The sequence below is a fragment of the Bifidobacterium margollesii genome (genome assembly GCF_002860355.1).
GTDB classification, from domain to species: Bacteria; Actinomycetota; Actinomycetes; order Actinomycetales; family Bifidobacteriaceae; genus Galliscardovia; species Galliscardovia margollesii.
The window spans coordinates 1-57671 of record NZ_NMWU01000021.1 but is presented as its reverse complement, the minus strand read 5'-3'; the positions used below and the strand labels follow the sequence as shown (position 1 = coordinate 57671).

General features: G+C 61.1%; 51 protein-coding genes, 1 tRNA gene, 1 pseudogene and 1 riboswitch (1 of these 54 running past the window's edge). Of the genes and pseudogenes, 8 read left to right on the top strand and 45 right to left on the bottom strand.

The annotated features are described in order from the left end of the window. The 5 genes in view from Uis1B_RS06155 to Uis1B_RS06135 are tightly spaced (at most 4 nt apart) and all read right to left on the bottom strand, a layout consistent with a single transcriptional unit that may run on beyond the window. Positions 1 to 1494, bottom strand: the 5' portion of a protein-coding gene (locus Uis1B_RS06155; protein WP_101616542.1) for a hypothetical protein. Its footprint begins 606 nt before the window's first position; only the first 1494 of its 2100 coding nucleotides appear in the window; its start codon is at positions 1492 to 1494; its stop codon lies beyond the left edge, outside the window. A gap of 2 nt (positions 1495 to 1496) precedes the next feature. Then, positions 1497 to 2840 carry a hypothetical protein gene (locus Uis1B_RS11880; protein ID WP_133124861.1) on the bottom strand — a complete coding sequence of 448 codons (1344 nt, stop codon included), beginning with the start codon at positions 2838 to 2840 and terminating at the stop codon, positions 1497 to 1499. A gap of 4 nt (positions 2841 to 2844) precedes the next feature. After that, positions 2845 to 3846, bottom strand: a complete 1002-nt coding sequence (locus Uis1B_RS12025) for a tetratricopeptide repeat protein (RefSeq protein ID WP_165782759.1) — start codon at positions 3844 to 3846, stop codon at positions 2845 to 2847. Further along, on the bottom strand, positions 3839 to 4300 hold the full coding sequence (locus Uis1B_RS06140) for an HIRAN domain-containing protein (protein WP_101616537.1): 462 nt from the start codon (positions 4298 to 4300) through the stop codon (positions 3839 to 3841). The genes Uis1B_RS12025 and Uis1B_RS06140 overlap by 8 nt, the downstream gene beginning before the upstream one ends. Next, entirely contained in the window at positions 4293 to 5129 is an 837-nt protein-coding gene (locus tag Uis1B_RS06135) for a J domain-containing protein (protein ID WP_101616535.1), read from the bottom strand. Before Uis1B_RS06135 ends, Uis1B_RS06140 begins: the two co-directional genes overlap by 8 nt. Positions 5130 to 5256: 127 nt before the next feature. Here Uis1B_RS06135 and Uis1B_RS06130 point away from each other — a divergent pair, with 127 nt between their 5' ends. Further along, positions 5257 to 6105, top strand: coding sequence for an aldo/keto reductase (locus Uis1B_RS06130; protein ID WP_101616713.1), 849 nt, complete (start codon positions 5257 to 5259; stop codon positions 6103 to 6105). Between the two features lie 7 nt (positions 6106 to 6112). Continuing rightward, positions 6113 to 8236, top strand: coding sequence for an SWIM zinc finger family protein (locus tag Uis1B_RS06125; RefSeq protein WP_133124860.1), 2124 nt, complete (start codon positions 6113 to 6115; stop codon positions 8234 to 8236). Position 8237: 1 nt separating this feature from the next. On the opposite strand, the gene Uis1B_RS06120 is transcribed toward Uis1B_RS06125, so the two are convergent. The 14 genes from Uis1B_RS06120 to lepA form a co-directional block, all read right to left on the bottom strand. Next, positions 8238 to 8993 (bottom strand): protein kinase domain-containing protein, encoded by a 756-nt coding sequence (locus Uis1B_RS06120; protein WP_165782757.1) that lies wholly within the window; start codon positions 8991 to 8993, stop codon positions 8238 to 8240. Positions 8994 to 9097: 104 nt separating this feature from the next. Further along, positions 9098 to 9481, bottom strand: a complete 384-nt coding sequence (locus Uis1B_RS06115; protein WP_101616532.1) for a zinc ribbon domain-containing protein — start codon at positions 9479 to 9481, stop codon at positions 9098 to 9100. Between the two features lie 88 nt (positions 9482 to 9569). After that, positions 9570 to 12677: a bifunctional [glutamine synthetase] adenylyltransferase/[glutamine synthetase]-adenylyl-L-tyrosine phosphorylase gene (locus tag Uis1B_RS06110; protein WP_101616530.1), complete on the bottom strand. Its 3108-nt coding sequence runs from the start codon at positions 12675 to 12677 to the stop codon at positions 9570 to 9572. Between the two features lie 95 nt (positions 12678 to 12772). Further along, positions 12773 to 13621, bottom strand: a complete 849-nt coding sequence (gene metF, locus Uis1B_RS06105) for a methylenetetrahydrofolate reductase [NAD(P)H] (protein ID WP_101616528.1) — start codon at positions 13619 to 13621, stop codon at positions 12773 to 12775. A 172-nt stretch (positions 13622 to 13793) separates the two neighbouring features. Then, positions 13794 to 16094 (bottom strand): 5-methyltetrahydropteroyltriglutamate--homocysteine S-methyltransferase, encoded by a 2301-nt coding sequence (metE, locus tag Uis1B_RS06100; protein WP_101616526.1) that lies wholly within the window; start codon positions 16092 to 16094, stop codon positions 13794 to 13796. Positions 16095 to 16318: 224 nt separating this feature from the next. Next, a complete protein-coding gene (locus Uis1B_RS06095) occupies positions 16319 to 16876 on the bottom strand; it encodes a SixA phosphatase family protein (RefSeq protein ID WP_101616710.1) in 558 nt (185 codons plus the stop codon). 45 nt (positions 16877 to 16921) lie between these two features. Next, positions 16922 to 18016 (bottom strand): tRNA (adenine-N1)-methyltransferase, encoded by a 1095-nt coding sequence (locus Uis1B_RS06090; protein WP_101616708.1) that lies wholly within the window; start codon positions 18014 to 18016, stop codon positions 16922 to 16924. A 104-nt stretch (positions 18017 to 18120) separates the two neighbouring features. Beyond that, the gene (locus tag Uis1B_RS06085; RefSeq protein ID WP_101616524.1) at positions 18121 to 18996 is read right to left on the bottom strand and encodes an ABC transporter ATP-binding protein; all 876 of its coding nucleotides are present in this window, start codon (positions 18994 to 18996) and stop codon (positions 18121 to 18123) included. Positions 18997 to 19168: 172 nt separating this feature from the next. Continuing rightward, positions 19169 to 20407 carry a glycogen synthase gene (gene glgA, locus Uis1B_RS06080; protein WP_101616522.1) on the bottom strand — a complete coding sequence of 413 codons (1239 nt, stop codon included), beginning with the start codon at positions 20405 to 20407 and terminating at the stop codon, positions 19169 to 19171. A gap of 205 nt (positions 20408 to 20612) precedes the next feature. Continuing rightward, positions 20613 to 21077, bottom strand: a complete 465-nt coding sequence (locus tag Uis1B_RS06075; protein ID WP_101616520.1) for a hypothetical protein — start codon at positions 21075 to 21077, stop codon at positions 20613 to 20615. 45 nt (positions 21078 to 21122) lie between these two features. Beyond that, positions 21123 to 22655 carry a glutamate synthase subunit beta gene (locus tag Uis1B_RS06070; protein WP_101616518.1) on the bottom strand — a complete coding sequence of 511 codons (1533 nt, stop codon included), beginning with the start codon at positions 22653 to 22655 and terminating at the stop codon, positions 21123 to 21125. Between the two features lies 1 nt (position 22656). Beyond that, entirely contained in the window at positions 22657 to 27228 is a 4572-nt protein-coding gene (gene gltB, locus Uis1B_RS06065) for a glutamate synthase large subunit (protein ID WP_101616705.1), read from the bottom strand. 499 nt (positions 27229 to 27727) lie between these two features. Further along, complete coding sequence (hemW, locus tag Uis1B_RS06060; protein WP_101616516.1) at positions 27728 to 29059, bottom strand: radical SAM family heme chaperone HemW; 1332 nt, start codon at positions 29057 to 29059, stop codon at positions 27728 to 27730. Next, positions 29059 to 30933 (bottom strand): translation elongation factor 4, encoded by a 1875-nt coding sequence (lepA, locus tag Uis1B_RS06055; RefSeq protein ID WP_101616514.1) that lies wholly within the window; start codon positions 30931 to 30933, stop codon positions 29059 to 29061. The genes hemW and lepA overlap by 1 nt, the downstream gene beginning before the upstream one ends. Before the next feature lie 148 nt (positions 30934 to 31081). Here lepA and rpsT point away from each other — a divergent pair, with 148 nt between their 5' ends. After that, positions 31082 to 31342, top strand: a complete 261-nt coding sequence (gene rpsT, locus Uis1B_RS06050) for a 30S ribosomal protein S20 (protein WP_101616513.1) — start codon at positions 31082 to 31084, stop codon at positions 31340 to 31342. 134 nt (positions 31343 to 31476) lie between these two features. Here rpsT and Uis1B_RS06045 read toward each other — a convergent pair whose 3' ends face one another. The 3 genes from Uis1B_RS06045 to Uis1B_RS06035 form a co-directional block, all read right to left on the bottom strand. Then, positions 31477 to 32424, bottom strand: coding sequence for a nucleoside hydrolase (locus Uis1B_RS06045; protein WP_101616703.1), 948 nt, complete (start codon positions 32422 to 32424; stop codon positions 31477 to 31479). A 2-nt stretch (positions 32425 to 32426) separates the two neighbouring features. Then, positions 32427 to 33206, bottom strand: coding sequence for a trimeric intracellular cation channel family protein (locus tag Uis1B_RS06040; protein WP_101616511.1), 780 nt, complete (start codon positions 33204 to 33206; stop codon positions 32427 to 32429). Positions 33207 to 33301: 95 nt separating this feature from the next. Further along, a complete protein-coding gene (locus Uis1B_RS06035) occupies positions 33302 to 34177 on the bottom strand; it encodes a CPBP family intramembrane glutamic endopeptidase (RefSeq protein WP_101616508.1) in 876 nt (291 codons plus the stop codon). A 173-nt stretch (positions 34178 to 34350) separates the two neighbouring features. On the opposite strand from Uis1B_RS06035, the gene Uis1B_RS06030 reads away from it, so the two are divergent. Beyond that, complete coding sequence (locus Uis1B_RS06030) at positions 34351 to 35088, top strand: helix-turn-helix transcriptional regulator (protein ID WP_165782756.1); 738 nt, start codon at positions 34351 to 34353, stop codon at positions 35086 to 35088. A 15-nt stretch (positions 35089 to 35103) separates the two neighbouring features. On the opposite strand, the gene Uis1B_RS06025 is transcribed toward Uis1B_RS06030, so the two are convergent. From Uis1B_RS06025 to Uis1B_RS11875, 6 genes are all read right to left on the bottom strand, one after another. After that, positions 35104 to 36504: a sensor histidine kinase gene (locus tag Uis1B_RS06025; protein ID WP_165782755.1), complete on the bottom strand. Its 1401-nt coding sequence runs from the start codon at positions 36502 to 36504 to the stop codon at positions 35104 to 35106. Between the two features lie 10 nt (positions 36505 to 36514). Beyond that, on the bottom strand, positions 36515 to 37114 hold the full coding sequence (locus Uis1B_RS06020; protein WP_101616502.1) for a DUF805 domain-containing protein: 600 nt from the start codon (positions 37112 to 37114) through the stop codon (positions 36515 to 36517). Between the two features lie 160 nt (positions 37115 to 37274). Beyond that, positions 37275 to 38060 carry a class I SAM-dependent methyltransferase gene (locus tag Uis1B_RS06015; RefSeq protein ID WP_101616500.1) on the bottom strand — a complete coding sequence of 262 codons (786 nt, stop codon included), beginning with the start codon at positions 38058 to 38060 and terminating at the stop codon, positions 37275 to 37277. 309 nt (positions 38061 to 38369) lie between these two features. Further along, positions 38370 to 38684 (bottom strand): DMT family transporter, encoded by a 315-nt coding sequence (locus tag Uis1B_RS06010; protein WP_101616701.1) that lies wholly within the window; start codon positions 38682 to 38684, stop codon positions 38370 to 38372. A gap of 20 nt (positions 38685 to 38704) precedes the next feature. Beyond that, positions 38705 to 38765: riboswitch (guanidine-III (ykkC-III) riboswitch) on the bottom strand. Between the two features lie 47 nt (positions 38766 to 38812). Beyond that, positions 38813 to 39157: a DMT family transporter gene (locus tag Uis1B_RS06005; RefSeq protein WP_243390279.1), complete on the bottom strand. Its 345-nt coding sequence runs from the start codon at positions 39155 to 39157 to the stop codon at positions 38813 to 38815. Between the two features lie 45 nt (positions 39158 to 39202). Then, positions 39203 to 42613, bottom strand: coding sequence for a hypothetical protein (locus tag Uis1B_RS11875; protein WP_165782754.1), 3411 nt, complete (start codon positions 42611 to 42613; stop codon positions 39203 to 39205). A 184-nt stretch (positions 42614 to 42797) separates the two neighbouring features. Here Uis1B_RS11875 and Uis1B_RS06000 point away from each other — a divergent pair, with 184 nt between their 5' ends. Both Uis1B_RS06000 and Uis1B_RS05995 read left to right on the top strand, forming a co-directional pair. Beyond that, positions 42798 to 44600, top strand: coding sequence for an InlB B-repeat-containing protein (locus Uis1B_RS06000; RefSeq protein ID WP_165782753.1), 1803 nt, complete (start codon positions 42798 to 42800; stop codon positions 44598 to 44600). Positions 44601 to 44737: 137 nt separating this feature from the next. After that, the gene (locus Uis1B_RS05995; RefSeq protein WP_101616497.1) at positions 44738 to 45010 is read left to right on the top strand and encodes a hypothetical protein; all 273 of its coding nucleotides are present in this window, start codon (positions 44738 to 44740) and stop codon (positions 45008 to 45010) included. Positions 45011 to 45058: 48 nt separating this feature from the next. Here Uis1B_RS05995 and Uis1B_RS05990 read toward each other — a convergent pair whose 3' ends face one another. From Uis1B_RS05990 to Uis1B_RS05925, 14 genes are all read right to left on the bottom strand, one after another. Continuing rightward, positions 45059 to 45364, bottom strand: a complete 306-nt coding sequence (locus tag Uis1B_RS05990) for a hypothetical protein (RefSeq protein WP_133124857.1) — start codon at positions 45362 to 45364, stop codon at positions 45059 to 45061. Then, positions 45318 to 45878: a hypothetical protein gene (locus Uis1B_RS05985; protein WP_101616493.1), complete on the bottom strand. Its 561-nt coding sequence runs from the start codon at positions 45876 to 45878 to the stop codon at positions 45318 to 45320. Before Uis1B_RS05985 ends, Uis1B_RS05990 begins: the two co-directional genes overlap by 47 nt. A gap of 438 nt (positions 45879 to 46316) precedes the next feature. Continuing rightward, on the bottom strand, positions 46317 to 46778 hold the full coding sequence (locus Uis1B_RS05980; RefSeq protein WP_243390278.1) for a hypothetical protein: 462 nt from the start codon (positions 46776 to 46778) through the stop codon (positions 46317 to 46319). Positions 46779 to 47043: 265 nt separating this feature from the next. After that, positions 47044 to 47388, bottom strand: a complete 345-nt coding sequence (locus Uis1B_RS05975) for a hypothetical protein (protein WP_101616491.1) — start codon at positions 47386 to 47388, stop codon at positions 47044 to 47046. Next, positions 47385 to 47765 (bottom strand): Gp19/Gp15/Gp42 family protein, encoded by a 381-nt coding sequence (locus tag Uis1B_RS05970; RefSeq protein WP_101616699.1) that lies wholly within the window; start codon positions 47763 to 47765, stop codon positions 47385 to 47387. The genes Uis1B_RS05975 and Uis1B_RS05970 overlap by 4 nt, the downstream gene beginning before the upstream one ends. Continuing rightward, positions 47702 to 48649, bottom strand: coding sequence for a phage major capsid protein (locus tag Uis1B_RS05965; RefSeq protein ID WP_101616489.1), 948 nt, complete (start codon positions 48647 to 48649; stop codon positions 47702 to 47704). The genes Uis1B_RS05970 and Uis1B_RS05965 overlap by 64 nt, the downstream gene beginning before the upstream one ends. A 28-nt stretch (positions 48650 to 48677) precedes the next feature. Then, complete coding sequence (locus Uis1B_RS05960) at positions 48678 to 49154, bottom strand: helicase (RefSeq protein ID WP_101616487.1); 477 nt, start codon at positions 49152 to 49154, stop codon at positions 48678 to 48680. Positions 49155 to 49239: 85 nt separating this feature from the next. Next, positions 49240 to 49800 carry a hypothetical protein gene (locus Uis1B_RS05955; RefSeq protein WP_101616485.1) on the bottom strand — a complete coding sequence of 187 codons (561 nt, stop codon included), beginning with the start codon at positions 49798 to 49800 and terminating at the stop codon, positions 49240 to 49242. Positions 49801 to 49833: 33 nt separating this feature from the next. Further along, a complete protein-coding gene (locus Uis1B_RS05950; RefSeq protein WP_101616483.1) occupies positions 49834 to 50076 on the bottom strand; it encodes a hypothetical protein in 243 nt (80 codons plus the stop codon). Continuing rightward, positions 50073 to 50291: a hypothetical protein gene (locus Uis1B_RS05945; protein ID WP_101616481.1), complete on the bottom strand. Its 219-nt coding sequence runs from the start codon at positions 50289 to 50291 to the stop codon at positions 50073 to 50075. Before Uis1B_RS05945 ends, Uis1B_RS05950 begins: the two co-directional genes overlap by 4 nt. A 102-nt stretch (positions 50292 to 50393) precedes the next feature. Then, positions 50394 to 51743 carry a VG15 protein gene (locus Uis1B_RS05940; protein ID WP_101616479.1) on the bottom strand — a complete coding sequence of 450 codons (1350 nt, stop codon included), beginning with the start codon at positions 51741 to 51743 and terminating at the stop codon, positions 50394 to 50396. Continuing rightward, positions 51670 to 53136 (bottom strand): terminase, encoded by a 1467-nt coding sequence (locus Uis1B_RS11870; protein WP_133124854.1) that lies wholly within the window; start codon positions 53134 to 53136, stop codon positions 51670 to 51672. The genes Uis1B_RS05940 and Uis1B_RS11870 overlap by 74 nt, the downstream gene beginning before the upstream one ends. 13 nt (positions 53137 to 53149) lie before the next feature. Then, positions 53150 to 53365, bottom strand: coding sequence for a hypothetical protein (locus Uis1B_RS05930; RefSeq protein WP_101616475.1), 216 nt, complete (start codon positions 53363 to 53365; stop codon positions 53150 to 53152). 382 nt (positions 53366 to 53747) lie between these two features. Beyond that, a complete protein-coding gene (locus tag Uis1B_RS05925) occupies positions 53748 to 54080 on the bottom strand; it encodes an HNH endonuclease (protein ID WP_101616473.1) in 333 nt (110 codons plus the stop codon). A 534-nt stretch (positions 54081 to 54614) separates the two neighbouring features. Here Uis1B_RS05925 and Uis1B_RS05920 point away from each other — a divergent pair. After that, positions 54615 to 54881 (top strand): hypothetical protein, encoded by a 267-nt coding sequence (locus tag Uis1B_RS05920; RefSeq protein WP_165782752.1) that lies wholly within the window; start codon positions 54615 to 54617, stop codon positions 54879 to 54881. A 9-nt stretch (positions 54882 to 54890) separates the two neighbouring features. Then, on the top strand, positions 54891 to 55517 hold the full coding sequence (locus tag Uis1B_RS12365) for a hypothetical protein (RefSeq protein WP_243390277.1): 627 nt from the start codon (positions 54891 to 54893) through the stop codon (positions 55515 to 55517). Between the two features lie 265 nt (positions 55518 to 55782). Here Uis1B_RS12365 and Uis1B_RS05910 read toward each other — a convergent pair. The 3 genes and pseudogenes from Uis1B_RS05910 to Uis1B_RS05900 all read right to left on the bottom strand — a co-directional run. Continuing rightward, positions 55783 to 55859: transfer RNA gene (locus tag Uis1B_RS05910), tRNA-Pro, on the bottom strand. Positions 55860 to 56239: 380 nt separating this feature from the next. Continuing rightward, positions 56240 to 56387: pseudogene (locus Uis1B_RS12540) on the bottom strand (hypothetical protein); the annotation flags it as partial. Between the two features lie 962 nt (positions 56388 to 57349). Next, the coding region (locus Uis1B_RS05900) for an IS30 family transposase (RefSeq protein ID WP_133124852.1) at positions 57350 to 57671 on the bottom strand (322 nt) is incomplete at its 5' end.

Sequence of the window (57671 nt, the reverse complement as noted above, 5' to 3'; positions counted from 1 at the left end):
GTATGAGAGCGCGTTGGCCAGAGGAATCGCAAACATAGAGTCAACGGCCAGCAGATGGGTTGCCGACAAGGTGGACCATATGCCATCGGCCAACATACTAAGGTCGGCAGATTCCTGAACAGACGCGATACCGAACTGTCTCAGATTGCGTTTCAAAGCATCGGCAAATCCGTTGACGGGTGCTGGAATACCGGATTCCGGGTAGCGGGAGGGTCTCAAAGCATTCACATCGGCCGGATCTGACTGACGTTCGGAAGCAAATCGGGCCGTAGCCTGCAAACCGAGCCTCAGCACGGCATCCTCCTCAAGACGGGATAACGCCTGCTCTTTCTTCTGCTCGATATCATTCAGCTTCGTCCGCTCGGATTCGATTTGCTGACGGATTTCCTCAATCTGCCGGTTGAGTTGCTTCTCCTGATTGACAAGATCATCGTTTGCGGCGACTTGTTGTTTCGCGTCCTCCTCAAGTTGATGCAGATCCGTCTTTCTCTGAGCGATTTCATCATCCAAGCTCCGCAGAACCTCGTTGCGGCACTGCTTCACGAACGCGTCGTCATTCTTCAGCGTTTCCCGAATCAGACCGTTCATGACTTCCGTATCGGGGTGTTTCATCCTCGCCAGTAGTTGACGTATTTGCGTAATATCCGACGTGGCAATATGAGCACCAAGGAAACTCTCCAGACGATTCGGGGCCTTAAGCGCAATATCGACCATCGCGGCGACGCGTATGGCATCCGCATCTCCTACAGTGACGGATGCACTGTCGAAAAACCATTGCGCATACCGCTTGATGTATTCCGACAATGGCTGAATGAGCACCAAGTCATCCGGATCCGGCAGCGATGGACTTTCGTAGACATATCGATCCTGTCCGCGTTCAGTCAAAGCTCTCGGAATCCTTGAAACCATGTCCCTGTTCAGCATGTATCGCTGCGCGGTCAAGGATCCTTTCCTGTCAAGGCGAAGCCACCCGTCTCCATAAATGAGATCATGCCGATCGATCAATACGACTCTGATCTTGTCATCACTCTCCGCATACGCCACCAGCAACTGATTCGCGGGAATCCCTCGGTACTGCCATCCTTTGACCAGCCTATCGCGAAGGCCTTGAACATCATTCACTCCCGGACAGTTAATTACCTCATACAATGCAGGAGAATCATAGTGTCTGACATATGGGTTCAGTACCCACGGCCTGTTGGGTGTATCTTCGTTGGGACTCCACTTGAGAAAGATGAAATCATCGTTGGCACCCATCGCAGTCAGCACCTCCGCTCTATAAAGCGAAATCGGGTCCTCGGGATCATCACGCGAAATCCCTCGTTTAATCTCTTCAGGCGTGTTTTCCCAATATGCCCATTCGTAATGCTCTCTTGAATCCAGTCCACGGTGATAATCCATGATCCGATACAACGCACTGATCTCTTTGCCTTGTCCTCGCTTGGCAAAGCAAACAGAGGAATGATCGTATTCGGAATCGTTCAGCCAGACCATGATCATATTCCTTCTCGTGTGCGGGCGATGCGTTCGCCTTGCGAACCATTGCGTCCAGTGCGCTCGGGGCTCTGCCTCATACGCCTACGTGCCACATCGGCGCCGTGCCCGAACAGCAATCGCGGATCCTCACCCGTGAAGCCCGATGTCCCCTCTGAGGTCGCCATAACCGACGAACCATCGAACGTGTTTGGCATGTCGATTTCGGCGGGATGCAGGTCATCAGGAAACGTCCGACCCAATAGTACGGCGCCCCAAGGCATGTGCCTGTTTGGTTTGAAGAACAAACATGACGATTCTAGCTCATACGTTGGGTTCAACTCCCGGTCGAATCCCACGAACCCGATGCTGCGAGAGTTTCGCAGGTCGAATGACCGTCGGTCCACCCGATCAGCGTTGGCGCTTCCCGGTATTCGGTACGGGAACTGGTAAATCGGCATGGACCTGCGGAACAGCGGTTCGTCAACGCCGAATGATCTCAGACTCGGCGGCCATACCAGCTGCGCGGAACGATCGACATCCGAAAGACAGTATCCATACGTTCCCAGCCAGTCATCGACACGATTACGATGATGAGAAGTAGGAGACACCCTTACTCGGTATACGACCGTTTTACTTTCTCCGATCAGTCGTCCAGCTAATTTCGATACATCGAATATCGACTCGAGTTCCCGACCTCGCCGCCGGTCAGTGACCACATAATAATCAATACCGGTGTGCAAAGCAGCACCCTTGCACAGATACCGGCCTCCGTCGGTACCGAAGGCATCCGAGAACAGCATTACTCCTCTGCTGTTCTCGGCGGATCCCACATATTTCCACCACTTTTCCGGAATAAGAATACGGGATTCCACATCGCCGAGCGGATGACTGATCGTGATGGTCCGGCCTCGCCGTTCCGTCAGGTACCTCAGTGAATGTCGTTCACCGTCCACGGTGATGACGTCATCATCCGACAGAACATTTTTCAGAAAGGTTAGTCTTCTACGTCGCAGACTGAATTCGACTCGGAAAGCATCGGCATGATCGCGACTCTGAACCCTGCGCAGGAGCATCAACAGTGAGGGCACGATCGAATCATAAAGAACCGTGCTAGTACCACTCTGATATAGCTGGCATTGCCGCGCCCATTCATCGTTCCTACGATGTTTGAAATGAGGGGATTTGGCATATGGGAGCCGAGAGGGGCTCCGCAAGCCCATGGCTGCGGGAATGACCGGCCGATTGCAATACGGGCATACAAAATGAATGCCTCTCGGAATCATCCCATGGAATTCCTCATCAATGTCTTGGGCACGAACGAGATAAGGTTCCGCTGTTCTCATCAGACGGATCGCCTGGTCCATCCACTCACGCTCCCTGCAGACGGAGTTCCTGCCGCATGTCCATGACGCCGGCTTCGGCCTCCCACAGGCGTGCGTCGTATGATCCGCCGCCATCCCGTACCTTCATTTCAAGACCGGTGCGAGCCAGCTCATACCAGTGCAGCGCCTCCCGACAGTCGCGGTCACAGCCTTTCGCATCGTTGTACGCCCGTGCCAGACGCAGTGCGGCGCTCCCCCATATGCGCGGCGAATCATCCCTGCCCAGTTCAAACGCCTTGCGGAACATCGACAACGCCCTGCCATAGTCCGGATCGCATCCACGCCCCTCGTCCAGCATGTCGCCATACTTGTAGCAGCCTTCGGCGAGATCCTCCTCGGCGGCGCGCCGGAAGGATTCCAACGCCATCGTATCGACATCGGGCTTTGGCGGAACCACGCCGAAGTTATCGAAATACGACCGGAAATACCTCCCCTCGCACCGGTCATAGGCATAGATGTACCCCAAGCACAGCCAGCCGACCGGGTTGCCGCGTCCCGCCGAATGGCGGTACAGCACTTCGGCGGCACGGAAACAGTCGATTCGCGCTTCACGATCCTCGATCGCGGTGAGCCCCATGCCTTCCGTGTAGTACATGCCGCCGTATTGCAGTGCGCGCTCGCCGTACGGGTCGGAAACATCCGCCTTGTCGCACTCGTCCGAGTCGTCCTCCCCGCTGTCGTAGAACGGAACGCCGAACGGCGCTTCGCCGGCATGCCCAATACCCAGCGGCGGGTTCAACGGCCGTTGCCGCACATGTGGATAGCAGTCGATGCGATCACGCCCCTTGACGATCTCCCCGTGATCGTCCTCATCCTCGACGGGTACCGTGATGAACATCGAAGGCAGGATCGGACCGATAATCGGATCGTCGTACAGGAAGAACAGCAGTCCTCCCTCCTCGTACACCGGAATGTCGGGATGGGCGCTCCACAACGGCCAAGGGGCCGGGCCCCAATCATCCTCGTCATCGTAGACGTCGTCAGTCATCAAGCACCAGCCTTACCCACAGGCGATGGTAGTCGCCCAGCGTCTCCGTTTCCAAATACTCGGCATACACATGCTTGCCCGCGTCCATCAGCCTGGCGATGATCTCGTTCTCATGCGCACGCAGATACCCGATCGGCACGTCGCCCGCATACACCTTCACCGCCCAGCGATCCTGTGCGTCCTGCGGTTCGCGTTCCAGCCGCAATCGTGCCGTCCCATCGGACTCCGCCGTCTTCTCGTTCAGTCCTCTCAGCGCCTGGTCACTGGCGCCACTGTCGCCGAACCCGCGGCTGCCCACCAGATACGTTCGCTCGATAAGCGTGATCGCATCGGCATACGGTTTCGGCATATCGACGTCCCCGGCGATCCCGCCGAATAGTGCCAGCTCCCCGTCTTCGTCGCCGGGCAGCGGTACCAGTCCTCCCGAGTCGGAGGATCTCATCGGATCAATCATGATCAACTCCTTTCATCAGTTCCTCATAGCGTTCGTCGTAGTACCTGCGCGAAGCTTCGTGGGCGTCGATTCGATCACGCAGCGCATTCACCTGTCCGGTCACCCATTCGACATCGGAAAGGCGATCACCCAACGTATACGGTTCCGTGGAGGTCAGCACCTCCAGCCGATGCTTCACGGAACGGAGACGATCCTCCAGCATATCGATCTCGAACCGAAGCTCCTCGGCACTGAGTCGGTCAAGACCCATATCGTCCGTCATATCCGCGGTGGCGACATCCAATGCCTTCATCATATCGAGATCGCCGGAAACCAGTGCATGCTGCGCCATCGCATAGTATTCGGCCCGTCTTTCGTCACCGGGATGCAGATCGGGATGGCACCGGCGAGCCAGCCGACGAAACAGACGCTTCAGCTCCTTCGTCGAGGACGCGCTCAGCGTAACCGTCGAGCTCCTCCATGACAACCATGTATTCAGTTTCCCGGACTCGACCCGCACTCGTTCGCGCCACGCGGCCAACTCATCGTCCAACCGTTTTTCGATCAACTGCCCATCAATGGATCGACCACGATTGACGGACGACCGCGCCAGAGCATATCGACGTTTGGCACGACGGGCCGCCAGATCGGCCTTGACAAGACGAACCCTCCACACGCCGATCTTCATCCAGAAATCAGCCTTGATGCCGGGAATGATCTGTCGGCTGACCTCCTCAGTGCGGAATATCGTCTCCGTGATCCGACTGCGAATCCCGTCGATCTCGGCGAGCAGTCGAACGCGCTCGCCGTTCACGTCTGCATCGTCGTTGCGGAAATCCTTGTCGTTCATGTCGTGACAACCCCCATTGGTACGCTCTCTACCACTATATCGGCAATTGCCGTCCGGGGGGATCGCGTGATACGCGAGTACAGTTGATCATGGCATTCGTTCTTCTCATAAGGAGTACATCATGACATTGCTGGAGCCGCCGAACATCCCCGTACGTCGCGCGCACGACGGACTGGAGCTGCCCGCCATAGGGTTCGGCACCTATCGGGTGAACGGATTCGCCGGAGTCGAAGCCGTGCGTTCGGCCATCGAGGTCGGCTACCGACTCATCGATTCGGCGTTCAACTATGAGAACGAGGGTGTGGTCGGCAAAGCGATCCGTGAATCCGAGGTGCCTCGCGAACAGATCATCGTCACTTCGAAGCTGCCGGGACGCCATCATCAGTACGATCAGGCGCGCTCGACGATCGAGGAGTCCGTGGCCCGCATGGGACTCGACTACATCGACCTGTATCTCATCCACTGGCCGAACCCCTCGCAGGGTCAGTTCGTGGAGGCGTGGCAGGCGCTTGTGGACGCGAGGAAGCAGGGCATCGTCAAGCATATCGGCGTGAGCAATTTCCTGCCCGGCCACATCGATCTGCTCATCCGCGCCACCGGAGTCACCCCGGCGGTCAATCAGGTGGAGCTGCACCCGTTCTTCCAGCAGAGCGAGCAGCGCGCCTACGACGAGTCGCACGGCATCATCACCGAGGCGTGGAGCCCTCTCGGCCGAGCCAACCAGATGCTCAGGGATCCGGACATCGTGCGCATCGCCGACAAGCACGGCGTCTCCCCCGTCGCCGTGATCCTGCGCTGGCACCTGCAGCTGGGCGACGTGGCGATTCCGAAGTCGATGAACCGTGAACGTCAGCGCGCCAACCTTGACCTCACGGGCTTCGAGCTCGACGAGCAGGATATGCGCGACATCGCCGCCATGGACAACCCCGAAGGCTACACCTTCGGACAGAACCCCCATTGGCATGAGGAGGACTGAATCCGCCATGTCACTTCCGCCGAAACCTTTGCTGGACGAATTCGAGCGCATGTTCGATGACGTTCCACAGATCCTCGAACGAGCCCTCGACTACTGGCAGGACGGTCGTGTGGAAGGCATCGAGGAAATAGCGCCATCGTTGTTCCATGCGCGAGTCACGGGCAGCGAAGGTTCCGGTTATGATGTGGACATTCGACTCAACGACGAGTCCGCCTTCGACGCCATCGATACCGCAGAGACCGAAGAGTCCGGCCTCGATCCCCATGATCCCCGCAACCGGCATGATCGTCGCGTGATGTCCACGGCCTGTACCTGCCCGTATCTGCGAACCCCGTACTGCAAGCATGTGGGAGCCGCGCTGTATGCGCTCCGCGCACGGTTCGAGAAGACAACGCCAAGGAATGATGCGTTCTCTCATGAGTCCCACGAACAGCGGACCGCCGTGCCGCATTACGTGTTGGATGGGATCCTTGAACGTATCGAACAGCAGGTCATTGAATCGGACGGCAAGAACCTGCTGTTCTTCTGGTCGCCGCTCTGCCGGCATTATGCGGAGTATCTTCGCTCGGAGAAGGAACAGACGCTCATTCCCCCGACGGAAGCCGAACGCATGGTTCTCGAACCATTGGCCGAATATCACGCTCGACATGGTCATGGGCGTCATGACGACAATGACGATCATGACCATGTCACCGGGTCAGACGATGCCTTTCCTCGGTCAGAAAGACTCTCGGACGACGACGAGTACCTCGAATCGTCGGAGGATCCGGAACTGGAACAGGCGCTTTGGGGTCTGCGCACGGTTGCCTACAATGCCCTGCATTCGACGGATTATGCGAACGCCTGCGTGAACCTGTCGACCTGCGTACAGGCATTGACGGCGTTCACGGGTTCGTTCGATGGCGATGGGCGCGAACTGGTGGATGAAAGCGCCATGCTAGTCAACCGAATCCGCTGCTACCTGGAAAACGTGGCTCAATACGCGGATTCAACAACGGCAGGCAAGGCACTGGGCGAGATCGCCCAAGCCGCCCATGCTCCGCAGATCCAGTTCCAGCAGCCGTCGGACGCCGCCATGCTGCTGGCCGGGGCACTCGCCTTCGCCCATCACGACGACAAGATCATGTGGGCCTATGACGTCATCGATACGGCCCTCGAACGGTTCGGCCCTGAGCATGACCATGAGCTGCCGCATGAGATGATGCGGATATCCCGCCATGAGCTGTATCGGTACGTGCTGATGGTGGCCTACGATCTACGACGCATGACGGACGACGAATCGGGATGTCAGGAACTGTGGAGGGAGAACCCCGATTCTGCTCCCCTGCTGCTCATGCACGCGATAACACTGATGAAGAGCCGCCGTTTCGCTGACGCCTACCAGCTGGTTGCCGATCATCTCGATCGGTGCTCGGACAAGTTGGACGCGGACCTTGAGATCGTGCGCAACGGTCTGTTGGACGGATTGCTTCCGCATGGATGGCATACCGTACTCGAATGCTGTGCCGAGGGCATGAACGACGTCGATAGGCTCGCCGACGTCTATCGGTTCCTTATCGTCAATTGCAATACCAAATCGGATGCCGGATACGTGTCACGATTTCGGCGTCTGATGAAGCTCAACGGTACGGACGACGAGCAATGGCATGACATGGCCCGCACCCTCGCCCGCGAATGCTCCCGCAATATCGCGGAACGCATCAGAACGCGGTCTGACATGCCGTTGTATGAGATCGAAAGCGGACGACGAAGCAGCGTCTGGACCAATCCCGCCTACGAGAAACTCATCGTCGAGGAACGACTGTCCGATGCCGCGCTCACCTACTGCGTGACCATCGACTATCCCTCGCTGCCGCTGCTGAAAACCATGGCCATCAGCCATCCGGAGGACGCCCGTCAGGCAATCAGCAACGCCCTGCCAGACGGCGCTCTTGACGCGAAGGCAATTATCGCCGGTACGGGGCGTCGGGGCATGAATGCCCATCGCACGACGTATCGTCAGGTAGCCAAGCAGCTTCGCCGGTACGCGGAGGTGTTCGGCGACGATGAGATGCGCGAACTCGCGCACAGGATCGTCGCCCAGTATCCGAATCGCAAGGCGCTGCGCGAAGAGCTCGCCTTCGCCCTGTGATTCATGACCAGTCGGCGAAGGCCCGACGGAAATCCGAAGAGGCCGACGCGGTGTCGACATACGGAGTGCCGAATCCCATCAGCCTCTTCATGCATTCCCGCTGGGCTGCGGTCAACCGCAGATCGTCGTACCATGCCGCCCGATCACATCCACGGCTCAGGTTCTCGCACGAATACATGAGATACAGCAGCACGTCGGCCAGCCGTGCATGGTCGAGACCGATATCACCGATCGGCACCTCGCCGATCCGACTACCGATATACCGAGCCAGGCCGAAGTCGATCAGGGAGACACGACCGCGGGCGACGTCCCCGTCATCACCGTCTTCGGCATCGGCTCCGGCAACACCGCCGTCGGTGGCATCAGCGTCGTCATATAGAACGTTCGCGATGCTGATATCACCGTGGATCACGCTCCGGTCATGCAGATACGTCACGATCTCGAGCAACCGAACGCCGATGTCGGCGATCTCATGTCGGGTGAACGTCCGATGTCCGTCGAACAGCCAACTGCGCAGCGTTCGCCCAGGCTGACATTCCAACACGAACCAGTAGCCGGTGCGATCGTTGACCACGCCGAGCAGCTGCGGTATGGCAGGATGCGACAGTCCGGAGAGAATCACCGCCTCGTAATGGTTGCTGCCGGCGTTGCGTCTGAGCATCCGGCGGCGGAACCGTTTGAGCACCACACGCCGACCGGACGGATCCTCGGCGAGAAAGCACACGCCGTACCGGCCGGAACCGAGACGTGCGGACACGGTATATCCGCCGATGCGGTCACCGACGCCGATGCGCCCGCCGATCATCCGGCCAAGTCGCCGAACAAGACGTATTCGCCGATCGGCGATCGAGTCGTTCCCGATCAACGCCGGATCGGGGAGCCGCACTCCATGCAGAAGCGTGCATTCGGATCCGCGGGTTTGCCGCAGTTCGGGCAGAACACCGACTGGGCTCCCATCGGATTGCCGCAGGACAGACAGAACTTAGAGCCGTTCGGCACCGATGCGCCGCACTTGCCGCAGGAGAGCTGGGCTCCACCCACCGTATGGGTCTGCTGCGGATAGCTCTGATGTGGATACTGCTGCGTCGGATATCCCTGCTGAGGATAGGCGACATGGCCATACCCGCGATCGGAGCTCGACATGCTGCCGAACATGCCGAACAGGCCCTTGCGCCTGTAATGCCTGCCCCCCTGATACTGGTTCGGGTACCGACGCCTGCTGCTGGAGAAGAAGCCGCTCATCATTCACTCTTTCCGGGATAAGATTTCCCCACCGCCGAATCGGCCCTTTGCCGAAATCGGACACGTATCCGCATTGTACGCCGACTTGCGATCAGGATTCGTCCGTTTTGCCGTAGAAGAGACGATCGGTGACCAGCCGGCATTTGCGCATGATGCCGAGCAGCTCGTTCTCAAACACCTGACCTCGATGGGCAGGTTCCTTGAGTACCGCCGCGATGCCACCGAGCGAATACATGTCGTCGGGCAGCACGTCCGCGCGATTGGCCCTCCCCGACCACAGGTAGTTCGCATTGCGGGCGTTGGTGGCCATGATCCATGACTGTCTCAGAATCGCGGCGTCGTCATGGTCGATCTCCCCCAGCCGCTCCAGCCCATCGAGTGCCGGCAGTGTGGAGACGCACTGCAGTTCGGGATGCTCATGCGCCTTCTGCAGTTGCAGCAGCTGCACCGTCCACTCCACATCGGACAGGCCTCCCTTGCCGAGTTTCAGATGACGCTCGCGACGCACGCCTCGCGGCAGACGCTCGGCCTCCACCCTTGCCTTGAGGCGGCGGATGTCCTTGATCTGCGCTTCGGTGAGCGGTGCATACGGGTATCGCAGAGGATCGGCGATGTCGGTGAGAAAATCAGTGGCCAGTCGTTCATCGCCGGCCGCGAACCGGGCGCGCAACAACGCCTGATGCTCCCAGGTGCTTGCCCACGATGAATAGTATTCGCGGCAGGAGCCGTAGGATCGCACCAACGGACCGTTCTTGCCCTCCGGACGAAGATCAAGATCCAATTCGATCTTGTTCTCCATGGACACCGGACCCATAAGTATCTGACGCAGATCGTTGACCACGGCTTTGGCGAATGCGTTGGCCGCCTGATCCTCGGTACCGGCATGCGGACGATAGATGATGACCACGTCGGCATCGGAGCTGAAATTCACCTCGCGGCCGCCGTAGCGTCCCATACCGATGACGGCCAGTACTGCCGCAGGCTCATCGAGACCACGCTCATGGCATTGATGCTCGACCGACCACTCAAGCGCAGCGTCGATGGCCGCATCATACACCTGAGTCATCGCGTCAAGACATTCGTCGTCGGCGATCACGCCGCTCATCCATCCCAATCCTATGCGCTCGATCTCATGGCGACGCATGGACCGAACCGATGTGGCGAAATCGTTGAGACGATCAGGATACCGGTTCTTTGCGGCATGGCATTGGATACGCAGGCTCTCCATGGATCTTGGCCGCATCTCCTCATCGTGGCCGAGCCAGGTGACCGATTCCATCGACTTGTTCATGGCCTCGCCAAGATATCTGGAGTTGGACAGGATATGGCACAAACGCTGTCCAGCGGAAGCGGAATCCCTCAGAAAGCCCAGATAATCACTGCCCTGGCCGAAGTTCTCCTCCAGCTTTCGCCACGTCAGCAGACCCATATCGGGGTTCTGCCCCTCGCCGAGCCACTGCAATACGGCAGGCAGGATGATGCGGTTGATCTTCGCCGATCGGCTGATGCCGTTGGTCAGCGCCTCCACATGCCGCATGGCGCTCTGCGGATCACCGAAACCGATCGAGGAGAACCGCTCCTGCATGGCCTCCGGGCTAAGTCTGATCTCGTCCTCGCCAAGCGTGGCGATATTCGGCAGCATCGGACGGAAGTAGATGTCGAGATGCAGCTGACGTACCTCCCGTCTGGTGGCATCGAACCTGTCGACCAGTTCCTCGGGATGCATGTCCAGCGCGCGGGAAAGACGACGCAGCTCACGATTGTTCGAGATCTGCTCCCGATTGATTTGACGCGGCGATTCTATGCCGCCGTCGCTACCCTTGCCAAGATCGGGAAACAGATGCGTGCGCTTGAGCGACCACATCTGCTGACGGTGCTCCAGAACCCGTTCGAACCCATAGTCGGCGGAAAGCTTTGCGGCCTGTCGCCGGGAAACGTAACCTCCGGCGGCCAACGCCTGCAACGAGTCCAAGGTGGATGCCGTGCGCAATGATTCATCGATACGACCATGCACCAATTGCAGCATCTGCACGGTGAACTCCACGTCGCGCAGACCTCCACGGCCGAGCTTGATCTCACGGTCCTTCTCACGCAGGGGAATCAGATCCTCCACTCGCTTGCGCATCTGCTGGCAGTCATAGACGAAATTCTTGCGCTGCGAAGCCGTCCACACCAACGGTCTGGTCCGCTCATGATATTCGTGGCCCAACTGCTGGTCTCCAGCCACCGGACGGGCCTTCAGCAACGCCTGGAACTCCCAGCTTTCCGCCCATTTGCCATAATAGCTCAGATGGGAGTCAAGCGTTCGCACCAGCGGACCGTCCTTGCCTTCCGGGCGCAGTCCGCCATCGATCTGCCATAGGGCCGGCTCCGAAACTCCCATGACCACCGACTGGCACACTCGCTGCAGGGTGACGCCCAATCTGGTGCCGATCCTCACCAGTTGCTCATGGCCGAGTTCGTCGTCCGCCGGTTCGACCACATAGATCAGATCGACGTCCGACACATAGTTGAGCTCCCTTGCACCAAGCTTGCCCATGCCGATGATGGCGAAACGACAGCGATCAGCGTCGGGCACCTCGTGCCGGGCTATGGCCAGAGCGCCCTCCAACGCTGCGTCGGCGAGATCGGAAAGATTACGGCTGATCGTCGGCTGGACGGTCAACGGATCGTCGCTGGTCACATCCTTTGCCATGATCGCCGCCAGCTGTTCCCTGTAGCAGCGCCTCAGCTGGGTTGCGGACTGAGCGATCGGCAGATCGCTCACCGGCATTCGCGATTGCGGATCGGCGCCTATACGGGTGAGTATGGCATCGCGTCGCTGCCTGCCGTTCCACAGGTGGGATTCGTATTCCTCACCGGTCACCGCACGGATCAATTCGGAACGGCTCAGCATCAACCGTCCCATTTCGTCGGATGCGCCCAGTACGCAGATCAGTCTGGAAAAACCGTCCATACCCACGAACAGTGACTCCAGACTGCGGCCCTCGTCATGGGATTGCCGTGCCAACTCGGTCACATGACGCAGAGCCGTGTCGGGATCGGACGCCTTGGAGAGGGTACTGAGCAGTTCGTTGCGGTAATATCCCCTGACTCCATATTCGGCGAGGGCGGCGAACAGATCCTGCGCTGCATCGAGATCAACGACACCTGCTCTGATGAGGTCGCGCATCGATACGCGCATCGTTTCGTTATCCATTCTTTCCATCTTATCGGTATCCGTGGCTGGATGACACCGCTGCGGAGGTACGCTCAGCGAGCAACCATGCTGATCGGACATCCGTCCGAATCCGATCAGACCTCCTGAAACAGCGGAGCGACGTTTCTCCAGATGCGGCGAGTGGTTCCCGGGTGGTTCATCGTGTACAGGTGTACGCCGTCAACACCTTGAGCCACCAGATCATTGATCTGCTGTGAGGCGTAGATGATGCCCGCACGGCGCAGTGATTCACGGTCGTCCCCCCATTTCTCCAGCATCGCATCAAGCGACTTGGGAATGACCGTGGCGTTCTTCTTCGCCATGTTGCGCACGGACCTGGCGCTGGTGACCGGCATGATGCCGGCTTCGATGGGTGCGTCGATGCCGGCCGCGCGGGCCTTGTCCACGAAACGCAGGAAATCCTCATTGTCGTAGAACAGCTGGGAGATCAGATTCGTGGCCCCCGCGTCCACTTTGATCTTCAGATTGCGAATATCCTCATCCAGAGAAGGACATTCGATGTGTCCTTCGGGATAGCAGGCGCCGAAGATCTTCAGGTTGGGTCGACGATCGCGGATATAGGCTACGAGATCGCTGGCGTGGGCGAAAGCTCCGACCTCCGACTGCCCTTCGATCACATCGCCGCGCAGAGCCAGCACGCCGAACACGCCGGCTTCATCGAACATGTCGAGCGCCTGATCCACCACGTCCCTGTCGGAATAGAGAGCCGTGAGATGCGCGACCGTGGGGATGCCGTATTCGGATCGGATGGTATTGGCGATCCGTGCCGTTGCGGTGCGATCCGAATGGGTGCCATGCCCGTAGGTGACGGAAATGAAATCAGGATTCACACCCTCCAGCCCGTCGAGGGTGTCGTAGATGGTGCCCACGGGTGCGTCCCGCTTGGGAGGGAAGACCTCAAGGGAAAACTGCGGAACATGCATGAGAATACTCCTTGCTATACAGAATGTTGCCACACAGGGCGTTGCCATACAGAGCGAAACCGGATGGAACGCAAAATGCGGGGAATGAGGATTCAAAAGAAAAAGGGCGAAGGCGATTACAAGCCTTCACCCTCTTTCCCTTTTTCCGTATATGGTCCGATGGTGCTGTGAACTACTTGGCGAGTTCTGCGCGAACCTTCTTGGCGGCGGCCACCAGATGCTCCAGGCTCGGCCAGGTTTCGGCGTTGCCGCGGGTCTTCAGACCGCAGTCAGGGTTGATCCACACCTTGTTCACGTCCATCTTCTTGAGAATCTCGTGGATGCGGTCCACGATCTCCTCCTCGGAGGGGATTCGCGGGGAGTGAATGTCGTATACGCCCGGACCGGCCTCGGTTTCGAAATTGGCGTCGTGGATGGCGTCGAGCACCACGAGATCGCCACGGCTGGCTTCGAAGGAGATCACGTCGGCATCCATAGCGTCGATGTCGCGGATGATGTCGTTGAACTCCGAGTAGCACATGTGCGTGTGGATCTGGGTGCCGGGCTTGACGCCGGAGTGCACCAGACGGAAGGCGGGGACGGCCCAGTCGAGGTACTTGACGTGCCAGTCGGAACGACGCACGGGCAGCTTCTCACGCAGTGCGGCCTCGTCGATCTGGATCACCTTGATGCCGGCGGCTTCGAGGTCGAGCACCTCGTCGCGGATGGCGAGGGCCAGCTGGGTGGTCTGCTCCTTGTGGGTGATGTCCTCACGCGGCCAGGACCAGTTGAGGATGGTCACCGGACCGGTAAGCATGCCCTTGACCACATGCTCGGTCTTGGACTGGGCGTAGGAGCTCCACTTGACGGTGATCGGGTTGGCGCGGCTCACGTCGCCCCAAACCACCGGAGGCTTCACGCAACGGGTGCCGTAGGACTGCACCCAGGCGTTCTTGGTGAACAGGAAGCCATTGAGGTTCTGGCCGAAGTACTCGACCATGTCGTTGCGCTCGAACTCGCCGTGCACCAGCACGTCCAGTCCAATCTCCTCCTGATGGTGCAGCACGTCCTCGATCTGCTTGCCGATGAACTCGTCGTATTCGGCCTGGCTGATCTCGCCCTTGCGGAACTTGGCGCGGGTAGAACGCACCTCACGGGTCTGGGGGAAGGAACCGATCGTGGTGGTCGGCAGCAACGGCAGTCCCAGTTCGTCCTTCTGGATGGCCTGACGCTCGGCGCGTGCGGGCTGACGAACGTACTCGTCGTCGCTCAACGCGGCCACACGGGCGGCTACGGCCGGGTCGGCCGCCACACGGGTGCCGTCGAACAGTGCCTGATTGGCCTTCAGCGTTTCGGAATCCGCCCGGGCGGCATCGTCGGCGTCAACGAGATCGGCGACCTGGCGAACCTCGTCGAGCTTCTCGACGGCGAAGGCGAAGTGCTTGAGCACCTCGGGGGCGAGCTTGTCCTCGCCTTCGGTGCTGAACGGCACATGCAGCAGGGAGTCGGCGGTGGAGACGGCCACATTGGCAACCTTGGTCTTCAGCGCGTCGATCACTCCCAGGCTTACGGCGTAGTCGTTGCGCCAGATGTTGCGGCCATTGATCACGCCGGCGAACAGGGTAACGCCCTCGGGAGCGCCGTACTGCTCCACGGCGGCGAGATTCTCGTCCTTGCCTTCGATGAGATCGAGGCCGATGCCGTCGAAGCCCAGATCAAGGGCGGTGGCGTAGGAGTCGGCGATGTGACCGAAGTAGGTCTGCAGCAGCACCTTGACATCGTTCTTGGCTGCGAGGATCGTCTTGTACAGCGTGGAGAAGAGATCAAGGTCGCCCTCCTCCTTGTCGAACACCAGATAGGGCTCATCGAACTGCACCCACTTGGCACCCAGCTCGTTGAACTTCGTGAGCGCTTCGGCATAGGCCTTGGCCGTGTCGGCGATCAGCTTGTCGGTGAGGTTCAGGTCCTCGCCGTCGAAACCGCGGGCGAACTTCAGGAAGGTGTAGGGGCCGATCAGCACGGGCTTGGTGTCGATGCCCAGTTCCTTGGCCTCGACGTACTCGTCGAACGGCTTGGTGCCGTTCAGTGCGATCGTGGTCTCATCGGTGATCTCGGGAACCAGATAGTGGTAATTGGTGGTGAACCACTTCTTCATCGGCTGTGCGGTGACATCGCCCTTCTCGCCCTGATATCCGCGAGCGATGGCGAACAGGGTGTCCTCCTCGTTCAGCCCGAGATCCTTGTAGCGCTGGGGAACAGCTCCGAGCAGGATGGCCGTGTCGAGCATCTGATCGTAGTAGCTGAAGTCGTTGCTTGGGATCAGATCGATGCCGGCTGCCTGCTGCAGCTTCCAGTGCTTGGCACGCAGATCCTTCGCGGTGGCGCGCACGTCGTCCAGAGTGTTGGCACCCTTCCAGTAGCCTTCGATCGCCTTCTTCAGCTCTCGATTCTGTCCGATGCGGGGGAATCCGATGACGGAAGTGGTGACAGACATAATCCTCCAATATGTGATGCATGTACAACGGAAAAACCGCATAAAGGCTAACAAAGTTTCGCCCATATGCGGTTATCCAGTGAGCTTGCATGTCGCTATAAGTGACGTTTATGAACAACTGGGACGGCGATTTGACATCTGCGACGGACTCATCTAGCCGACGTTGGGCAGCATCATCGCTTCACGCCCTTTGCTAATCAGCAGGATCGTTCCGTTCTTCGTGGCTATTCGCAATCCTTGGGAGTGAGCACCGCCACCAGTATGCCGTCACGTACCTGCCACTGATCGAATGGCCTGTCACTACCGAAAATCACAACCGAAGCCGTGGACAATCCCAGATTCAGGATGTTCAGCAGAGCCGGATCGGATTCCGGGTTCGCCAGCCATTGGCTGGTCACCGACACCGTGGGCTCATGCCCCACGATCATCAGTCGTCGCGTCTTCGCGCGGACATGCGACATCTCGTCGAGGATCGACTGCATTCCCCCGGCATACAGACTCTGCCGCATTTCCACCTTCGGCTTGTCGCCGAAATACTTCAGCATGCGTTCCGTGGTCTGTCGCGCACGAGTGGCTCCCGAGCAGATGATCTGATCGGGGATCAACGAGGCCACGGCCAAGGCCTTGCCCACCTTCTTCGCCTGTTTGAGACCCTTGTCTGAAATCTCGCGGCTGATGTCACCCTCCGGGCCGGCCCCTTTGGCATTCGCATGCCTCATGATCATCAGTTGATACTGGTACTTGCCCGCCTTCTTGGAGACCTTGCTCAGGTTGACCCCCATGTCCGGCCCTTTCTCCGACAGCTGCTTCATCGGTAGAACATCATTCTATACCGCCGGCTTCTCCTGCCGGTTCGCAACGGTTGCGTCCTGCGGGATGCTGGCCACCTGACGGTCGAGATCGTTCAGCACCTTGCGCAGTTTACGATCGGAGATGTCACGCAGCTCCAGATCGGCGAGACGATCCCGCTGCTGCTCGGCGGTCAGATCGTCGATGTCGGAGTAGACGTCCTTGGTGGGCCGTTCCCGCTTATGCAGTGCATCGAATCCGGAGGCCATGGCACGCGAGGTAACCAGGAATCCGGTGTGTCCGATCATCTCATGGTTCGGACGAACGGCCAGGCCCTGTGCCTTCCAACCGCGTTCCATCGTCTCCGTGATCTCCGGTTCCGTCCAGCGTCCGGATTCACGCATGGCTTCGGCCACCCGGCTCAGCTGGGTGACGGTGGTGACGTAGCAGGTGATCACGCCGCCCGGAGCGATCACGCGGTACGCTTCGTTCAGACGGTTCCAGGGATCGAGCATATCGAGGAAGATACGATCGAAATGATTTGCCGGAAGTCCTGCCGCCACCGAATCGAAATCCCCCACCAGAAGGTTCCACCATTGCGGACGAGCTCCGAAGTAGACGGTGGCGTTGGCCTCGCACACACGGGCGAATTCGGAGCGCATCTCGACGGTGGTCAGCTCGCCGCCGTCGCCCACGGCATCGAGCAGGTGCAGGCTCATGGCTCCGCTGCCGCCGCCGGATTCCAGAACCCGCATACCCTGCCGGATGTCGCAGACCTCGATCACCTGCGCGATGTCCTTCGGGTACATGATCTGCGCGCCTCGCGGCATGGACAGGATGAAGTCCTGAAGACGCGGACGCATGACGGTGTACTGCCACCCGCCGATCTTTCTTGCGGTTTTCCATGGTTTGCGCGGATTACGACGATACGCCTCGGCGGCCGATTTGGATTCGCCTTCCGAGGTGAGCGTGGTCACTACGCTGCCTTCCGGCAGACCGATGATGTCGTCGTGGAACAGCACGCCTCGTTCGGTCTGCACGGTGCCTCCGGGCACCAGCTGTTCGGTGATTCGTTTGCCCTTGCGATCGGTGAACTGCACTTTTTCGCCGGCCTGCAACGGTCCGCGTCGCACCATGTGGGTCTCCTCCGCGCTTGTATTCGATATCGTCAGTTTCGTCCCAACCATGATAGGCGGGAATCGGACGAAACAAGCGAGCAGGAAACCCGACCTTGCGTCTATCGCATCTCTCTGGCAAACGCCTGCCAGCGACCGTCCCGATGATCCACCGTCAGCGGAAGACCGAAAATCGATGAGACTCGTTCCTCGGTCAGGCCATGCTCCAGATCCCCGGTGTAGATGATGGTTCCGGGGGCGGGATCCCCTCCCCTCACCCTGATTGCATGGGCGGTCTTCTCGTTGCCGGCGAGTCGTCCCATAATGGCGATGTGGTCGAATCCCGCGGGGATCTCCTCCAAGCGATGGGTAACCAGCACCATGGCCCTGTCGTCGGATTCTTCGCCGAGTTCGGAAAGCGCCCGTACCACCAGTTCACGGCCACCGAGGTCCAGTCCCGTCGTCGGCTCGTCGAGGATCGCCAGTTGCGGGTCGGCCATCAGCGCGCGGCAGATCAGCACGCGCGTCCGCTCCCCTTCGGAGAGCTTCCACATCTGCTTGCCTTCCAGATATTCCACGCCGAACCGCCGCAGCAGCCCGCGTGCCCTGTCGTAGTCGGCCTGATCGTAGGTGTCTCGCCAGCGTCCCGTGGTAGCGGTGAGCGCGGTGACCACCGCGTCCAGCGGATCCTCGTCCGGCGGAAAGGCGCGCGCCAGCTCAGCCGAGGACAATCCGATCCGATTACGGTACGAGAACACGTCCACCTTGCCCAGACGATTGCCGAGAATGTCCACCGTTCCCTCGCTGGGATGCATTCTCGTGGCCATCATCTGGATCAGCGTGGATTTGCCGATGCCGTTCGGGCCGAAGAGAATCCAACGCTCCCCTCGTCTGATCGTAAGATTGACGCCGGTGAGGATCACCCTGCCCTGACGGCGAAATTCAACGTCCGTCATCTTCAATGCGATGTCGGGATCCGTATAAGCGATTTGAGACATGATTCCGGTTTCCTGGTCGCGGTTTGCTGAATGCGGTTTCCTGGTCGCGGTTTGCCGTGAACGGCAGGAAAAACCGCGTCCCACGGATGTCCGCAATGGACGCGGTCACTGCGGACATAATCGGGAAACCGACAGGACGGTACGTCCGACCGGTTTCCCGGAGCAATCCCGACTACTTGCCGAGCACCTGCCGGTACACCTCGATGGTGTTGTCGGCGATGGTCTCCCAGCTGAACACGTCACGGGCGCGAGCGTAGCCGGCTTCGCCCATCTTCCGGGCAAGCTCGGGGTCACGCATCACCCGGTTGATGGCGTCGGCCATGTCGTGCACGAACTTCTCCGGATTCGTGGGCGTTCCGGTGCCGTCGTGCAGCTGGTCGATCGGTACGAGATAACCGGTCTGGCCGTCGACCACGACTTCGGGGATGCCTCCGGTGGCGCTGGCCACGACGGGCAGACCGCAGGCCATGGCTTCGAGATTCACGATGCCGAGCGGCTCGTAGATGCTCGGGCAGATGAACGCGTCGCAGCCATGCTCCAGTGCGCTCAGCTCGTTCTTCGGCAGCATCTCCTCGATCCAGATGATGTTGCCGCGCTCCTCGTCAAGCTCAGCGAAGGCGTTCTTCACCTCGGCTGCGATCTCGGGGGTGTCAGGCGCTCCGGCGCACAGCACAACCTGAACATCCTTGTCAACGAAATGCAGGGCCTGCAGCAGGTACGGCAAACCCTTCTGACGGGTGATGCGTCCGACGAACAGCAACGTGGGGCGGCTGCGGTCGATGTGATACCGGTCGAAGACCTCCCAAGCAGGATCGTCGTCGGCGGGCCTGGCGAATTCGGACATGGTGATGCCGTTGTACACCACATGCACCTTATCGGGATCGACGTTCGGATAGGCTGCGAGAATGTCCTTCTTCATGCCTCCGGACACGGCGATGATGGCATCCGCATGCTCGTAGGCGTCCCGTTCGGCCCAGGAGCTCAGGTTGTATCCGCCGCCGAGCTGCTCGCGCTTCCAAGGACGGAACGGTTCAAGACTGTGGGCGGTGATCACCAGAGGGATCTCGTGAAGCTGCTGGGCCAGACGGCCGGCGAGGCAGGCGTACCAGGTGTGGGCGTGGACCAGATCCGCGTCCACGTCGTTGGCGATCTGCAGGTCGACGCCGAAGGTCTTCAGTGCGGGGTTGGCGTTGGCAAGTTCGGACGGGGTGTCGTAGCCGACCAGCGTCAGACTGCCTTTGGGGATCCCTCCGGGGATGGCGGGAACATCCTCGGATTTGCGGGGCCCGTCGAAGGCACGGACGGTGACGTCGATGCGCTCCGCCAGAACCTTGGAGAGCTCCTCGGCGTGCACGCCGGCACCACCATAGATGTGCGGCGGGTATTCGCGGGTGAGGATATCGACTTTCATAGGCGTCTCCTTAGAATGTGGGCAAACAGTTCCAGTATAAAAAGCGGCATGCCGATTTCCCGGTATGACATGGCGGGTGTGGACGGCTATGACATGGCGGGTTGGGTTCCGACACGCAATCCATCGGACATGATCGGATACCGCCGGAATATGGAAAGGCCGCCGGAGCGAAAACTCCGACGGCCTTGAGCCGAAACGACAACCGTCACACGGCGGTGCCGTTGGCATCGACATTGGGATTGTCCTTGGGATTGCCGGCCACGAAAAACAGGCTGAGTACGCCGACGGCGAAGACGGCGGCGACCACGATCACCGACCACGTCGGCATGTTGGGAATCCACATGACCACGAGGAATGCGATGGCGGACAGCACAATCAGCGTCCAACAAAGAAACCGGAGCCACCCGCGGACTCCCTGAGGGGCTCGCAGGGAGCGAGGTTCGCGACGGTTCGTCGCATGACCTTGCTCACCGGTCCCCTCCGGAACGAGCTTGGAGGCAGAGGGCTTCCACTCCCCCGTCTGTCCGTTCTGCAACCGAATTGACTTCTCCTGCAGCGAATACTCGTCGACCATTCCTTCGCGGGAACGGGCCATCTGAGGCCGGGTGTTGCGGGAATTGCCGCGACGTGCACGCTTGGCGTTGGCGCGTCGTTCCGCTCGATTGGGCATGCTGACTCCTTTATCGCTTGACTACTTGGTGAGTATACCCGTAGGTCAGCGAGGCAGGGCCATCGGACGTTGAGACGCCACGATCGGTGCGGGAAGTTCCGTACTACCGGTGAGATAGCGGTCCACAGCGGCGGCGCAGCTGCGTCCCTCGGAAATGGCCCACACGACGAGAGACTGGCCTCGGCCGGCATCACCGCAGGCGAACACGCCGTCCTGACTGGTGGCGAAATCAGCGTTTCGCGCCACATTGCCGCGACGGTCCAGTTCGACGGGCAGCTGATCCACCAGCGTGGAGGTGTCGGGGTGCAGGAATCCGACGGAGATCAATACCAGATCGGCGGGCAGCACGCGCTCGGTGCCGGCCTGTCGCGTGAACGGACCGTTCTCACCCGGAGCGACCTTCACGATCTTCAGACCGGTGATGTGCCCCTTGTCGTTGGCGACGAAGCCTTCGGCGGTGGTGTCGTTGAGTACGTGAACGTCCTTCTCGTCGGTCGTGTCGCCGAGGTACTCCATCGAATCGGTGCTGTAGATGTAGGTGCCGCCTTCCTCCATGGAGGAGGTCTTCTGATACAGGCGGGCGAAGGTCGGCCACGGCTGGCTGTCGGGGCGCTCCGTAGGCTCCTGTCCCATGATCTGCAGCACGGTGACCGACTTGGCTCCCTGACGAATCGACGTGCCAAGGCAGTCGGAACCGGTATCGCCGCCGCCGATGATGATGACGTTCTTGCCCTTGGCGGTGATGTCGTGCACCGGCTTCTTGCCCCAGACGCGTCGAGTGGCGTCGGGCAGGAACTCCATGGCGAAATGGATGCCCTTGAGATCGCGGCCCGGCAGGTTCATGTCACGCGGCACAGTGGATCCGATGGCCACCACGACGGCGTCGTAGCGGGAACGCAGATCATCCCAGGAGATGTCCTTGCCGATCTCCACGTTGGTTTCGAAACGGGTGCCTTCGGCCTCCATCTGCTCCACACGACGATCGAGCAGGGACTTGTCGAGCTTGAAGTTGGGGATGCCGTAGCGCATGAGTCCGCCGATCGCATCGTCACGTTCGTAGACGACCACGGTGTGGCCGGCACGGGTGAGTTGCTGCGCGCAGGCAAGGCCGGAGGGGCCGGAGCCGACGACCGCCACGGTCTGGTCGGTGAGACGCTGCGGAGGCATCGGCTTGACGTAGTCGAGGTTCCACGCCTGATCGATGATGGTCTGCTCGTCGAGCTTGATCATGGTCGGTGGCTGGTGGATGCCGAGCACGCAGGCGGCCTCGCACAGAGCCGGGCAGATGCGTCCGGTGACTTCGGGGAAGTTGTTGGTGGCCGACAGGCGGTTGTAGGCGTCCTCCCACTGACCCTGGCGCACCAGATCATTGAATTCGGGGATCAGGTTGCCCAGCGGACAGCCGGTCATGCAGAACGGTGTACCGCAGTCCATGCATCGGGCCGCCTGCTCCTGGGTCCACGGCTGCAGACCGGATTCGGCGTGAACGTCGAGCCAGTCCTTGATGCGCTCGGCGACAGGACGCTCGGCAAGCTCGCGGCGTGAACGCACCTTCAGAAAACCTCTAGGATCGCCCATTTCAGCGCACTCCTTCCATTACCTGCTCGTAGACCTTCTCCCAGGCCCCCGGAGCGTTGAAATCGACATTGTCGGCCTTGGCCTGCTCCATGGCCTCGGTCATGGCCACATACTGGGTGGGCACCACATGCGTGAACCGCTTCGCAGCGGCAGGCCAATCGGCCAGCAGCTCCTCGGCGAACCGGGAGCCGGTCTCCTCGGCATGCTTCTTCACCAGCGTGTGCACGAGCTTCTCGTCCTCGCCTTCCAGAGGCAGGAACTTCAGGGCGCCGTTCGAGGCCGAGCTGGGGTTGACCTTCGTCATGTCCAGATCGAGCACATAGGCGTTGCCTCCGGAGAAGCCGGCACCGAAGTTACGACCGGTGGGGCCGAGCACCACCACGACGCCACCCGTCATGTACTCGCAGCCGTGGTCTCCCACGCCTTCGACGACGAACGTCGCGCCTCCGTTGCGCACGCCGAAGCGTTCGCCGGCGCGACCTGCGACGAACATTTCGCCGGAAGTGGCGCCGAAACCGGTGACGTTGCCTGCGATCACGTTCGTGTGGGGATCGAAGGTGACCCCATCCTCGGCGCGGACGATCAGACGACCGCCGGAAAGTCCCTTGCCGGCGTAGTCGTTGACTTCGCCGTAGACGCGCAGCGTCTCGCCCCGTGGAATGAACGCGCCGATCGACTGGCCTCCGGAACCGTGCAGGGTCATGTCGATGGTGTCGTCGGGCAGGCCTTCGGCACCATAACGCTTCGTGATCTCATAGCCGACCATGGTGCCGACCGTGCGGTTCACGTTGCGGATCGGCATTTCGATGCGCACGGGCTCCTTGTTCTCCAAGGCGGGCTGCGCCAGCTCGATGAGTCGGTTGTCCAGAGCCTTCTCCAGTTCATGGTTCTGCTCGATGGTCTGGTGCAGGATCGTGCCGGGCACCGGACCAGGCTGCATGAGGACGTTGCTCAGATCGATGCCGCCGGACTTCCAGCGGTCGATGGCCTCGTTCTGGTCGAGGCACTCGACGTGTCCAACGGCCTCCTCAAGGGTGCGGAAGCCAAGCTGGGCGAGGATCTCACGAACCTCCTCGGCGATGAACATGAAGAAGTTCACCACATGCTCGGGCTTGCCCTTGAAGCGGGCGCGAAGCTCGGGATCCTGCGTGGCGATGCCCTGCGGGCAGGTGTTCTTCTGGCATGCGCGCATCATCACGCAGCCTTCGACGATCAGCGCCGCGGTGGCGAAACCGAATTCCTCGGCGCCGAGCAACGCGGCGATCACCACGTCGCGACCGGTCTTGAGCTCGCCGTCGCACTGCACCACGATGCGGGACCGCAGCCCGTTGAGCACCAGCGTCTGCTGGGTTTCGGAAAGACCGATCTCCCAAGGAGTTCCGGCATGCTTGATGGCGTTCATCGGAGCCGCACCTGTGCCGCCGTCGTGTCCGGAGATCAGCACCACGTCGGCATGGCACTTGGCCACGCCGGCCGCGATGGTGCCGACGCCGAACTCGGAGACGAGCTTGACGTGGATGCGGGCCTTCGGGTTGGCCATCTTCGCATCATTGATCAGCTGCTTGAGGTCCTCGATGGAGTAGATGTCGTGGTGCGGAGGCGGGGAAATCAGTTCGACGCCGGGTGTGGCGTGACGAACCTTGGCGATCCACGGCGGCACCTTGGCGCCGGGCAGGTGGCCGCCTTCGCCGGGCTTGGCGCCCTGGGCGAGCTTGATCTGCAGATCGGTGGCATGCACGAGGTAGTCGCTGGTCACGCCGAACCGTGCGGAGGCGATCTGCTTGATGCGGCTGTACCGCTTCGGATCCTCGATGCGGTCATCGGATTCGCCGCCCTCGCCGGAGTTCGAACGCGCGCCGATCGAGTTCATGGCGATGGCCAGCGTCTCGTGGGCCTCCTGCGAGATGGAGCCGTAGCTCATGGCGCCGGTGGAGAACCGCTTGACGATCTCGGAGGCCGGCTCCACTTCGGAGATGTCGATGGGCTTGCGGGGGCTCTTGAACTTCATCAGCCCGCGCAGCGTCATCAGACGGTTCGAGGTGTCGTTGATGTGATGCGAGTACTTCTTGAACATCTGGTAGTCACCGCGCTGGGTGGACTGCTGCAGCAGGAAGATCGCCTCGGGGTCATTGAGATGCTCCTCGCCGGTGCGACGCCACTTGTATTCGCCGCCGGTGCGCAGATTGCGGTGCGGCGAGGCGGTCCACTGGTTCGGGTAGGCCACGCGGTGACGGATCGCCACCTCCTCGGCGATGTCGTCGAGTCCGACGCCCTCCACGCGGGAGGTGGTGCCGGTGAAGTATCGATCGATCACGTCCTTGTTGAGGCCCACGGCCTCGAACAGCTGGGATCCTCGGTAGCTCATGATCGTGGAGACGCCCATCTTGCTCATGATCTTGAGCACGCCGGTGGACAGTGCCTTGATGAGGTTCTTCACGGCTTGGGCCGGATCGACGTTCACATAGCCGCGGCGGGAGAGATCCTCCACCGATTCGAGCGCCAGATAGGGGTTCACGCAGGCTGCGCCGTAGGCGATCAGCAGCGCCACATGATGCACCTCGCGCACGTCGCCGGCCTCCACGGCCATGGAGACCTGCGTACGGGTGTGACGGCGAAGCAGATGATGCTGCACGGCACTGGTGAGCAGCAACGACGGGATCGGGCCCCAGGTGTGGTTCGAGTCACGATCGGAAAGCACGATGAAGTTCTTGCCGTCGGCGATGGCCTGATCGATCTCGTTGAAGATCTCCTCCAGCCTCTCCTCAAGGGCCTTGCCGCCACCTGCGACCTGATACAATCCCTTGACCACGTACGGCTTGTAGAAGCCGCCGAGGATCGGAGCGCGATCAAGACGCTTGAGCTGGGCCATACCGTCGGAATCGATGACAGGCAGGGGGATCAAAACCTTCTTGGCATGCAGTTCGGTGTCTTCCAGAAGATTGGCCTCCGGACCGATGGCGGATTCGAGGCAGGTGACGATCTCCTCGCGTTCCCAGTCAAGCGGCGGGTTGGTGACCTGCGCGAACTTCTGGGTGAAGTAGTCGAACAGCATACGGCTGCGCTTGGAGAGCGCGGGCAGCGGGGTGTCGTTGCCCATCGAGCCCAGCGGTTCCTTGCCGGTGTTGGCCATCGGCGTGAGCAGCAGCTTGATGTCCTCCTCGGTGTAGCCGAAGGCACGCTGACGACGCTGCACGGACTGACCGGAATGGTTGACGTGCTCGCGGGCCGGCAGATCGCTCATCTCGATGGAGTTGCCTTCGACCCACTGGCGGTACGGATGCTGGGCGGCGAGGTTCTTCTTGATTTCCTCGTCGGGAATGATGCGGCCCTCGTTCGTGTCGACGAGGAACATCTTGCCCGGTTCGAGACGCCCCTTGGCCACGATGCGATCCTGCGGGATCTGGTCGAGCACGCCGGTTTCGGAGGCGAGCACGATGTAGCCGTCGTCGGTGAGCTGCCAGCGTCCGGGACGGAAACCGTTGCGGTCGAGCAGTGCACCGACCTGAGTGCCATCGGTGAACACGATGTCGGCGGGGCCGTCCCATGGCTCGATCAGCGTGTTGTTGTATTCGTAGAACGCACGAACATCCGGATCGAGATCCGGGTTCTTCTCCCATGCGGGGGGCAGCATCATGCAGATGGCGTGAGGCAGCGAACGGCCTGCCAGATGCAGCAGTTCGAGACACTCGTCGAAGGTGCCGGAATCGGAGTATCCGGGGATGCCGATCGGCAGCAGCGGCTTGAAATCGCCGAGCAGATCGGAGCTCAGGCTGCCCTCTCGGGCGGAGAGCCAGTTGCGGTTGCCCTGAATCGTATTGATCTCGCCGTTGTGGGCCAGCAGTCGGAACGGCTGGGCCAGCGGCCAACTTGGGAAGGTGTTGGTGGAGAAGCGGGAATGCACGATGGCGATCTTGGCCTTCATGCGTTCGTCGGTCAGATCGGGGAAGAACGGGGTGAGCTGCATCGTCGTGAGCATGCCCTTGTAGGTGATGGTACGGCCCGAAAGAGATGCGAAGTAGATGCCGACCTCATGCTCCACCCGCTTGCGGATGCGGAACGCCCTACGTTCCAGATCCAGTCCTTCGAGGTATCCTTCGGGATCGGCGATCACCAGGGTCTTGAACGACGGCATCGAGGCCAGGGCCTGAAGACCGAGTCCGTTCGGGTTCGTGGGCACGACGCGCCACGCCAGCACGTCGAGACCCTCCTCGCGCACGATTTTGGCGATGGCCTGCTCCTGCTGGCCGGAGGTGGCGATGTCGCGGTCGAGGAACGCGATGCCGGCCACATAGTGACCCTCCTCGGGCAGTTCCGCATCAATGGTGGCGCGCATGAATTCGTCGGGCATGCTCATGAGGATGCCCGCGCCGTCGCCCGTATTCTCCTCGGCGCCCACGGCACCGCGGTGATCGAGGTTGATCAGCACCTGAATCGCATCCTCGACGATCTTGTGCTCGGGTTTCTTGTTGAGGGTGGTGACCATGCCGACGCCGCAAGCATCATGCTCTGAAGTCGGGTCATACATCCCCTCTGGTGCATGGATCGTCAGGTCTAGCGGAGCGTTCAATGTCACCGATATCACCTCTGGATTAGGGCAGGATTCACCTGCGGTTCATTTGCGTTGTTAGATTACAGCCGATGTGTATCTTACTTGCAAACGCAGACGCATATCACATTTGCCAAAAGTTTTAAAGACTTTTCTTTTCTAAGGCTCACAGGTGTTCCATATAATGAGACGCCCCCTGCTGGACTTCCGATTTCCGCCATTACGCAAACGCTTCTCGTTCGCCGGTTTTCCTCGTTTCGCTCTTTGCCTCGGGAACATGCGTCATTGCACTGGGATTCGGAACGAAAATGGAAGACACGCATCGACACGCCCGGATTTTTTTAAAAATTGGCATTGTCATGTTCTTCGAACGTTTGGCGATCCGATGGATCAACGCGCATCGTTGAGCGATCACGCGCGTAAGCGACAGCCGCAGAGCAGCTCCTTGGAAGGTCTTCCCCAATGCCATCAGTCCCGCGAAGGTATCGCGGGATGGTTCATGCCGTCGAGATGGTTCAGGCTTGAATCACATGCCGATAAGGGCGAAGAACCGTTCGATGACGGCGTCGTTGAGCAGACGGCCCCTTCGGGTGGGGATGGCGTGGCCGGCCTCGACGGTGATGAGTCCCTCGTCGACCATTGGCTTGATCCGGTCGGGTTCGATGGGACGAAGCCCGATGGAATCGGACGAATCATCCACACCGGCGGATGCGGATGCGATCGCCCGGTTGATGCGATCCAGATCGAGGCCTTCGCGGATGCGCAGACCCAGCATGATGAGCTCCTCGAGATTTTCGACCGGGGTGATCTCCTCGCTGCCCGCCCACGGTACGCGGCCTTCGTTGACGGCAACGCCCCACACTCGGGGGTGTGCGATGTCCCATGCGCGCAGGGCCTTCATGCCCGCGATCTGTTCCTTCATTAGCTGGGACGTCGGAGACTCCGTCTCTCCCCCAGTCAGCTGCGCTGACAGCCCCCTCGTCAGAGGGGGACGACTGGCCGCATCGGCGCAAGCGTTGTAATGCGAATGCGCCCCGGGGCCGAGCCCCGCCCAATCCACGTTCCTCCAGTAGCCGAGGTTATGCCGACTCTCGTAGCCGGGACGCGCCCAGTTGGACACCTCATACCATTCAAGGCCGGCGTTGGAAAACAGCTCGTCGGCGATCTCGTATTTGGCCGCCTCGTCATCATCGTCCGGACGGGGAATGGTGCCCGCCGCGATCTGACGTCCCATCTTGGTGGTCGGTTCCACGGTCAGCGCATAGGCGGAGATATGATCCACCCCCAGATCGACCGCCGTGCGAACCGATGTCCGCCAGTCATCAAGGCTCTCCCCCGGCGCCCCGTAGATCAGATCGACGCTGGATCTCAATCCGTGGCGATCAGCGGCCTTGACCCCGGCTTCGACGTTCGCCGGCGTATGCGTACGATCCAGCGTTCGCAGCACATGCGGCACGGCGGACTGCATGCCGAAGGAGACTCGGGTGAAGCCTCCCTCGGCCAATTCGGCGATATAGGAATCGTCCACGGTATCCGGGTTGGCTTCGGTGGTGATCTCCGCGTCCGACGCCAGCCCCCAGATCCGGCGTACGGCGTCGAGCATCGCGTTCAGATCCGCTGCGGATAGGACGGTGGGCGTGCCGCCGCCGAAGAACACAGTGCCCGCCGGAGGCTCGTTCACGCCATGGCGTTCCTGCCATTCGCGAACGAACCCCATTTCGCGGATCACCATGTTCGCATAATTGCCGCGACTGGCCCCTCCTCCCAGATCGGGTGCGGTATACGTGTTGAAATCGCAGTAGCCGCAGCGTCTCAGACAGAACGGGACGTGGATGTAGACCTCGAAGTCGGACGCCATCAGCCGGCCTTCTGGGCGGCGCGGATCTTGTCCTTGGTATCGCGGTCGGTCGGCTCGTCGGTGGACAGAGCGGCGATGAACGCCTCCTGCGGCACTTCAACATGGCCGAGCATTTTCATGCGCTTCTTACCGGCCTTCTGCTTTTCGAGCAGCTTCCTCTTACGGGTGATGTCGCCGCCGTAGCACTTGGCGAGCACGTCCTTGCGCAATGCGCGAATCGTCTCGCGGGCGATGATGCGCGAACCGATGGCCGCCTGAATCGGGATCTCGAACTGCTGCCGGGGAATCAGCTCGCGGAGCTTCTTCGTCATCATCACGCCGTAGCTGTACGCCTTGTCGCGGTGGACGATGGCGCTGAACGCGTCGACCTTCTCGCCCTGAATCAGAATGTCCACCTTCACCAGATCGGCGGACTGCTCGCCGTCCTCGTGGTAGTCGAGACTCGCATAGCCCTTGGTGCGGCTCTTGAGCTGATCGAAGAAATCGAACACGATCTCGGCCAACGGCATACGGTAGTGCATCTCCACTCGTTCGGGGCTGAGATACTCCATCGTGCCCATCTCGCCGCGATGATCCTGGCACAGATCCATCACCGCGCCGATGAACTCCTTGGGGGTGATGATGTCCGCGGCCACCATCGGTTCGACGATCCTCTTCACCTTGCCGTCGGGGAACTCGCTCGGATTCTTCACGACGTGCACGGAATTGTCCTCCATCGTCACCTCGTAGGTAACGTTGGGCGCCGTGGAGATCAGGTCGAGACCGAATTCGCGGCTCAGACGTTCGGAGACGATCTCCATGTGCAGCAGACCGAGGAATCCGCAGCGGAAGCCGAAGCCCAGCGCCACGGAGGTTTCCGGCTCGTAGATCAGTGCGGCGTCGTTGAGCTTGAGCTTGTCCAGAGCGTCACGAAGGTCGGGGAACTGCGCATTGTCGATCGGGAACAGCCCGGCGTACACCATGGGCTTGGGATCGCGATATCCGGGCAGCGGATCGACGGCGCGACGGGCGTCCGCGGTGATGGTGTCGCCCACCTTCGACTGGCTGACGTCCTTCACGCCGGTGATGATGTATCCCACCTCGCCGGCACCCAGCGCCTTGGTCGGCATCATGTCGGGGCTGATCACGCCCAGTTCGATGGGGTCGTGCGTGGTGCCGAGACCCATCATGTGAATGCGTTCGCGCGACCTGAGCTCGCCGTCCTCCATCCTGATGTAGGTGACGATGCCGCGATACGAATCGTAGACGGAATCGAAGATCAGCGCTCGGGCCGGGCTGTCCGCGGACCCCGTGGGTGCGGGAATATCCGTCACGATGCGGTCGAGCAGCTCCGAGACGCCTTCGCCGGTCTTGCCGCTGACGCGCAGTACATCCGAAAGCTCGCATCCCAGCAGGTTGGCGATCTCCTCCGCGTGCTTCTCCGGCTCCGCGCTGGGCAGATCGATCTTGTTGAGCACCGGGATGATGGTCAGATCATGGTCCATCGCCATATACAGGTTCGATAGGGTCTGCGCCTCGATGCCCTGCGTGGCGTCGACCAGCAGCACAGCACCCTCGCATGCCGCCAATGCGCGGGAGACCTCGTAGGTGAAGTCCACATGACCGGGGGTGTCGATCATGCCGAGCGTGTATTCGGTGCCATCGAAGGTCCACGGCACTCGCACGGCCTGGGACTTGATGGTGATGCCGCGCTCCTGCTCGATGTCCATTCGGTCGAGGAAGCGATCCCTCATCTCACGCTCCTCGATGATGCCGCTGAGCTGCAGAATGCGGTCGGCCACGGTTGATTTGCCGTGATCGATATGTGCGATAATGCAGAAATTACGGATCAGCGACTGATCAGTGAAACCCGGCTTGTTCTTCTGTTCGATCACCGAAATGCACCCTCCACAATCAAATGAAATACCAATACATAGTAGCGTCTGCCATCTAGTTTCCGCGAAATCGCGTGTATCAACGCGAATTCATGGTATTATTTCCGCTTGTATGTCCGTTTAGCACACATGTCGTTTGGAGTATATAGTGGCAAACATTAAGTCGCAGAAGAAGCGCGTTCTGACCAACGAGAAGGCCCACCTTCGCAACGTCGCCTACAAGAGCGAGCTGAAGACCGCCATCCGCAAGGTCCGCGAGGCCATCGAGGCCGGTGACAAGGCCGCCGCCGAAGCCGCCTACAAGGTCGCCGCCCAGAAGCTGGACAAGGCCGCCGGTCGTGGTGTCATCCACAAGAACCAGGCCGCCAACCGCAAGTCCGGTCTGGCCGTCGCCATCAACGCCCTGTGATTTTCCGATTTTCCCGGTAGGTTTCCGTCAGCAGACGGTTCCTCCCGAAAATCCGTCGAAGACCCCGGCCGATCCTTCACCGATCGGCCGGGGTCTTCGCTGTTCTCCTGGCGATGCGCCATCCGAAATGCTCGTCAGACCGCGTGCAGCGTTTCGAAGATATACCGTTTATAGCGGTCCGGGTGAAGCCGGCTGCACACGTAGGCGTTCGGTCGTTCCTCGCAGAACCGGTTCGCGTCGACCAGCATGGACCCGTAGCTTGGCCCGTCGCTCACGTCGATCTGACAGTAGTACCGGTCGCATTCGGCGATGCATTCGGGGTTCAGCGCGGCGGCCATTGCGGCGGGATCCGCCATGTCCAGATACTCATCGCCGAACCGGTCGACGTTCATCCTCATCAGTTCCCGATTGCAGTCGATGGCGAATCTGCCGAGCGGACCGCTTTCGCGCAACATCCGGATGTCGTTCGGGTCCAGCATGGACTCCCCCAGACACGCGTCCCATCCAACGAACGTCATATGCTCGATTCCCGATTCCAATACGATCTTCGCCGCTTCGGCGTCCTGCCAGACATTGAACTCGGCCACCGGGGTCACGTTGCCTCGGCCGAGGCCGGCACTGCCCATGATCGTGAGACGTCCGATCCTGAGCATGGCCTTCGGATCGAGACGAATCGCCACGGCGAGATTCGTCAGCGGTCCGAGCGCCACCATGTCGATCTCCCCCGGCCCGTGGGTTCGCAGGGCCTCCAGCATCTTCATCACGGCGTTTCCGGGAGCAGCTCCAAGCCGTTGCGGACGGAGCCCGATATCGCCCATACCGTCCTCCCCGTGCGTCTCGTGCGCGTAGACGAGGGGCTTGAGCAGCATGGATTCGCATCCGCGGTACACCGGAGGCTCGTAGGTGCCGGCATGCTCGATGGTGGTGAGCGTGTTCGCCACCGCCTGATCGACATGCACGTTGCCGGAGACGGTGGTGAACATCAGGATCTCGTAGCGTGGGTCGTTCAGCGCCATGGCGATGGCCATCGCGTCGTCGGAACCGCAGTCGGTATCGACGATCAGCTTTCTGATTCCACTCATGATCATTGCTCCCTCTCTTCCTTGTCTTCCTCGTCGTCACGGTCCGCATCGCCGTCGGAATCGTCATCGCCGTCGGGATGAATGACCGGGCGCTTCAGATACCGGTTTCGCGTCGGCAGATGCGTGTGCCGTCGCTCCACCGCGCCGGGAAGGGTGATGTTGAACTTCACGGACAGCATGCGCAGCACGAACACGACGATCACCACGATGATGTCGAGCGTCATCTCCCCGTTGAGCCCCAGATTCCACCGGTCGGTGGCGCGGGCGGCGAACACGGTGAGCAGGCAGCCGACGAACGACGGCACGGCATACAGATGCTTGTCACGAAGGATGGACGGCACCTCGTTGAGGAGGATGTCTCGTATGGTGCCACCGGCGAGAGCCGTGAACATGCCGAGGAACACGGCCGTCATGCCGGAGGAATGGTAGGCCAGCGCCTTGGCGGTGCCGTTGACGGCGAACAGGCCGAGCGCCAGAGCATCCGTGGTGATCATCGACCATTTGAGATGATCGATCTCCGGGTGAACGACGGCGACGATGATGCCGGAGATCAGGGCGGCGAGCACGAATCCCTTGTCGGTGATGCCCACAGGGGATACTCCCAGCAGCAGATCTCGGGTGATGCCGCCGCCGAGGGCGGTGACCCATGCGAGCACGAGGATGGAGAACAGATCGTATCGCTTGTGGATCGCGGCGAGGCCGCCGGAGAGCCCGCAGATGAACGTGGCCAGGTATTCGATGCCGATGAACAGGGCGTTGCTCTCCAGTGCCACCTGATGCATGTTCCCTCCCCGTGGTCTTGCGGTCGAACCGCTAAGAGACTAACACCTCGAGGAGTCGGAGGGCGATTCAACAGGCCCATCGGCAGGCTGTTGCGTCAGATTCCCTCCCGGGCTTGTTCCTTCAGCAGCATTTCGCGACGCGTGCGCAGCACGACGTCGCAGGGTGCATCGCCTTGGAAGTAGTCGTCTTCGCGCAGCATGGCGCGCCGGTCTCGCAGAACATCAACAATATTGTATACGATATGCGCGCATACGATAGCCAGTAGATTGCCGGTGATCGCGAACGTCGAACCCAGGATGAGGCCGATGATAATCACATATGCGGCGTTCCAGAAATCACGGCACTGTTCATGCGCATACCAGAATGCAAGTGCGGTCACGACGACCGCTGCGCCCTGCCCAGGCCAGCCGTCACGCGATTCCGATCCGACGATCCACGACAGCATCTGCGTCAGCAGCGACTGCAATCCATATCGAAACAACAGTTCCTCGCTCACGCCCGCCAGTACCATCAGCGGCAACATCACTCCGAAAGGAAGCCGGGGCATTTCGCCACGGATGCCGGAACGCTGCCGCTGCCGGGCTTGCAGATACGACGAGTGCGAGCGGCCGACCGCTTCCCACAGCACGCTCCATAGCACCAGTGCGATCGGTAGGGACGCGACAATCCAGTGAGGAGTCAGGGCGGCGAGCATCTGCGTCATCATCGCATCCGCATGCCACGGCTGGCCGTGGATATTCGCTTGAATCAGCGAGGCGACGCAGGCCAGCAGCAGGCCGGCGACGATGAGCAGGATGTCACAGACGACAAGCTGCTGGGTGATCGCCCGCTGTTCGTCGGGAGGCAGTGGATACCGCTGACGCACATCCGTCGCCATCGTCGTCGCCGCTGATGCCTCACTCGTTGATGCTGTGTTCGTCGGTGCCTTGCCGCCGTCATTTTCGACGGGGTTCATGCCGTTATCGTCCATGCCACCTCATTATGCCGGGTCGCCCCCCCCCAGACGCAATACCGTCAGAGGGAACGCTCCAAGACACATCCCTCCCGTCATTCCCGATGTTCGGCGTTACTCCCATGATCGATCCCTAGCGCGGGAAGATGCCCAAATCCTATGATGGTCCCATGTGCAGGGGAAACGGAAGCATGGAGACGACCGCAACGACAGCGATGACGCTGGTGGCGGCGGTGGACAACGACACGATGGCCTTGCTGGCATTGCAAGGCATACTGCCGCAGCTGCTGCCGGGCGCACGATGGCTGTGGGGAGTTGGATCGGCGTCCGAAGCAGTGGATCGCGCTCTCGACCCGGAGACCCGGCCGCGTCTGCTGCTGGTGGATATGTCGTTGGATGACGGCACCGGCATAGGCGTGGTGCGGCGTATTCGTGAGCGTACCGACCGCGTCGCCATGCTTGCGGTGACGGCGTTCGATGTGAGCACCTATGCGGCGAGGGCGGCTCAGGCCGGTGCCCAGGGCATCGTTTCGAAGGCGAACATGTCCAGTCTGGCGACGGCTTTGCGAACGGTGGCGACCGGCGGCACCTACTGTCCCCAGGAACTCGGTGCACCCGAGGACTCGAGAGATGAGACGGTGGATCCTGTCATGTTCATTGATGCCGCGAGCGCACGGCTGCGTTTGCTTCGAGCGCGCGGGGAGCGAATCGAAAATGGTATGAAGGCCGGGAGTCCGATGAGACGATCCCGTCTCAGTCCGAAGGAATCGGAGACGATGAGGCTGCTTTCTCGGGGTCTGAGCTATGAGCAGATCGCGGCGCGCGGCAATGTGAGTACGGCTACCGTACGCACGTATGCCCATCGGTCGGTGACCAAGCTTGGCGCCAGCTCTCTCGCCCATGCGATTGCCTTGTATTTGGAGGGATGATTGCGTTCATGCCGTTCAGCGCAGTGGCAGTTCGGCGGCTATGGTCCAGGTGCCTTCCTGAGCGCTCGTATTGAGAGTGCCGTCCAATGCCTCGATGGCGCTGCGATGCAGATCAAGTCCCTTGCCGTGACGGGTACCGCGGACGACGTGGGATTCTTCGTCGGTGATGCGATTGATTTCGGTGACTCGAATTACGTCGCGCGTGCCCGTTACGAACAGACTGTAGACGGGGATACCGTTCTCGTTGCCGTCTTCGCTGCCATTCCATGCTGCATGCCGTACGATGTTCGCGTAGATTTCCTCCATCAACGACAGCACGGTATTCGTAACGGCTTGGCTGGGTTGCGTATCATCGGTGATGTCGATGTGGGAGGTGCCGTTCATGCCAAGCATGGTCATTGTCCGGTCCTGCTCCTCGACGAGCTTCTCCACTCGAGCCGACAACGGAATGGCGGTATCGTCGGTGTCGACGGTGGTCTTCTCCGTATCGGTGAGCGTACGTCTGCCGTCGAGTACATCGATGACCTCATGTACGCGGTCAAGTGCATGATGCGAGCGATCATAGATGGTGTCCAGCATTGATGCGGCGTCCGTATTGTCGATGATCCCGTCTCGGGCCGCTGCCGTATGGTCGGTGTTCGTATCCGTTGCGTTACGTTCGGGAAGCGTTTGTCTCAGCCTCCATGAGAGCATCGCCACGACTGACATGTCATTGGCGACTGAATCGTGGATCATGCGTGCGATCCGCTGTTCGCGGGTGACGCGTTCCAGCAGCGCTTCGTTGCGGACGATCGTCCGCCTGGCATCCGTGTTGACGCGGAAGGCGCGGCCGAATGCGACGAGGAATCCGTTCACCAGTATGGACAGCAGCACGCTGAACGTCCATGCGAGTATGGGAGACACGGATCCGCCTCCGATATCGGACGCTCCCGGCTGAGTGCCGGAGTATCCGTCAAGGAATCCATTGACGAAGCTGGTCATCGTGTCGAGTGCGACGCTGCTGGCGTTCCAGACGATCGCGCAGGTGGTCTCCGCCACCGAGTAGATCGTGACCGCGACGACGGCCCACCCTCGAGCGAGTGCGTATCCGCCAGTCAGGAAGATCGCGAACAGGGTGATCAGGTGGGCGGCTTCGACCAGATTCGTCGTCACGAAACCCGATGCCAGACATGCCGCCAATCCGATCGCAATGGTGATGCGCGGATGCCGTGGCAGGAGCGCGATGACCGCCAGCAGTGCCAGTACGGCGATGGCGTCAAGAACCGATTCGGGGTGGAATGCCAGTAGTGAGGTCAGCCATAGTGCTGCAGTGAATAACCGTACTTTGTCGGGGAAGGTCAGCTCATGCCACCATGCGATCGGACGGCCGCCCCAAGATTCGGGACCTGTCGCACGGGATGGAGAGGAGTCGGTCATCCGCATCATTTCACTGCCTGCTCCGGGAATCATCGAACCGGGATCCCTTGGGATTGGCAGGCAGTACGAACAGTACGATCTCGCTGGCCAGGTACGCCACTCCCATCAGAAGCGAGGCGAGCAGTCCGGCCACCATGATCCGGTTTGGGTCGGAGATCGAGGCTGCGCCGATCACCATGAACGCCAGCAGGAATGCCAGCGGCAGCAATATCCACCATCCGTTGAGGTTCTCATCGTGCAGGCGACGTACGCCGATCGTCACAGTCGGCACCAGCAGCACCAATTCCACGATGAACACCACCCATGTGGATAGAGGGCCGTTGCCACTGGCATCATGCCAGATAACCATATCCCCGACTTGCGTCACCAACACGACGGCGGCTTCGATGAGCAGGCACAGCAGCATCGCCCACCAGTATTCGCCACGTGATGCCCGGCCCCGCATCACGAGGGCTTTTTCCCAGAACCGTCGGGAAGCGTCCTTGAACCCGATGCCATACCAGGGTTTTCTCAGCGGCGGCACCGTGCGGACGCCGGCGCCCGAATAGGTGGCGGCGTCGGTTCCGTTCGTGTTCGTCTTGTTCGTAGGCGTTTGCAGGTTCATGCTCATGGTCGCTCCTTACCGGCCGACTTGATCCGGTCGGCTTCGTCGTATGCGGCGGGATTTCCGCCGTACCATCATGAAACCGTATCCGGCGCAGTGTATCCAGTAATGGGGGTTCGTTGTACACATGCATGTACAACGAACCGGAGAAACCAGCCGGAGGGCTTCAGATTCGTCTGAGTTCGGTCATGGCTGCGTAGTGCAGCACGTCGAACCGTTTCGGAGCGATGCGTTCAAGCATTGCCATATGTTCGCTCTCCCATTCGGCCACCTGTTCCGGATCAAGTGATGCTCCGATGCCACGGCATGCTTTCATCCGTCCGTTCCAGCTTTCCCGGGTGAACGGCACTTTCAGCTTGTGCTCCTCATGATAGATCAGTTCGAAACCGGAATGATAACAGTCCGGGATCTCGATCGGATGCATCCTCTCCCCCGCACCGCTCCAATGCGGACTGTATTTGAGTACGAGACGTTCGCTCTCGCCGGCGATCATATCCTCGAACGGTAGCCACTCCATAGCCAGCACGAGGAATCGTCCGCCCGGCTTGAGCAGATCATGCAGCCTGTGGCACACGGCTCCATGGTTGAAGTACCAGAAGCACTGGCATGCCGTAGCCACATCGAACGAACCGTCCGGAAAATCGACATCTTCCGCAGATGATACCCGGTATTCGACGCCACTTATGCCTTCGGACAAACAGCGGGCCTGAGCGATCTGTTGCTTCGAGATATCGGTGCCGACCCATGTGGCGCCGTATCGGATCATGTTGCGTGGCAGCACTCCGGTGCCGGTGCCCAGATCGAGGATATGCTGGCCATCCCGGCACAGACCACGATCGAGGATCATCCGATAGAACTGCGGAGGGTAGATGTCACGGTATTTCGCGTAATCGTCCGAAACTTTCCCCCAGTCGAACGGTGTGCCATCATCTATGCGTTGGTCGGCAATCATCGTGAATCATCCCCTCTTCAGATCACATCCATTTCCGCATACAGAATACGTCGTTCGATCAGAATCCTGCTTCAGTATTCGCACTAGCCAACTATCTTCAGTTTTGGGGTCATATCCGTTTAACCCGAGATATACACGGATCACTGTATTCAATATCGAATCAGTTGCGCAGAAGCAATGACCTGAGGATCGAGATGTGATGATGCATCGAGATAGAGACGTATCCAGTTATGTCCAGACTGGCGCGAATGTTCCCCACTCCACAGGGATTAGGATGACTGCGAAATAAAAATGCCGCTGCCACCTTAGTTAATCGATAAGCTTCAGCCCGATGACACAGGCCACCAATCCGCCGATGAGTAGGACGCGCATCAGAGAGACGGTATCCTCGCCGCTGACCATACCGTATACCGCGGTGATCGCTGCCCCGATACCGACCCATATCGCATACGATGTGCCGATGGGAATGTGCTTCATGGCGAATGCAAGCCCTCCCATACTGGCAGCAAGCCCGATCGCGAACACCATCGTGGGGATGATTCTGGAGAATCCCTCGGAACGGTCAAGCGCGATCGCCCACACGGATTCGCATATGCCGGAAAGAATGAGAACGAGCCAAGACATGGCCATTACGCTCCTCTGATCATGGCAAGTCTTGTCGAACCGGGTACTTGTCCATCGTCCGGGAACCATGTATGGCTCTGGCGTCAGGGTAGCACACGTACAGCCCATCCTGCTCCAGCCCATCCTGCTCAGCGAACGGCCGTATGACTGCCCCACTGCAGCACGATGATGCCGGCGATTATGATCGCCATGCCCAGCCACATGCGCCAGTTCAACGGGTCACGGAAGGCAAAGTGCGCGATGACCGCGGTGGCGATGATGCCCACGCACGACCACACGCCGTAGGTCAGTGCGGTCGGCATGCCACGGTCCAGAACCTTGGCGAGCAGAAAGAAGCAGATGCCGTAACCCAGCACCACCGGAACCACCCAGACAAATCTGCTGAACCCCTCCGAGGCACGCAACGACAGCGTGGCCACCACCTCACAGAAAATGGCCCCGAACAGCATCAGCCACGTCAGCACCATGGTCATCTCCTCCTTGCGATTATGCTCCGATCCGGCTGAATCGGCCACAGCCTAGCATCCCGCGCAGGACAAGCACATCCCCAGGCCACGCCCGGTATTGGATAAGGTGAGCTTGTTGAACGTGGCGTTGCCGTTGGCCGCGAAGTTCCTCGTGTCCACCAGCTTGCCCTTGCCGTCCGCGCCCTCGTGCATGGTGACCTGGAAGTCGGTGATCGGCTTGTCGCTCGACCCCCGGTTCCACGTCTTGGCCGCGCCCAGCGTCACGGACACGGGCTGCGGGGCGGCGCTCCAGGACTCCTTGGCGTCCGTGCGGCCGGCCAGCTGGGCGGTCTTGAGCAGGTAGGGTGCCTTGGCGGGCACGGTGAGGTTCCACCAGTATTTCCCGTCGGGCCAGGTGGCGCTGCCGGTGGCCTTGACCGGGCCGACGGCGGGCGAGTAGGTCACGACCCCGCACCTGGCGGTGGAGGCGACCTGGACGGTGTGCTCGGGCCTGCCGTCCCCGTTGGTGTCGACGTTGAGGGTGCTGACGGCGGGGAACGAGGTGCCGTCGGGCACGTTCTCGCAGGTCGTCCAGATCAGGTCGGACACCGTGCCGGTCCCGCCGGCCCTGGCGAACGTGTTCTGCGCCCGTGTGGCGACGGTCACCTTCGGCGCGACCACGGTCCACGACTCCGCGGAATCGGAGAAACCGTCAAGATGCTGAGGTTTTTCGACGTAATGCTGTGCAGGAGCGCTGAGGTTGAACCAATACTTGCCGGCCTGCCATGACGTCATCCCGAGGTCCTTCGGCACGTAGGACGGGCTCCAACTCGCCCCGCACGTCATGGTCACGGCCTTGGCCTTCGTGTGCTCCGGCTTGGCGTCGCCGTTCGATGAATGGTTCAGGGTCAGCGTGCCGGTGAACTTCGTGCCCGCGGGGATGTCCGTGCACTGCGCGTACAGGCGGTCGCGCACGCTCTGCGCTCCTCCCGAGAGTGCGGGCGGCGCGGTGGGCTTGGCGTCCGTGCCAGACAGGGCCTTCGTGGAGAACTCGGCGGTGCCGGGCTTGGTGGTGAGCCGGAACTGTTCGTTGCCGTCGCCGGACCCGTCGTGCGTGCCATGGATGGTCAGGGCCAGCGTGCTCCAGGTGCCGTCCTGGATGAACACGGTCACGTCGAACCAGTACTTCGCGCCGGCCCGCCATTTCGTCTCGCCCTTCAGGTCCGAGGGCCTGAAGTCCTGCGAGGTGAACGTGCGCGACTGGTAGAGGCCCATCGCCGAAGCCAGGGTCTCGGTCTTCCGGGGCGCCTTGAACGTCTTGTCGGCCTTGCCGTCGCCGTTGGAGTCCATGTTCAGGGTCACGTCCATGCTGACCTTCGCGCCCTTGGCGATGGAGTTGCCCTGCTTGTGGGTGACGGTGATCGCGTCGCGCATGGGCGTGGTGTCGCTCGCCGGGTTGGCGTGCCTGTCGAGGCCCGCCGGCCGGGCGCTGGTCGTCACCTCGATCCGGGGCTTGTCCGGGGTGTCGTACTGTTCGGCCGGGTCCTCCCTGTTGGGGTTCAGGCCGATGTGCTCGTAGCGCTGGCCCTTGCCCTTGACCGGCTTGAGGAACGACTGGTAGCTGTTGGCCTTCTTGTCCGTGGCCTCGCTCTTGTTCGAGGCGCGCACGATGGTGTCCCACCAGATGGTCGCGTTCGCGGGCCACCGCCCGTCCGTGTAGCCCAGATCCTTCGGCGTCAGGGTCGCGGACGGGAAGTCGCGCGAGCCGGACCAGTCGTCGTTGACCATGCGTGTGACGGTCTTCGCCTTCTCGGGTTTCTTGTCGCCGTTGGTATCCACGTTCAGGTGGCTTTCGATGACGAACCAGTCGTCGGAGTAGTGGCGCTTCACCTGGATGGTGACCACGTCGCGCAGGCTGTTGGTCAGGCCGATCGTCCTTTTGGCCGAGGACTGCCATCCCGCGGTCCGGCTGGGCAGGTACTGGGCGTGGGTGAAGATGCTCGGCTCCCACAGGGGCGTGCGGGTCCATCCCACCAGCGCCTGGCCGGCCTCGACGGGCACGGGCCGGTAGAAGATCATGCGGATGCCGGTGTCGGCGCCCACGGAATGGTTCATGGCCATGTCGACCAGCTTCTTGAACTGCCCGTGGTTGAGCACCACGCTCGGGATGCCCCTGGTCTGGTACTGCTTGTCGAACTGGTTGTGGATGTAGCTGAAGGCGTAGTGCATCCACGCGAGCTTCTGCCGCTGGTCCATGTTCCTCAGGATCGAGTCGGAGTAGTACACCACCGAGCGCATCTGGTCGGTGGTCCGTCCGAACCCGGAGTTCGGCCCTCCATAGGCGAACTGGTGGTAGAGGGTGCCCTTGCCGTTCACGTCGGGCGGCGTGTTCGCCCACGCCTGGGTGCACAGGGCCATGGTCCTTGCGCCGTTGCCGGCCTGGTCCGGGGTCAGGTAGAAGATGCCCGTGTACACCTTCGGGTTCGATCCCGGCACCCAGTAGGCGTCGAGGTTCTTCGAACGATACCAGAACGACGGCTGGGCCGCGCGCGTGGCCGTCAGGCCGAACAGGCTCATCACCCGGGAAAGCAGCCCCGTGTCCGCGTCGGCCTGGCCGGGCGAGGGCAGGTCGCCCACCGTCGGCTGCGTGTCACGGCCCTGCACGTCGGCGCCGCCGAGCCCCCAGTCGGCCAGCTGATCGGCCCCGTCGAGCGTGGTCAGGCCCACGGAGGCGACCGGACCGGGGGTGTTCGGCACGGCCAGGTACACGCCCTCGGGCACGTTCACGGTCCGCTCGCCGTCCACCGTGGCCGCGGGCTTCACGCCGCTGGAGGCCAGACCCGCGGCCAGCGCGTCCAACGCCGCGGGGGCCGAGACCGGGTCCAGATCATGCGCGATCGCGTCCACCGGGTCGCTCGAGACGGTGACTCCGCCTGCCGAGGCGGCCTTGGAGGCCAGGCTCCTCACCGTGGCGTCCGTGGAGGCGACGTGCAGGTCGTCCCACGAGGTCTTCGCCGCCTGCTCCTTCGTCATGCCGTTCGGATAGTCGCCGATGCGGTACAGGGTCGTGGTCACCCCGTTCAGGCTCGTGTTCACCACCGCGCGCACGGTCAGACTGCCGCCGCGCCCCTTCGACGCGTCCGGCGTGGCCTTCGGAGCGGCCTTCGTCTTCGGCGTGGACTGCGGAACGGCCCTCGGCGCGGACGTCCGATTATCCTCCCCGGCGTCGGCGGCGCCGTTGGCATCGGTGCCGGTCCTCACGTCGGCGTCATGCTCATCGTCGGGCGACGCGGCATCGCCCCCGGTGCCCGTCGACGGCGTGGCCGACGGCTGCGAACCAGCGCCTCCCGTGACGCCCGTCGTGTCGCCGACGTCTCCCGACAGCCCCTGCGCGGCGTCGGCCGCGAACGCGGTCGTCCCACCGGTCAGGAGCGTGGCCGCGGCCAGCAGGGCCGCGATGAATCCCCGTGGTTTGAGCCCCATGGATTCCTCCCTCGTGTCTGTTCGGCGGGAGACGGAACGGTTCCGCCTCCCGATAGCACAGGGGGCTATACGCGCAGAACACGTCGGAGACGCATGGCGGACACGAAAACCCCTCCGCGCCCCCATGCGGGGTAGCGTGGATATGGAGAGGACATGGAAACGACAAGGAAACGAGGTTCGAACGATGATGACCGGAAGACTGAGGAGAGCCGGACTGGCCGTGGCGGCCGTCCTGGCGATGCTCCTGACCATGATAATCACACCCGTGACGGGGGCCAGCGCGGCCGAGGACTGGTCCAAGGGCCTGACCCAGGCGCAGATCCGATCCTCCTACGGATTCGCCAAGTGGGTCAGCGTCACCGGCGAGACCGAGGACATCAGAGCCGACGCCAGAAGGGCAATTTTTCAGTTGAGCATCGGCACCTATGGTTACATTAATCTGGGAGCTGACGACGATGCTACCAGCTTGGATAATACGCGCCGCGCCCTGCAGGAGGACATCAAGTCGAACCAGTTCCGCACCTCCCTGGAAAACGAGCCCTGCCGCACGGACCTGCCCCAGGGCAAGGGACGCCGCTGTAATGATCCGAACAAGCGACTTCAGGCCCTTCCTCTAAATCTTCAGTTCCTTGCACGATCTCAAGATGCAGCCGATGCCGTAGCTGCAACCAATTCCCATCATTTTGCGGGTGTTGCTCAGAACATCTCCTTTAATGCGAATTTTAAGGACTTCTACAATGATTTCGGCGAGAAGGACAACTATGACAAGGACATGACCGACGGCAAACTCGACAGCAAAGCCTCGGACGGTTCCAAGGTCGGCGAGACCGGTCACTATCTCAACTACGTTGATGGGACTTGGAGCAGACGCAAACAGCAGTACGATGTAGCCACGTCCGCGTCCATCGGCATCACCGGTAATGTACTGACTCAGGATTACATGTTCGATTACTATTCCGATAATTCCTCATCGGAAGAAGACCCAGGCAATTGCACCAATCAAGGTATGACCCTTCCGGAGTCCCTTCTGGCCCGGTTCGACCAGTACACGAGCCTGCCCGAGGTCCAGGCGGCCACCGGCCACACCGTGCGCTTCGACAGCGCGGGCGGCAGCCCGGTCGCCGGCCAGAAGATCGCCGACGGCCACAAGGCCACGCGCCCGGCCGACCCCACCCGCTCCGGCTACACGTTCGCCGGCTGGTACCTGGGCGCCACGCGGTACGACTTCAGCCGTCCGGTCACCTCGAACCTGACGCTCACGGCCCGGTGGACCCGCAACGCCCCCCAGACCGTGTACCGCACCGTCCGCTTCGACAGTGCGGGCGGCAGCCCGGTCGCCCCGCAGAAGGTCAGGAACGGCGCCAGGGCCGGCCAGCCCAAGACGCCCACCCGCAGCGGCTACTCGTTCGCGGGCTGGTACCTGGGCTCGACGAAATGGGACTTCAACCGGCCGGTCACCGGCGACCTGACGCTCACGGCGCACTGGACGAAGAACGCGACGCCATCCAAGCCCACGGACAAGCCCGGCCAGGTGAAGCGGGTGCCCGTCTACCGCGTGTACAACCGCAACTCCGGCCTGCACCACTACACCACCAGCAAGGCCGAGAACGACATGCTCGTCCGTTTGGGCTGGCGCGACGAGAACCACGGCAAATCCTCGTTCATCACCGTGTCGAGGGACACGCCGGGCGCCCGTCCCGTGTACCGCGAATACAACAGGCGCTCCGGCAACCACAACTGGACCCTCAACAAGCGCGAGCACGACATGCTCGTCCGTTTGGGCTGGAGGGACGAGGGCATCGCCTGGTACACCTCGCCCACCGGAGCCAACGTGTACCGCCTGTACAACCCGAAGCCCTACCACAAGCCGAAGCATGGTCGCGGCAACGGCGGCGGCGAGCACGTGTACACCACCAGCTACGGCGAATACCTGAGCGTCATCCGAGCCGGCTGGCGCGGCGAGGGCGTCGCCTGGAAGAGCCTGTAGGGGACAAACCCCCTCGACAGCATAACGGCCCGAAGCCGAAGCCTTCCGATCGACCCATCAACAGGTTTCCTCCACACGATCGGAGACCCGGCTCCGGGCCGTTTCCCATATCCGAAAAGACAGAATGAGGAGTCGGCATGGTCGATGAAAGCATCTATGAGCATATGGATGATTTCACTCTCTATGAAGTCTTCCATGAAACCGGTAACGTGCTTGCCGGATCGCTGGTGGCGGCCGAACGGCAGGCCAGACAACGAGGCGATCGAAAAGAGGCCCAACGGTATTTCCGAGAACAGGCGCAGATGTGGCGGGATCGAGAGGAGACGGACAATCGCAATCGCAGTCGTCAAATCGAATTGATTCTGTCATGGAACTCCCGACGAACAGCCGTGGAGGCCACGCTTGAATGATCTGACGGAACAACAATTGACATGAAATCGATGATCCGGTTCCGATCGTCAACGATGATTTTCGCCCTTATCATCCCCGGTGTCAGGATCGATATCTGGACTCCACCTTCTGGACGATCTCCCGATTCTCCCCAGATCGATGGCGTCGTCATGTTGTCTGATGATTGACACGATGTCGATGAGATCCTTGTCTCGTTGCGGGTCGCCTCTGGATAGCGAATGCAGCTTACCGCCCTTGATGAGCGTGCCCTTGGGGAGCAGCTGGGAGACGATCGGCGCGTTCAGCTGGTTGATCTTCTTGCGCAGATTACCGACGCTTTTCGGGCGTTTGCCCAGTATATTCTCGAACATCATCGACTCCGATCAGACCTTTGTTCAGGGCATCCTCCAGTACCCTATACCGTCTGGCGTCGTCCATGCAGACCCAGGAGTCGCGGATCGCCTGGGCCGGCGTCTCGACCATGAGACCGTGGTGCATCACGGCCGTCAACCCCTTCGCGTCATGCCAGAGGATCCCGGCGACGGGATGATGGCGGGTCGTGACGGCGATATGGGTGCCCGGCGTGCACATATCGCCGATCTCCAGATACTCCAACGCGGACGGCCCGCACAGCATGGCCCCCGGCCCGCCGATGGCCAGACATTCCGTCAGCCACATGTAGTCATAGTCGATGTCGACGTCCCTCTCGGGAAACCACCGGTAGAACCCTTCGGCGTCGAAGGACACCTCGTCCGCTCCTTGGTTTTCGGCCCATCGGGCGAGCTCGGACGGATCCACACCCCACCGTTCGGCCTCCCACACGGGAATCACCCCATGCCACTTCCGGGCGATCGCCATGACCGTCGCCTCCACATCCCTGGGTTCCATGACCTCTCCTTCCTTCCGTCCGACTCATGCGTCTCCGATGGTCTCCACGCCGTGCAGAGTCGGGCATATGGCATCACGCAAGACCTTCGCAGACACCCCGTAAGCGCGACCGGTCATGGAACCGATGCCTCTCTTGTTCGCTTCTTATGAAGCACCAGCACTCACAACGTGCGATGGCGTCCTCACGAGGTGCCTCATTTGAAAGTGAGCGCGTAATCCGGAGTGGTGCCTCACTTGGGGTGAGCGCGAAATTCTGGTCCTTGCCGGCTGGCGGGGTTTCGTCGTCTTCCGGTTCGACGCCCGCGATCCGGGCGAGCGTCCTGTTCAAGTATGCCATGTCCGGGCCCGCGCGTCTGGCCGGCCGCGCGGTGCGCGGCGCGGCCATGGTATCGGGCCGGTCCTGGATGTCGTGGATGCGGCGGACGAGCTCGGCGGGGTTCACGGTCGAGCTCGCGCGTTCGATCTCCTGGTGCTCACCAGACCCTTCGGACACGCCTCGTCCCTCGTCCGCTTGAGGTACCGGTCCATCGTGGCCGGGCTCATCGCCGTCAATTCGTCGAACGCGAACCCGTCGTACTCGGCGAGCTCGCCACAGGCCCTCAGCGTCGGCAGCCGCAGGGGAAGCATCTGTTTGAGGTACTTCGCGCACGGCATGTCCATCATCAGCCACATCCGCGCCAGCAGCTCGCGCGACTGATCCGAATACCGTTTCGGCCGCGATGCCTTGCTTTCCTGCGGTTCGCACGGCTTCCTGCCGGCCTCGGCGAGCCGTCGCCGCGCGGTGCTCCTGCCGATCTCCAGCACGGAGCACATCTCGTCGAGGATGCGACCCTTGTCCTTCTTCGAGGCCTTCATGTACTCGTCTCTGAACCTCAGGGTGACCTGCCGCTTCGTCGCCATGCTGATCTTGCCTTCCATACGACAAGCCAAACAGGACCGGTACCGTTCGTGCTCATTCCCGATGAGGCGCCACTATCCATTACGCGCTCAAAAAACGTGAGTCACGTCGTCTGGTCGTTTCAGTCTCCGATCTCCTATAAAATGAGTTCACGAGGTTTTCCCATCTCTCGAACCCGTTATTGGCTCTGGGGTGGGGAGATTTTTCAAGCGGAAGTGACCCGCTGACCTTTTACAGGGGGCCCAACTTCCGCTTTCTCATATCTTTTCAGCCTTCCGTGTAGGTGGCTTCGACGTTCATGTTCCACTTGGTCGGCCGCATGCCGCCGTCGAGCGGTATGGGATGGCCGACCACGTGATACGGGTGCTCCTCGTCGCCGCGCAGGATGATCCGGCAGCCGTCGAGAGGGCCGCCCGCGTAGTCGCGCGGGAAGCGGAACACGGCGTCCACGCGCATCCCGTCGGGACGGTTCGGTTCGTCGGCGTCCGTACTGTCGGGCGAGTCCACGAGCATGTTCTCGATGGCTTCGCGCTGCTCCTCGTAGACGGGGTTGTTGCCCTCGTCAACGCCGGATTGGACGCGGCGGATCACGGTGATGGTCTCGCCTCTCACGGGCCGCCTCCGCTCATGTCGAGGTGGAACGCGCGCGCCCTGCCGCGACCCAGCCGGCCCTTCTCCGCCTTGGTCAGGTAGAGGTCGCCCATGGGATTCGAGTAGGTGAAGGACTCGCTGAAGCTGCCGGCGGTCTGCTGCGCGTTCGTCACGCCCAGCCGTTCGTCTCCCACGCTCATTTTGCGGACGACCATCGCGCGCGCGATCGACGCGAGTGTGCGGTCGGATGCCTGCGACCATCTGGGGCATGTGTCCATGATGATCTGCGTGGCGTCCTCCAGCAGCACGGTCGCGGTCTCGCGTTCCGCCTCGGTCAGCGCATGCCAGCGGCGTTCAAGATCCCGATAGGTAGCGAACGGTGTGAACTCGTCGGCCATGCGCCGCCCTGCTTGGCGATGACGCCGAACGTTCGCAGCGCGGCAAACGTCTTGTTCACCGCCGCCGTGATCGCCGCCGCGTCGGCACCGGTCGCGAGGTCGGCGATGGCTGCGGCCGGTGCGGGCTTGCCGGAGATGTTCGCCCACGTAGGGGCGGCCGGGATGGCCGGCTTGCCGGTCAGGTCGCCGTACGCCCCGCTGAAGCTGGACGTGCCCGCGCCGATGGCGGTACGCGCCGCGGCCCCGGTCGTGCTGGCCTTGATCCCGTCCAAGGTGCCCGTGTTCAGGCTCAATGGGATCTCCGGGAACAGGCGTCCGCCCGTGTTGGACACGCGCAGCTTGCGAAGCTCGTTCGCCAACGTGCGGGACAGGGCGACGCCGGTGATGTTCGCGCGCAGCAGCCTGTCGGTGAGCAGGTCGAGGTTGGCGAGCTGGTCGTCGGTGGCGGTCACCTGCACGCCCGTGGCGGACAGCGCCTCGTAGCCGGCGAGCTTGTCGCCGGACGCGGGGTTGACCGCGTGGTAGATCACGTAGTCCAATGCCTCGCCCAATGCTGCGGCCTGGTCGGCCTGGATCGCGTCGAGGATCTGCAGCTGGTTGTCCTCGTCGGCCCACTGCAATTGCTTGGAGACGCGCGTAGCGCACTGCACCGTGAACCGCTTGCCTTCCTTCGGGGTGATCGGCTGCTCGTAGCCGCTCTTCTTCGCACCCTCGGCCACGACCTCGGCGCGCGCCTTGCCGGTGAACACGTTGTACTTGTCGTCCATGAACCCGAGCCTGTCCGCCGGGCTCAATGTGGCGATCGTGCTGGTGTCGTGCGCCTTGCCCACCACCGCGAGGCTCACGGACGTGGGCAGCGTCACCTGATTGGTCTGCAAAACCATAGATACCTTCCTCTAAAGGGTTGAACGTTTACTTGGTGCCGAACAGCTGCCTAAGCAGTCCGGCGTTCGGATTCGCCTGAGCCTGCGGAGTGCCGGCCGGATCCGTGACCTTCGCCGCCGACGGCTTCGCCTGCGCGGCCAGATACGACTTGATGGCCTGCGCGTGCGCGTTGATCTCCTCGGCCGTCTCGCCGCGCAGCAGATCGACCGGTACTCCGGTCTTCCTGGCGGCCTCGTCACGCCATGCGAGACGCTGCTGTGCGGTCTTCAGGTCGTTGAGCTCCCTCTCAGCCCGTTCCGCGCGCGCCTCCAGCTTCTGCGTCTCCGACAACTGGGATTCCTTCAACGCGGCCAGCTCGTCGGCAGCCGTCTTGTTCGCCTCGGCCTTGCCGCGCCAATTCTTCGCCCGTTCGGCCTCGGCCTCATAGCGCGCCTTCCAGTCGATGTCCTCCGGCGGCGAGCCGGACTGTTCGTCGGTGTTCTGGGCGTTGTCTTCTTCGGCCATACGACCTCCTTCCGCCCGAATCCAGGCATAAGAAAAGCCACCACGGACGGATCCGTGATGGCCATGGATGACGTAAATGAAAGATCTAGAGGAATCTCCAAATCGGCTTCAACAAAAAGTCAAGGACTTTATTCGTGATTCTCACTCTTGTCCAGAAGAGCTTCCTACGGAACCGGTAGAAGCGTGAAGGCTTGTAGTCCCAAATATCCTTCATGTAATAGATGCACCAGATCAGACACTTTCGAAGTTCCCTGTCGGTGAGATCAGGGTTCCCGCCCTCGATATTGAACACGCCTCTGCGAAGAGTATCCGCATAACGCTCCATCAAACTCTCCGTACTTTCCTTCGAGAAGATGGCACGGAATACGCGGAAACCTTCCTCGGTGCCGCCATCGTCGCGAACGGTCATCATGGAAGAACGAAAATGAATATCCAAGCCGACCAATTCCGGTGCGTCGGGCCAGAAGTAATAAGCCTTCGCCCGCTTTCCATCAACGTAGTAATCACAATTGATTTTTGGACGGTTTGTGGATGTGCATGTGGTTATGAAACCGTCAGCACCTGCCAGACCAACTTCCGCTATATCCGATAAAGGCACATGAATGAACCATGACGTCAACAACCTTGCGGTATGGAAATCAATCATTCGAATGGCCTCATTCATCATCGCTGACACTATTCATATCGCGATAATACATGTTGGCAGAATCATCGGGAAGGATGGGAGAACAAGGAAGCCGTTCGGCCTTGCCGGTCTTCTGTTCACATACCAGTCGCAGTCGTCGAGCATGGCGAAGTCGGGATCCACGGGCACGTGGTAGTAGTCGGCGTCCTCGCCGCCCTCGCGGCTGGTGGGGATGCCATGGTTGGCATGCTCGACGATCCGTCGTGCCTGATGATAGCTGGTGACCCTATCGGTCATGCCTGTCCTCCTTGACTTGGTGGCGTGGATTCCGCCCATTTGTCGTATTCATCCTGATGCTTCCGCCATGAGGTGTCGTCGCGGTGGGCCCGTTGGAGCTTCCACTCGCTCCAGCTTCGCACGGTGTCGGGATCGCCGACCCATGGTTTCACGTAGGCGGGCGCGTCGGTGAAGCTCGGCCGGCCGCCTTCGAGAAGGCTGTCGGTGGGTTCCATGTCGTCCACGCGCAGGAACCGCAGCTGGCCTTCCTTGATGTCGTCGGGATAGCAGTCGGGCAGCTTGCCGTTCTTATACCCGTATTTCGTGTAGTCGCCAGGCTAGTAGTCGTACATGCGCACGGACTTCCAGCCGCTGGGCATCTGGATGATCTCGGCGTTCCAGATGTGCGCGCTGCCGTTCTTCCATGGGCCGGCGACGAAGAAACGGCTACCGGGCGGGTATTCGCGCATGGCCCGGATCGTCGCGTTGTTCGACTCTTTCCGGGTGAATTTGCGGTGGTTGCCGTTCTTGTCCACCCACATGTCGGCGATGTTCCAGTAGTAGCCGTCCGAGGAGCTTTTGTGGTTGCCGACCGCCTGCACGTCGTAGCCGCGTAGTCGTAGTTCGGCGGCTTGGACGACGCGCTGGCAGTTGATGCCCCACGGGTTCTTCGAGAAGTCCGGCCGATACCCGTTATCGAGTTTCCTTTTCACCCACATGTCCCACAGGGGGTTCACCTCATCGTGCGTGACCTCTTTGAGTGTGGCGCGGGGCGTCATGGTCTTCAGGTCGCGGATCTTCTCGCCCGGTCCGCCCTTGCGCTTGCCGGGATCAGTGAGTTTGTGGCCTTGGCCCACCTTGTCGGGGTTCATGTGGCGCATGAGGTAGGCGATGGAGTTCACGTTGTTCGGGTCGTACGGCCCATAGAAGCTCTGTTCGCGTTTCGGTTCCCGGTAGGGTGCGATGTTCGCGAGCCCGGCCTTCAGGTCGGCGGGCATGACGCCCGTCTCCAATGCTCGCCGCGCGGTCTCGTAGATCCTGAGGTATTCGTCCGGGTCGTAGTCTTCGATGCGGTTGCTGCCCTTGCCCCATTCGGGGACGATCTCGCACCGGCAGTTGCCGCCGTGGAAGCTCGTGCCGAAGTCGGCCGTGTCCTCGCTGGCGTAGATGTAGCCGCGGCTTGCGAGCATGATGCAGAACGCGCACGGCTGTCGTCCGCTTGGCACGCGCGCGTATCGGGGTTTGTGCGGGTCTCGTCGCGCGTTGCTTCGGATGGTCTGCCGGCCGGGGTTGCGGATCTCCCTGTCCATGAGGTTGTTCAGGTAGCGCAGCAGCTCGTCCGGATTCGCCTTCCGGCCCTTGTCGGGGTCGTTCCACAGGACGCCGGCCTTCCAGCGGATGAGCTTCCTGACGGCCTCGTCCCTGTTCGGGTTCTCGACCTCGGCGGTGAACGAGTCATCAAAGTGCCTGGCGTACACGTGCTCGTACCAGTCGGCCGCGGCGGTGCTGGACATGTCCGAGTACTTGCCGATGATCGCCGGCACGAGGTCGAGCAAAATGTCGCGTTGCTTGGCGGCCGGCAGTCCCGCGATGTCCCACCACAGTTCGCCGAGGTCAAGCCTCGCGAGTCGCACCGCCTCCTGTTGGCTCGTCCTCAGCTGGTTGAGATCCTTGGTCGTCACCGGCATTGGCGCTCCTTAGGATCATGTCCAGCGCGCCCCAGCCCCGGTCGCGCGACTGCTGCGACCGCAGGGAGCGGATCTCGTCGCCGTCCAAGCCGAGACGGCGCAGCCCGACCTCGCTGGTCGCGTAGGATTGGTTGACCTGGCTGATCTTCACGTACGCGTCCGCCCGCGCCCCGTCGCTGATCTCCCGCGTCGGCGCCCACACCGGCCGCACCCGCTTCAGTTCGTCCGGAGGTTCGGTCAGCTCGTCAAGCCCGTACACGTCCTCGCCGTTCGGGTACGTCCATCCGTCGAATACGGTCAGGTCGGCCAAGGAGCGGACGGCCTTGGCGGGCCAGCCGATGCACGCGCTCACGTTCGTCTTGATCCAGTCCGCCGCCCACGCCACGCCGTCGCGATGCGTGTCCCGATACTCCGCCAACTCCACGTGGGCCGAGCCGTCCGCATACCTCATGCACGCGCCGATCGCCAGCGCGCTGCGGTCGGGCGGCATATCCAACCCGAACGACGTCACGCCACCATCCGCACGCTCCGTGACCTCGCCGTTCCTCCAGAGTTCGGGGTCGATGACGCTCAGCGTGTTGGTCTCGTCCCAGATTCCCAAGCCCTCGCGCCGGAAGCTGTCCTCGCCGAGGTTCTTCCTCATGCGCAGGATCGCCGACTCCGACGTACGCGCCGGATAGGAGAGGTTCGCTTTCCTCCATTGGGCGCGATCCCCGGGATCCGCGTCACGGTCGGCGCTGAACTCCACATACAACGTGTCGTCACTGTCACCATGCAACGCGTCACGCCGGCGCCCCGAGAACACCTCGCTCGGATCCGACGGCTTGGGCGGCGTACCCATGTAGATGATGAGCGGATTACGGGCCGCGTTGGTGGCGGGGATCATGTCGTCCAACGCGCGCTCGCCCAATATCTGCGCCTCGTCGAACACCTCGACGTCCACGTTGTCGAAACCACGACCGAACCCGTTCTCACGCGCGCCGAACAGCACGCGAGACCCGTTCGTGAACGCGATCTCCTGCTGACCGTTCGCACGCCTCGGCTCGCCATCCACATACCGGGCTATCGCCGGCTTCCTGACCAGCGAGCACATGAACTTGAACGTCTCGTCACTCGTACGGCTGCGATGTGCCGTCCACAGGACTTTGAGCGGATATTCGCTCAGGATGCACAGCATCACGATCATCGTGCCGATCGTGAACGTCTTGCCCACCTGACGGCAAATGCTGATGACCACGCCGCCGATGCCCGCCGCATACAGGCCGTCCGCCTTCTTGCCCAGCATGCACCGGCCGAGCCCATCCTGCCAGTCGTCGTACTCGATGCCGCACATGCGCGCCTGCGCCTTGACCTTCGGCCAGCCCGTCGAGACGATGTCACGCGGCAAGACCACATGCCGGGCTACGTCAGACAGCCTCCTCGTCGAACTCGGCATCCTCGACCTCCACCGCAACCGACGGGCCCGAAGCGCCGTCCTTGCCCTCCAACCGCTCGATCGCCCGACTCACCTCAAGCAACCGGCGCGACAATGCCGCCAGATCGCGCGGCGGCGTATCCAAATCAAACACCGCCTGCTCAAGACGCTTCAACGTACGGTGCAACAAGGTCAGGTACTCGTCCATGAGATACCTCCGAACGGCATAGAAAAAGCGGGGATGACCCCTTGTCTGATGTTCCAGTCTTGAAAGCTGGTCGCACGGGATCCCCGCAGTATATGAGGCGGAAAACACTCCTCTGGTTGCCGTATGTTATTTCAATACCCCGGAGGACCTTCCGCCCCATACGGTGAACGGCCCAGACACCGGTGACATAACCCCGGTAGGAATCCGCCCAGTTGTTTTCTCACTCCTTGAACCAAAGAAGGCTCGCATAGAGAAAACCAGACCCTCTAAGTGTATACCCATAGCCGTTTGGAAAAAAATCGGGGAGAGAGCGGTGCTATGACACAGGGGTGCGCCCGGAGCCGGCCGGCAGGGTACCCTTCCCACGGTGCCGGGCAGCATCTCACCATGTCGAGGTGCGGAACGGCACCGAAGTCGCTCTGATGTCGCCCTCTCCTCGGACGGCTTGTCGTGCCCATTCGATGCTCTTGTTGCTTCTCAGCTCGTTGCATGCGCGATGCGACAGCTTGCAGTTGGCGAACTCGTACGGACTTCCGCCCTTCGACACCGGCAGCAGCTCGTCCACTTCAGCGCTCCACGGATCCCGTGCGGGCAGTGTCTTGTCAACGGGTTTGCCGCAGATGTGGCACGTGTCGTATGCGGCCAACACACGTCTGCGCACGGCCCGTCTGCGAGCGCCGTTGGCGTACCGTGGGTTGCCTCGCGGCTTGGCCATGGGCCCTCCCGATAGAGGTGGCGTATGAATGAACCTCACAGTGAAAGGAGGAAAGGACGTGGGTGGTTGGCCTTTGTGGGGCCGTAAGTCTGGGGTTGCCTCTCGTGCTTCGAGAATTTGGCAACACTATCATTTTTGCTGCGTTTAGCGTTTTTCACAACCAGCTTAACGTGTGACTAGATATTTCCGGCTCTTGTCGTATCGGGTTGTAGCGGCTGGCGCGAGGTACCCGTTTCAGCGACGGCCCCTTGGTCTGTCTTGGCTCTCTTTGCCTCTGTAACTCCGTAACGGGTGTAACGGGTGTTTCTATGGGGTACGGCGTCGGTGTTGGGTATATGGGTGGCGTTATACGCGTTACGCCGTTACACCTGTGTTGGAAACGTTGTTGTTCCAATGGTTTTGGGTGTAACGGCGTAGGTGGCGGGTGGTGTTGTCGCGCTATGCGGCCTGTTCGAGAGCGACCGGCGATTTCTCCTCCGGCTTGTCGTTCTCGGGCTTGTCTTTTTCGGTGGTTCTGATGTGTGGCTGCCATGCTTGACTGACGGCGTGGGCCACGTTGTCGAGGATCCACTTGTTCTCGACAGCGTGGTCGAGGATCCCGGCCGTGACGCGTGGATCCGCACGCTGCCCAAGTCGGCCGGCCACTGCTTCGACTGCGGCACATGGGCGAACGACCGCGGTTCCATCATCCCGGAACCCGCCAAGCCACGAACCAAAGTGCCGGAACGTTGGACGCGCCTCACACCGCTCCTCGAAGCCCGATACCCGCAATCCGAGAACACCGAACAACAGCACAGTTAGGAGAACCCCATGTTCGCAGCACAACAACCCACCGCCACACCCGGCTTCGGCGGCACGGAGCCGCTGCCGTCGCTCGCGCAGGTCATGTCCGGCGGCACGCCGTCCGCGATCGGCAAGGACGACCCCATCGGCACCTCGGCCTCCGGCATCGTCAGGAACATCGAGGCCCAGCAGCAGCACGACATCGACACCGGAGCCCCGAAGTTCTTCGACAACGGGCAGCCCATGATGCAGATCGTCGTGCACATCGCCACCGACCAGCGCGATCCCATGATCCCCGGCGACGACGGCATGCGCGCCGTGGATCCGCCCCAGACGCGGGTGGCGTTCGGCGTTTGCCCGTTCTGCAGGAATGGTGTCGTCTGGGGGACGCCGCGCTCCCATATGGACGTATGCCGTTCCTGCGGCGCCGAGGTGAACCGTACCTACGTTGCCGACCGGCTCCTCGACCGGCTCGCACGGTCAGAGAAGAAGGGTACTCCCAAGCAGATGAGCGGCGAATGCGCGAAGGCCGGCATACGACTGCCCGCCGCGACCATCCGCACATGGATCCACCGGAAACGCCTCACCCCCGACATGAACGGTCATGTCACCCTACGCGACATCGTGCCGTTGCTGCGCGACCGGGCACGGTGAAAACAAGAAGACGGCCCCGCCCTCCATCACGGGAGAGCGGAGCCACTTATATGTAGAAGTTGTGAAAAGTCGCTTTGGGAGAGCCGGGAAAGCCGCTGGACGACCGCCTGAAAATGGCTTGATTTGAGACGTGTTGCGGGTTCGTCGTGTCTGGTCGTGTCCGAAAATCGTGTCTGAATCGTGTCTGAATCGTGTCTGGAAGGCCCGAAAGAGGGGATTCGGACGATAACGAAAAAGCCCGGAATCGTTGAAATTCCGGGCTTTCTGGTCGGACCGGCGGGATTTGAACCCGCGACCCCTTGACCCCCAGTCAAGTGCGCTACCAAACTGCGCTACGGTCCGATATTGCTTCAAGCAACGAGTAGATAATCTAGCACATCAAGTAATGAATGCAAATCATCGGCGTGGCGCGTTCGTTTGCCGCTTCCATCGACCATACGACCATCATAAGGTTCGAACGTCTTCCTGCACACCCCGGGTTCAATCCGCGTTCCGAGGTCGATCATGGGAGCAGCGCCGAACGTCGGAAAGGAATGCGTTCAAACGCCTCGCGCGTTTGCGATTGTCGTAGAAGCGGCATTCCCAGTACGACAGGATGGTCCATCCTTCCTCGAACAGTCGCCGGCGTTCCTCCTGCATCTCTTCCCACTGCCCGATGTGGTGCTCACGCCAAAGTCGTAACGTCTCGGGAGGAAGTGCCTTCCTTCTGCACTCCGATCGGTCATGCCACAGACATGGGTCGACGAACACCATAATGTGATGCTTCGGCAGCACGATGTCCGGTGGGCCGGGATATCGGGAATCGTATTTGCGGAACCGGTACCCGTGCCGGAACAGGAATGACCTCATCTGCGACAGCAGCGGTTCCATGTAGGAGGACTTCTCCGCCGTGACGATCGCCTGCGGACCTGCAACCTGCTGCGCATAGAACATCTCGATATCCTGATCGTCCGCATAGTAGCGAAACGACGCGGTGACGGACGGATCCACGAATTTCATGATCGTCTGGACGGCCGTCTTCGCCTCCTCCTGCGAACCGGTCGTTCCATACGCATCGAACTCGGGAATCGTGTAGATCCATGCGTCTCCGATCCGCTCGATGAATACGGATACGCCCTTGAGCTTCGCAGCAGTTTGGATGATGGTCGTCTTCGATGCGTTCGGTTCCTTCCGATTTCGCCCCCGGTACGGTTTGGAGGTCAGATGATAGCCGTGACATTCGGGACACCGGTAATACCGCTGCTCGTCCTTCTGCCGAGCCGGTCCGCGGCGTTGCCGACGAGCACCGGCCAGGGCGATCTTCGCGTCGAGTTCGGTCTTGAATCGAACTTTTCCGCAGGCGCGAGATGTCCTGTCGGACTTTTCACGCTCCCAGATATGCTGCCGCATCTGGAAGCGACGGTACTTCTGCTTCGGTGTTCTGATACCCATGGCATCTCCTGTACAAACAAACGAATTAATCAATGATTTTCTCACAATCGGGGCGCAGTTCACATGACCATCACCAAGCCCGGCGACCGGTACACGCCGGAAGAGAAGAGAGACGCGCTCATCGACTGGTCGGGAACCGCCTACGAGCAGATCAACGGGTACCTGTTCGGCAAGGTCAAGGAGACCGCGGACATCCGGTCGTGGATCAACCGCATCGATGAGGACATGAACGACCACGAGACACGACGCGCGTTCACCGTCGACCGTCTCATGCAACTCGACTTCTTCAAGGTCAAGACCACACGAGACCTCGCCGGTATCAAGCGTCGCACGAAGTTCCCGCATGCCGGTACCACCAACATCGGCGGCGGCACAAGAGTAGCCACGAGGATTCCCCGGATTCAATTTGTAAGTGCAACACTCGTCTCTGGGTGGCTTGTCTTTGACATTACCTTGCCGAGCTCGCGGTACCAAACCTCGTTGGGCGTTTCCCAGCCCAGGACCTTCAACGGGGTGTCGTTGATCTCGTCGACGATGGCCTGCAGGTCCGCATCCGACAGGTCGTCGAAGCTGGTCCCCTTGGGCAGGTAGCGCCGGATCCTGCCGTTGCGGTTCTCGTTCGTGCCCCGCTGCCACGAGGAGTACGGGTCCGCATAGTAGGTGAGCATGCCCAGCGCCTCGTCCACGAGCAGGTGGCAGGAGGACTCCGTGCCGTTGTCCCAC

Bases quoted from the DNA above. Each gene is read 5' to 3' on its own strand.
- Uis1B_RS11880 (WP_133124861.1), bottom strand. From the start codon at position 2,840: ATGGACCAGGCGATCCGTCTGATGAGAACAGCGGAACCTTATCTCGTT.
- Uis1B_RS12025 (WP_165782759.1), bottom strand. From the start codon at position 3,846: ATGACTGACGACGTCTACGATGACGAGGATGATTGGGGCCCGGCCCCT.
- Uis1B_RS06140 (WP_101616537.1), bottom strand. From the start codon at position 4,300: ATGATTGATCCGATGAGATCCTCCGACTCGGGAGGACTGGTACCGCTG.
- Uis1B_RS06135 (WP_101616535.1), bottom strand. From the start codon at position 5,129: ATGAACGACAAGGATTTCCGCAACGACGATGCAGACGTGAACGGCGAG.
- Uis1B_RS06125 (WP_133124860.1), top strand. From the start codon at position 6,113: ATGTCACTTCCGCCGAAACCTTTGCTGGACGAATTCGAGCGCATGTTC.
- Uis1B_RS06115 (WP_101616532.1), bottom strand. From the start codon at position 9,481: ATGATGAGCGGCTTCTTCTCCAGCAGCAGGCGTCGGTACCCGAACCAG.
- Uis1B_RS06110 (WP_101616530.1), bottom strand. From the start codon at position 12,677: ATGGATAACGAAACGATGCGCGTATCGATGCGCGACCTCATCAGAGCA.
- metF (WP_101616528.1), bottom strand. From the start codon at position 13,621: ATGCATGTTCCGCAGTTTTCCCTTGAGGTCTTCCCTCCCAAGCGGGAC.
- metE (WP_101616526.1), bottom strand. From the start codon at position 16,094: ATGTCTGTCACCACTTCCGTCATCGGATTCCCCCGCATCGGACAGAAT.
- Uis1B_RS06095 (WP_101616710.1), bottom strand. From the start codon at position 16,876: ATGGGGGTCAACCTGAGCAAGGTCTCCAAGAAGGCGGGCAAGTACCAG.
- Uis1B_RS06085 (WP_101616524.1), bottom strand. From the start codon at position 18,996: ATGTCTCAAATCGCTTATACGGATCCCGACATCGCATTGAAGATGACG.
- glgA (WP_101616522.1), bottom strand. From the start codon at position 20,407: ATGAAAGTCGATATCCTCACCCGCGAATACCCGCCGCACATCTATGGT.
- Uis1B_RS06075 (WP_101616520.1), bottom strand. From the start codon at position 21,077: ATGCCCAATCGAGCGGAACGACGCGCCAACGCCAAGCGTGCACGTCGC.
- Uis1B_RS06070 (WP_101616518.1), bottom strand. From the start codon at position 22,655: ATGGGCGATCCTAGAGGTTTTCTGAAGGTGCGTTCACGCCGCGAGCTT.
- hemW (WP_101616516.1), bottom strand. From the start codon at position 29,059: ATGGCGTCCGACTTCGAGGTCTACATCCACGTCCCGTTCTGTCTGAGA.
- Uis1B_RS06045 (WP_101616703.1), bottom strand. From the start codon at position 32,424: ATGAGTGGAATCAGAAAGCTGATCGTCGATACCGACTGCGGTTCCGAC.
- Uis1B_RS06040 (WP_101616511.1), bottom strand. From the start codon at position 33,206: ATGCATCAGGTGGCACTGGAGAGCAACGCCCTGTTCATCGGCATCGAA.
- Uis1B_RS06035 (WP_101616508.1), bottom strand. From the start codon at position 34,177: ATGGACGATAACGGCATGAACCCCGTCGAAAATGACGGCGGCAAGGCA.
- Uis1B_RS06030 (WP_165782756.1), top strand. From the start codon at position 34,351: ATGGAGACGACCGCAACGACAGCGATGACGCTGGTGGCGGCGGTGGAC.
- Uis1B_RS06025 (WP_165782755.1), bottom strand. From the start codon at position 36,504: ATGACCGACTCCTCTCCATCCCGTGCGACAGGTCCCGAATCTTGGGGC.
- Uis1B_RS06020 (WP_101616502.1), bottom strand. From the start codon at position 37,114: ATGAGCATGAACCTGCAAACGCCTACGAACAAGACGAACACGAACGGA.
- Uis1B_RS06015 (WP_101616500.1), bottom strand. From the start codon at position 38,060: ATGATTGCCGACCAACGCATAGATGATGGCACACCGTTCGACTGGGGG.
- Uis1B_RS06010 (WP_101616701.1), bottom strand. From the start codon at position 38,684: ATGTCTTGGCTCGTTCTCATTCTTTCCGGCATATGCGAATCCGTGTGG.
- Uis1B_RS06005 (WP_243390279.1), bottom strand. From the start codon at position 39,157: ATGACCATGGTGCTGACGTGGCTGATGCTGTTCGGGGCCATTTTCTGT.
- Uis1B_RS11875 (WP_165782754.1), bottom strand. From the start codon at position 42,613: ATGGGGCTCAAACCACGGGGATTCATCGCGGCCCTGCTGGCCGCGGCC.
- Uis1B_RS06000 (WP_165782753.1), top strand. From the start codon at position 42,798: ATGATGACCGGAAGACTGAGGAGAGCCGGACTGGCCGTGGCGGCCGTC.
- Uis1B_RS05995 (WP_101616497.1), top strand. From the start codon at position 44,738: ATGGTCGATGAAAGCATCTATGAGCATATGGATGATTTCACTCTCTAT.
- Uis1B_RS05990 (WP_133124857.1), bottom strand. From the start codon at position 45,364: ATGATGTTCGAGAATATACTGGGCAAACGCCCGAAAAGCGTCGGTAAT.
- Uis1B_RS05985 (WP_101616493.1), bottom strand. From the start codon at position 45,878: ATGGAACCCAGGGATGTGGAGGCGACGGTCATGGCGATCGCCCGGAAG.
- Uis1B_RS05980 (WP_243390278.1), bottom strand. From the start codon at position 46,778: ATGGCGACGAAGCGGCAGGTCACCCTGAGGTTCAGAGACGAGTACATG.
- Uis1B_RS05970 (WP_101616699.1), bottom strand. From the start codon at position 47,765: ATGGCCGACGAGTTCACACCGTTCGCTACCTATCGGGATCTTGAACGC.
- Uis1B_RS05965 (WP_101616489.1), bottom strand. From the start codon at position 48,649: ATGGTTTTGCAGACCAATCAGGTGACGCTGCCCACGTCCGTGAGCCTC.
- Uis1B_RS05960 (WP_101616487.1), bottom strand. From the start codon at position 49,154: ATGGCCGAAGAAGACAACGCCCAGAACACCGACGAACAGTCCGGCTCG.
- Uis1B_RS05955 (WP_101616485.1), bottom strand. From the start codon at position 49,800: ATGATTGATTTCCATACCGCAAGGTTGTTGACGTCATGGTTCATTCAT.
- Uis1B_RS05950 (WP_101616483.1), bottom strand. From the start codon at position 50,076: ATGACCGATAGGGTCACCAGCTATCATCAGGCACGACGGATCGTCGAG.
- Uis1B_RS05945 (WP_101616481.1), bottom strand. From the start codon at position 50,291: ATGGAACCCACCGACAGCCTTCTCGAAGGCGGCCGGCCGAGCTTCACC.
- Uis1B_RS05940 (WP_101616479.1), bottom strand. From the start codon at position 51,743: ATGCCGGTGACGACCAAGGATCTCAACCAGCTGAGGACGAGCCAACAG.
- Uis1B_RS05930 (WP_101616475.1), bottom strand. From the start codon at position 53,365: ATGGACGAGTACCTGACCTTGTTGCACCGTACGTTGAAGCGTCTTGAG.
- Uis1B_RS05925 (WP_101616473.1), bottom strand. From the start codon at position 54,080: ATGGCCAAGCCGCGAGGCAACCCACGGTACGCCAACGGCGCTCGCAGA.
- Uis1B_RS12365 (WP_243390277.1), top strand. From the start codon at position 54,891: ATGTTCGCAGCACAACAACCCACCGCCACACCCGGCTTCGGCGGCACG.